Source organism: Streptomyces sp. NPDC003027 (assembly GCF_053591435.1).
This window is the reverse complement of the sequence record NZ_JBSFTU010000023.1, coordinates 54168-109912: the sequence shown is the minus strand read 5'-3', so window position 1 is coordinate 109912 and position 55745 is coordinate 54168. Positions and strand designations below refer to the sequence as shown.

Annotated in this window: 53 protein-coding genes and 1 riboswitch (2 of these 54 cut by a window edge); of the genes, 22 read left to right on the top strand and 31 right to left on the bottom strand. The window is 72.6% G+C overall.

Annotated elements, in window-relative coordinates; all coding sequences use genetic code 11:
- The 3 genes in view from ACWDX6_RS18570 to ACWDX6_RS18560 are tightly spaced (at most 54 nt apart) and all read right to left on the bottom strand, a layout consistent with a single transcriptional unit that may run on beyond the window.
- Positions 1 to 414 carry the start of a COX15/CtaA family protein gene (locus ACWDX6_RS18570; RefSeq protein WP_451485967.1) on the bottom strand. It extends 576 nt beyond the left edge of the window, so 414 of the gene's 990 nt are visible here — the first part of the coding sequence; the start codon lies at positions 412 to 414; the stop codon falls past the left edge of the window.
- Between the two features lie 54 nt (positions 415 to 468).
- Complete coding sequence (locus tag ACWDX6_RS18565) at positions 469 to 1242, bottom strand: ABC transporter permease (protein WP_451485966.1); 774 nt, start codon at positions 1240 to 1242, stop codon at positions 469 to 471.
- Entirely contained in the window at positions 1239 to 2174 is a 936-nt protein-coding gene (locus ACWDX6_RS18560) for an ABC transporter ATP-binding protein (protein WP_451485965.1), read from the bottom strand. Before ACWDX6_RS18560 ends, ACWDX6_RS18565 begins: the two co-directional genes overlap by 4 nt.
- 97 nt (positions 2175 to 2271) lie before the next feature.
- Between ACWDX6_RS18560 and ACWDX6_RS18555 the strand changes: the two genes are divergently transcribed.
- The 10 genes from ACWDX6_RS18555 (at position 2272) to ACWDX6_RS18510 (ending at position 10157) form a co-directional block, all read left to right on the top strand.
- Complete coding sequence (locus ACWDX6_RS18555) at positions 2272 to 3045, top strand: DUF72 domain-containing protein (protein WP_451485964.1); 774 nt, start codon at positions 2272 to 2274, stop codon at positions 3043 to 3045.
- Between the two features lie 103 nt (positions 3046 to 3148).
- Positions 3149 to 3889, top strand: coding sequence for a helix-turn-helix transcriptional regulator (locus ACWDX6_RS18550; RefSeq protein WP_451485963.1), 741 nt, complete (start codon positions 3149 to 3151; stop codon positions 3887 to 3889).
- Entirely contained in the window at positions 3886 to 5301 is a 1416-nt protein-coding gene (gene sufB, locus ACWDX6_RS18545) for a Fe-S cluster assembly protein SufB (protein ID WP_451485962.1), read from the top strand. Before ACWDX6_RS18550 ends, sufB begins: the two co-directional genes overlap by 4 nt.
- 87 nt (positions 5302 to 5388) lie before the next feature.
- Positions 5389 to 6570 (top strand): Fe-S cluster assembly protein SufD, encoded by a 1182-nt coding sequence (sufD, locus tag ACWDX6_RS18540; RefSeq protein ID WP_451485961.1) that lies wholly within the window; start codon positions 5389 to 5391, stop codon positions 6568 to 6570.
- A complete protein-coding gene (locus tag ACWDX6_RS18535) occupies positions 6570 to 6887 on the top strand; it encodes a bifunctional 3-phenylpropionate/cinnamic acid dioxygenase ferredoxin subunit (RefSeq protein WP_451485960.1) in 318 nt (105 codons plus the stop codon). The genes sufD and ACWDX6_RS18535 overlap by 1 nt, the downstream gene beginning before the upstream one ends.
- A 7-nt stretch (positions 6888 to 6894) precedes the next feature.
- A complete protein-coding gene (sufC, locus tag ACWDX6_RS18530) occupies positions 6895 to 7662 on the top strand; it encodes a Fe-S cluster assembly ATPase SufC (protein ID WP_451485959.1) in 768 nt (255 codons plus the stop codon).
- Positions 7659 to 8927 carry a cysteine desulfurase gene (locus ACWDX6_RS18525; RefSeq protein WP_451485958.1) on the top strand — a complete coding sequence of 423 codons (1269 nt, stop codon included), beginning with the start codon at positions 7659 to 7661 and terminating at the stop codon, positions 8925 to 8927. Before sufC ends, ACWDX6_RS18525 begins: the two co-directional genes overlap by 4 nt.
- A gap of 9 nt (positions 8928 to 8936) precedes the next feature.
- Complete coding sequence (gene sufU / locus ACWDX6_RS18520; RefSeq protein ID WP_451485957.1) at positions 8937 to 9401, top strand: Fe-S cluster assembly sulfur transfer protein SufU; 465 nt, start codon at positions 8937 to 8939, stop codon at positions 9399 to 9401.
- Positions 9398 to 9736, top strand: a complete 339-nt coding sequence (locus tag ACWDX6_RS18515; protein WP_352186260.1) for a metal-sulfur cluster assembly factor — start codon at positions 9398 to 9400, stop codon at positions 9734 to 9736. The genes sufU and ACWDX6_RS18515 overlap by 4 nt, the downstream gene beginning before the upstream one ends.
- Positions 9737 to 9791: 55 nt before the next feature.
- On the top strand, positions 9792 to 10157 hold the full coding sequence (locus ACWDX6_RS18510) for a VOC family protein (RefSeq protein WP_451485956.1): 366 nt from the start codon (positions 9792 to 9794) through the stop codon (positions 10155 to 10157).
- Here the strand turns inward: ACWDX6_RS18510 and ACWDX6_RS18505 are convergent.
- Positions 10147 to 11208, bottom strand: coding sequence for an oxidoreductase (locus ACWDX6_RS18505; protein ID WP_451485955.1), 1062 nt, complete (start codon positions 11206 to 11208; stop codon positions 10147 to 10149). The genes ACWDX6_RS18510 and ACWDX6_RS18505 overlap by 11 nt on opposite strands.
- A gap of 187 nt (positions 11209 to 11395) precedes the next feature.
- Here ACWDX6_RS18505 and dapD point away from each other — a divergent pair, with 187 nt between their 5' ends.
- Positions 11396 to 12379, top strand: coding sequence for a 2,3,4,5-tetrahydropyridine-2,6-dicarboxylate N-succinyltransferase (gene dapD / locus ACWDX6_RS18500; RefSeq protein ID WP_451485954.1), 984 nt, complete (start codon positions 11396 to 11398; stop codon positions 12377 to 12379).
- Positions 12380 to 12460: 81 nt separating this feature from the next.
- Positions 12461 to 12673 carry a hypothetical protein gene (locus tag ACWDX6_RS18495; protein WP_451485953.1) on the top strand — a complete coding sequence of 71 codons (213 nt, stop codon included), beginning with the start codon at positions 12461 to 12463 and terminating at the stop codon, positions 12671 to 12673.
- On the opposite strand, the gene dapA is transcribed toward ACWDX6_RS18495, so the two are convergent.
- The 3 genes from dapA to ACWDX6_RS18480 form a co-directional block, all read right to left on the bottom strand.
- Positions 12664 to 13551, bottom strand: a complete 888-nt coding sequence (gene dapA, locus ACWDX6_RS18490) for a 4-hydroxy-tetrahydrodipicolinate synthase (RefSeq protein ID WP_451485952.1) — start codon at positions 13549 to 13551, stop codon at positions 12664 to 12666. The two genes, ACWDX6_RS18495 and dapA, sit on opposite strands and share 10 nt — an antisense overlap.
- Positions 13552 to 13774: 223 nt before the next feature.
- A complete protein-coding gene (locus ACWDX6_RS18485) occupies positions 13775 to 14227 on the bottom strand; it encodes an N-acetyltransferase family protein (protein ID WP_451485951.1) in 453 nt (150 codons plus the stop codon).
- A gap of 106 nt (positions 14228 to 14333) precedes the next feature.
- The gene (locus ACWDX6_RS18480) at positions 14334 to 16169 is read right to left on the bottom strand and encodes an endonuclease/exonuclease/phosphatase family protein (protein ID WP_451485950.1); all 1836 of its coding nucleotides are present in this window, start codon (positions 16167 to 16169) and stop codon (positions 14334 to 14336) included.
- A gap of 214 nt (positions 16170 to 16383) precedes the next feature.
- Here ACWDX6_RS18480 and ACWDX6_RS18475 point away from each other — a divergent pair, with 214 nt between their 5' ends.
- Positions 16384 to 17892: a hypothetical protein gene (locus ACWDX6_RS18475; RefSeq protein WP_451485949.1), complete on the top strand. Its 1509-nt coding sequence runs from the start codon at positions 16384 to 16386 to the stop codon at positions 17890 to 17892.
- Positions 17893 to 18033: 141 nt separating this feature from the next.
- Here the strand turns inward: ACWDX6_RS18475 and ACWDX6_RS18470 are convergent, their stop codons facing one another.
- Positions 18034 to 18801 carry an SDR family NAD(P)-dependent oxidoreductase gene (locus tag ACWDX6_RS18470; RefSeq protein ID WP_451485948.1) on the bottom strand — a complete coding sequence of 256 codons (768 nt, stop codon included), beginning with the start codon at positions 18799 to 18801 and terminating at the stop codon, positions 18034 to 18036.
- Between the two features lie 87 nt (positions 18802 to 18888).
- Here ACWDX6_RS18470 and ACWDX6_RS18465 point away from each other — a divergent pair, with 87 nt between their 5' ends.
- Positions 18889 to 20283 carry an alkaline phosphatase PhoX gene (locus ACWDX6_RS18465; RefSeq protein ID WP_451485947.1) on the top strand — a complete coding sequence of 465 codons (1395 nt, stop codon included), beginning with the start codon at positions 18889 to 18891 and terminating at the stop codon, positions 20281 to 20283.
- A gap of 85 nt (positions 20284 to 20368) precedes the next feature.
- Here ACWDX6_RS18465 and ACWDX6_RS18460 read toward each other — a convergent pair whose 3' ends face one another.
- Together ACWDX6_RS18460 and ACWDX6_RS18455 are read right to left on the bottom strand one after the other, a co-directional pair.
- Positions 20369 to 21589, bottom strand: coding sequence for a TerD family protein (locus tag ACWDX6_RS18460; protein ID WP_451485946.1), 1221 nt, complete (start codon positions 21587 to 21589; stop codon positions 20369 to 20371).
- A 292-nt stretch (positions 21590 to 21881) separates the two neighbouring features.
- A complete protein-coding gene (locus tag ACWDX6_RS18455) occupies positions 21882 to 22691 on the bottom strand; it encodes an NAD-dependent epimerase/dehydratase family protein (RefSeq protein ID WP_451485945.1) in 810 nt (269 codons plus the stop codon).
- A gap of 193 nt (positions 22692 to 22884) precedes the next feature.
- Here ACWDX6_RS18455 and ACWDX6_RS18450 point away from each other — a divergent pair, with 193 nt between their 5' ends.
- Positions 22885 to 23814, top strand: a complete 930-nt coding sequence (locus ACWDX6_RS18450; RefSeq protein ID WP_451485944.1) for a 5-dehydro-4-deoxyglucarate dehydratase — start codon at positions 22885 to 22887, stop codon at positions 23812 to 23814.
- Positions 23811 to 24944 carry a hypothetical protein gene (locus tag ACWDX6_RS18445; RefSeq protein ID WP_451485943.1) on the top strand — a complete coding sequence of 378 codons (1134 nt, stop codon included), beginning with the start codon at positions 23811 to 23813 and terminating at the stop codon, positions 24942 to 24944. Before ACWDX6_RS18450 ends, ACWDX6_RS18445 begins: the two co-directional genes overlap by 4 nt.
- A gap of 103 nt (positions 24945 to 25047) precedes the next feature.
- Here ACWDX6_RS18445 and ACWDX6_RS18440 read toward each other — a convergent pair whose 3' ends face one another.
- The 5 genes from ACWDX6_RS18440 to ACWDX6_RS18420 all read right to left on the bottom strand — a co-directional run bounded on the left by ACWDX6_RS18440 (position 25048) and on the right by ACWDX6_RS18420 (position 30141).
- Positions 25048 to 25479: a hypothetical protein gene (locus ACWDX6_RS18440; RefSeq protein WP_451485973.1), complete on the bottom strand. Its 432-nt coding sequence runs from the start codon at positions 25477 to 25479 to the stop codon at positions 25048 to 25050.
- 208 nt (positions 25480 to 25687) lie between these two features.
- The gene (locus ACWDX6_RS18435; protein ID WP_451485942.1) at positions 25688 to 27136 is read right to left on the bottom strand and encodes a peptidoglycan D,D-transpeptidase FtsI family protein; all 1449 of its coding nucleotides are present in this window, start codon (positions 27134 to 27136) and stop codon (positions 25688 to 25690) included.
- A gap of 85 nt (positions 27137 to 27221) precedes the next feature.
- Positions 27222 to 27839, bottom strand: a complete 618-nt coding sequence (locus tag ACWDX6_RS18430; RefSeq protein ID WP_451485972.1) for a response regulator — start codon at positions 27837 to 27839, stop codon at positions 27222 to 27224.
- A gap of 29 nt (positions 27840 to 27868) precedes the next feature.
- On the bottom strand, positions 27869 to 29152 hold the full coding sequence (locus ACWDX6_RS18425; protein WP_451485941.1) for a sensor histidine kinase: 1284 nt from the start codon (positions 29150 to 29152) through the stop codon (positions 27869 to 27871).
- Positions 29149 to 30141, bottom strand: coding sequence for a hypothetical protein (locus ACWDX6_RS18420; RefSeq protein ID WP_451485940.1), 993 nt, complete (start codon positions 30139 to 30141; stop codon positions 29149 to 29151). The genes ACWDX6_RS18425 and ACWDX6_RS18420 overlap by 4 nt, the downstream gene beginning before the upstream one ends.
- A gap of 162 nt (positions 30142 to 30303) precedes the next feature.
- Here ACWDX6_RS18420 and ACWDX6_RS18415 point away from each other — a divergent pair, with 162 nt between their 5' ends.
- Positions 30304 to 30798, top strand: a complete 495-nt coding sequence (locus ACWDX6_RS18415; RefSeq protein ID WP_451485939.1) for a cupin domain-containing protein — start codon at positions 30304 to 30306, stop codon at positions 30796 to 30798.
- Between the two features lie 47 nt (positions 30799 to 30845).
- Here the strand turns inward: ACWDX6_RS18415 and ACWDX6_RS18410 are convergent, their stop codons facing one another.
- Positions 30846 to 31616, bottom strand: coding sequence for an IclR family transcriptional regulator (locus ACWDX6_RS18410; RefSeq protein ID WP_451485938.1), 771 nt, complete (start codon positions 31614 to 31616; stop codon positions 30846 to 30848).
- 117 nt (positions 31617 to 31733) lie between these two features.
- Between ACWDX6_RS18410 and ACWDX6_RS18405 the strand changes: the two genes are divergently transcribed.
- Entirely contained in the window at positions 31734 to 33230 is a 1497-nt protein-coding gene (locus tag ACWDX6_RS18405) for an aldehyde dehydrogenase (NADP(+)) (protein WP_451485937.1), read from the top strand.
- Between the two features lie 151 nt (positions 33231 to 33381).
- On the top strand, positions 33382 to 34437 hold the full coding sequence (locus ACWDX6_RS18400; protein ID WP_451485936.1) for an aminotransferase class V-fold PLP-dependent enzyme: 1056 nt from the start codon (positions 33382 to 33384) through the stop codon (positions 34435 to 34437).
- Positions 34438 to 34548: 111 nt separating this feature from the next.
- On the opposite strand, the gene thpD is transcribed toward ACWDX6_RS18400, so the two are convergent.
- The 5 genes from thpD to ACWDX6_RS18375 form a co-directional block, all read right to left on the bottom strand.
- Positions 34549 to 35436 (bottom strand): ectoine hydroxylase, encoded by an 888-nt coding sequence (gene thpD / locus ACWDX6_RS18395; protein WP_451485935.1) that lies wholly within the window; start codon positions 35434 to 35436, stop codon positions 34549 to 34551.
- A 2-nt stretch (positions 35437 to 35438) separates the two neighbouring features.
- On the bottom strand, positions 35439 to 35837 hold the full coding sequence (locus ACWDX6_RS18390; RefSeq protein WP_451485934.1) for an ectoine synthase: 399 nt from the start codon (positions 35835 to 35837) through the stop codon (positions 35439 to 35441).
- 32 nt (positions 35838 to 35869) lie between these two features.
- Positions 35870 to 37138, bottom strand: coding sequence for a diaminobutyrate--2-oxoglutarate transaminase (gene ectB / locus ACWDX6_RS18385; protein ID WP_451485933.1), 1269 nt, complete (start codon positions 37136 to 37138; stop codon positions 35870 to 35872).
- Positions 37135 to 37626 carry a diaminobutyrate acetyltransferase gene (ectA, locus tag ACWDX6_RS18380; protein ID WP_451485932.1) on the bottom strand — a complete coding sequence of 164 codons (492 nt, stop codon included), beginning with the start codon at positions 37624 to 37626 and terminating at the stop codon, positions 37135 to 37137. Before ectA ends, ectB begins: the two co-directional genes overlap by 4 nt.
- Before the next feature lie 399 nt (positions 37627 to 38025).
- Complete coding sequence (locus tag ACWDX6_RS18375; RefSeq protein ID WP_451485971.1) at positions 38026 to 39126, bottom strand: pyridoxal-phosphate-dependent aminotransferase family protein; 1101 nt, start codon at positions 39124 to 39126, stop codon at positions 38026 to 38028.
- Positions 39127 to 39323: 197 nt separating this feature from the next.
- Between ACWDX6_RS18375 and ACWDX6_RS18370 the strand changes: the two genes are divergently transcribed.
- Complete coding sequence (locus ACWDX6_RS18370) at positions 39324 to 40418, top strand: amidohydrolase family protein (protein ID WP_451485931.1); 1095 nt, start codon at positions 39324 to 39326, stop codon at positions 40416 to 40418.
- Positions 40419 to 40537: 119 nt separating this feature from the next.
- On the opposite strand, the gene ACWDX6_RS18365 is transcribed toward ACWDX6_RS18370, so the two are convergent.
- Positions 40538 to 41104, bottom strand: coding sequence for a GNAT family N-acetyltransferase (locus ACWDX6_RS18365; protein WP_451485930.1), 567 nt, complete (start codon positions 41102 to 41104; stop codon positions 40538 to 40540).
- Positions 41091 to 43418, bottom strand: coding sequence for a penicillin acylase family protein (locus ACWDX6_RS18360; protein ID WP_451485970.1), 2328 nt, complete (start codon positions 43416 to 43418; stop codon positions 41091 to 41093). Before ACWDX6_RS18360 ends, ACWDX6_RS18365 begins: the two co-directional genes overlap by 14 nt.
- 440 nt (positions 43419 to 43858) lie before the next feature.
- Between ACWDX6_RS18360 and ACWDX6_RS18355 the strand changes: the two genes are divergently transcribed.
- Entirely contained in the window at positions 43859 to 44827 is a 969-nt protein-coding gene (locus ACWDX6_RS18355; RefSeq protein ID WP_451485929.1) for an SCO1860 family LAETG-anchored protein, read from the top strand.
- 123 nt (positions 44828 to 44950) lie between these two features.
- Here ACWDX6_RS18355 and cobC read toward each other — a convergent pair whose 3' ends face one another.
- From cobC to ACWDX6_RS18315, 8 genes are all read right to left on the bottom strand, one after another.
- On the bottom strand, positions 44951 to 46555 hold the full coding sequence (cobC, locus tag ACWDX6_RS18350) for an Rv2231c family pyridoxal phosphate-dependent protein CobC (RefSeq protein WP_451485969.1): 1605 nt from the start codon (positions 46553 to 46555) through the stop codon (positions 44951 to 44953).
- An 80-nt stretch (positions 46556 to 46635) separates the two neighbouring features.
- Entirely contained in the window at positions 46636 to 48036 is a 1401-nt protein-coding gene (locus tag ACWDX6_RS18345) for a cobyrinate a,c-diamide synthase (protein ID WP_451485928.1), read from the bottom strand.
- The gene (gene cobO, locus ACWDX6_RS18340; RefSeq protein WP_451485927.1) at positions 48030 to 48638 is read right to left on the bottom strand and encodes a cob(I)yrinic acid a,c-diamide adenosyltransferase; all 609 of its coding nucleotides are present in this window, start codon (positions 48636 to 48638) and stop codon (positions 48030 to 48032) included. Before cobO ends, ACWDX6_RS18345 begins: the two co-directional genes overlap by 7 nt.
- Positions 48638 to 50674: a putative cobaltochelatase gene (locus ACWDX6_RS18335; RefSeq protein WP_451485926.1), complete on the bottom strand. Its 2037-nt coding sequence runs from the start codon at positions 50672 to 50674 to the stop codon at positions 48638 to 48640. The genes cobO and ACWDX6_RS18335 overlap by 1 nt, the downstream gene beginning before the upstream one ends.
- Positions 50675 to 50723: 49 nt before the next feature.
- Positions 50724 to 52283 (bottom strand): cobyric acid synthase, encoded by a 1560-nt coding sequence (locus ACWDX6_RS18330; RefSeq protein ID WP_451485925.1) that lies wholly within the window; start codon positions 52281 to 52283, stop codon positions 50724 to 50726.
- Positions 52280 to 53260 carry a cobalamin biosynthesis protein gene (locus ACWDX6_RS18325; RefSeq protein ID WP_451485924.1) on the bottom strand — a complete coding sequence of 327 codons (981 nt, stop codon included), beginning with the start codon at positions 53258 to 53260 and terminating at the stop codon, positions 52280 to 52282. The genes ACWDX6_RS18330 and ACWDX6_RS18325 overlap by 4 nt, the downstream gene beginning before the upstream one ends.
- 33 nt (positions 53261 to 53293) lie before the next feature.
- A riboswitch (cobalamin riboswitch) is annotated at positions 53294 to 53427 on the bottom strand.
- A gap of 121 nt (positions 53428 to 53548) precedes the next feature.
- On the bottom strand, positions 53549 to 53770 hold the full coding sequence (locus ACWDX6_RS18320; RefSeq protein WP_451485923.1) for a hypothetical protein: 222 nt from the start codon (positions 53768 to 53770) through the stop codon (positions 53549 to 53551).
- Between the two features lie 18 nt (positions 53771 to 53788).
- Positions 53789 to 55033 carry an anion permease gene (locus ACWDX6_RS18315; protein ID WP_451485922.1) on the bottom strand — a complete coding sequence of 415 codons (1245 nt, stop codon included), beginning with the start codon at positions 55031 to 55033 and terminating at the stop codon, positions 53789 to 53791.
- Positions 55034 to 55393: 360 nt separating this feature from the next.
- Here ACWDX6_RS18315 and ACWDX6_RS18310 point away from each other — a divergent pair, with 360 nt between their 5' ends.
- Positions 55394 to 55745: the 5' portion of an alpha/beta hydrolase gene (locus ACWDX6_RS18310; RefSeq protein WP_451485921.1), read on the top strand. Its footprint extends 776 nt past the window's final position; the window shows 352 of its 1128 coding nt (coding positions 1-352); it begins with the start codon at positions 55394 to 55396; the stop codon falls past the right edge of the window.

The window sequence follows — 55745 nt, the reverse complement described above, 5'->3', positions numbered from 1 at the left end:
CATCCACACGGTGATGCCGCCGAGGACCGCGTTGCACATCACGACCCAGAACTGGAGCCAGCCGAGCCGGGTCAGCCCGCGCCGCCACGGCTTGGTGGAGCGCGCCGCGATGATCGCCCAGCCGACGGCGGCCGACAGCACGTACGTCAGCATCCGGTTGCCGAACTCGATCGCGCCGTGGATGCCCTGCTCGGGCGTGGCGAAGAGGCTGTCGTCGGTGCACTTGGGCCAGGTGTCGCAGCCGAGACCGGAGCCGGTCAGCCGGACCGTGCCGCCCGTGACGATGATGACCACGCTCATCACGACGACGGAGAGCGCGGCGCGCCGGAGCGTCCGGGGGGACGGGGTCCAGCGCTGGGCGATGAAGGCGAGGGGGTTCAGCACGGCGCCTATCGTAGGCGGGGGCTTGTGCACGCGTTCACGAGGGGTGGGGTACGGGAGAGGATGTCCCGGAACGTCACCCCCCGGTCACTCCCAGCGGAAGAACTTCGCCGCCGCCCCGAGACCGAGGACCGCCCACACCGCGAGGACCGCCGCCTGGCTCCACGGCAGGGACGCGCCGCCCTGGAGGACGTCGCGCAGGCCGTCCGAGAGCGCCGAGATGGGCAGCAGCTCCAGGACGGAGCGGGCCGCGTCCGGGAACCTGTCCAGCGGCACGATCACCCCGCCGCCCACCAGGAGCAGCAGGAAGACCAGGTTGGCCGCCGCCAGCGTCGCCTCGGCCTTCAGCGTGCCCGCCATCAGCAGCCCCAGGCCCGAGAAGGCCGCGGTGCCGAGGACGAGCAGCAGCAGGACCGAGAGCGGGTCGCCCTGCGGGGACCAGCCGAGCCCCAGCGCGATCAGCGTCAGGAGCGTGATCTGGAGCACCTCGGTGACCAGCACCGACAGGGTCTTCGCCGTCATCAGCGCCCAGCGCGGCAGCGGCGACGCGGCGAGCCGCTTGAGCACCCCGTACCGGCGCTCGAAGCCGGTCGCGATGGCCTGGCCGGTGAAGGCGGTGGACATCACCGCGAGCGCGAGGACGCCCGGCGCGAGGAAGTCGACGGCCTTGTCCGCGCCGGTGTCGACGACGTCGACCGTGGAGAAGAGCACCAGCAGCACGGAGGGGATGATCACCGTGAGCAGGAGCTGCTCGCCGTTGCGCAGCAGCATCCTCGTCTCCAGGGCCGTCTGCGCCGCGATCATCCGTCCGACGGGGGCCGCTCCCGGCTTCGGCGCGTAGGTACCCGTACCGCCGCTCATCCGCGCAGCTCCTTGCCGGTCAGCTCGAGAAAGACGTCTTCGAGGGTGTGGCGTTCCACCGTGATGCCGTCCGGCATCACGCCGTGCTGGGCGCACCAGCTGGTGACGGTGGCGAGCAGCTGCGGGCCGACCTGGCCGCTGATCCGGTACGCCCCCGGGGTCAGCTCCGCCGCGGCCGTGCCGTCGGGCAGGGCCTTGAGGAGCGAGCCCAGGTCGAGGCCGGGGCGGCCGGTGAAGCGCAGGGTGTTCTCGGCGCCGCCGCGGCACAGCTCCTCGGGGCTGCCCTGGGCGGCGACCCTGCCGGCGTCGATGATGGCGACGTCGTCGGCGAGCTCCTCGGCCTCGTCCATGAAGTGGGTGGTGAGGACGACCGTGACGCCGTCGGCGCGCAGCTCCCGCACGAGGTCCCAGGTGGCGCGGCGGGCCTGCGGGTCGAGTCCGGCGGTCGGCTCGTCGAGGAAGACCAGTTCGGGGCGGCCGACGACGGCCATCGCGAGCGCCAGGCGCTGCTGCTGGCCGCCGGAGAGCCGGCGGTAGGCGGTCCGGCCGCAGGAGCCGAGACCGAGGCGCTCGATCAGGGCGTCCACGTCCAGGGGGTGTGCGTGCAGCTTCGCCATGTGGCGGAGCATCTCGTCGGCGCGGGCGCCGGAGTAGACGCCGCCGGACTGGAGCATCACGCCGATCCGGGGGCGCAGCGCGGCCGCGTCGGCGACCGGGTCGAGGCCGAGGACCCGGACGGTGCCGGCGTCGGGCCTGCGGTACCCCTCGCAGCTCTCGATCGTGGTGGTCTTCCCGGCCCCGTTGGGGCCGAGGACGGCGGTCACGGTGCCCGCCCGGACATCGAGGTCGAGGCCGTCGACGGCGGTCTTGTCTCCGTACCGCTTGACCAGGCCGCGTACCCGGACGGCGGTGTCGACGGACTCGTTTCGCATGCCGGGAAGTCTAGGTCCCCGTTCGGCGGCTCGTTCCGGGGCCCCGGACCGGCCCCCCGGGGCGGGTGAGCCGCCCGGTACGGGGAAGGCGCGGCGTATGTCCGTGTTCGTCGGCACCTCCGGGTGGCAGTACCGGGACTGGCGCGGCGTCCTCTATCCCGAGGGCCTGCCCCAGCGGCTCTGGCTGGAGGAGTACGCGCGCCGGTTCGTCGCCGTGGAGAACAACAACGCCTTCTACCGGCTGCCCGAGCGTCACACCTTCGCCGAGTGGAGGGACCGTACGCCCGACGGCTTCGTCATGGCGGTGAAGGCCAGCCGCTTCCTCACCCACGTCAAGCGGCTGAAGGACCCCGAGGAGCCCGTGGAGCGGCTGCTGGGCCGGGCCGAGGCGCTGGGGGACCGCCTCGGGCCCGTGCTGCTCCAGCTGCCGCCCACGCTGCGTGCCGACGCCGGGCTGCTGGACGCGGTGCTCGCCCGCTTCCCCCGCCGGGTGCGGGTGGCGGTGGAGCCCCGGCACGACTCGTGGTGGACCGACGAGATCGCGTCGGTCCTCGCGGACCGGGGCGCCGCCCTGTGCTGGGCGGACCGCGGCTCGAAACCGGTGACCCCGCTGTGGCGGACGGCGGACTGGGGCTATCTGCGGCTGCACGAGGGCCGGGCGAGGCCCTGGCCGGCCTACGGGCCGCGGGCGCTCGCCACCTGGGCGGACCGGCTCGCCGCGACCTGGCCCGACGGGGCGGACGTGTACGCGTTCTTCAATAACGACCCGGGGGGCGCGGCCGTCCGGAACGCGGTCTCGTTCGCCCGTGCGGTGGCCTCGGCGGGAGGGGCGGCGGTGCCTCCCGCGGGCGGTGAGAGTGGCTCGAAGTGATCGTTTCCGCAGGTCAGGTAAGCCTTACCTGAGTGACGCACGGCACCGTGCCTCGTTCCGGCGTCGCTTGTCAGTCCTCAGGGAATTACGCAACAATGGCGTTGTGAAAAACGTCGGTGAGGCTCCTGTGGAGGAACTCGCGACCGGTGAGCGGTCCACCCGCAACCGGGTCGCGCGGTCCATCCTGGATCACGGCCCGTCGACCGTCGCCGATCTCGCGCAGCGGCTCCGCCTCACCCAGGCGGCCGTACGCCGGCACCTCGACACGCTCGTCGCCGAGAACGTCGTCGAAGCCCGCGAGAAGCGGGTCTACGGCGCCCGCACCCGCGGCCGCCCCGCCAAGGTCTTCGCTCTGACCGACTGCGGCCGGGACGCCTTCGACCAGTCGTACGACACACTGGCCGTGGACGCCCTGCGCTGGATCGAGAAGTCCGCCGGCGGAGGGACGGCAGGGGAGGCGGCCGTCGCCGCCTTCGCCCGCCACCGGCTCGAAGCGCAGGCGGAGACGTACCGCGAGGCGATCGAGTCGGCCGATCCCGACCAGCGCACCGAGGCTCTCGCCAAGGCGCTCAGCGCCGACGGGTACGCTGCCACCGCGCGGAACGCGCCGGTCGGCCAGCAGCTCTGTCAGCACCACTGCCCGGTCGCCCACGTCGCCGAGCAGTACCCCCAGCTGTGCGAGGCGGAGACGGAGATCTTCTCCCGCCTCTTGGGAACGCACGTCCAGCGTCTCGCCACCATCGCGCATGGTGACGGCGTCTGCACCACGTTCATCCCGCACAGCGCCCCGCAGACCACCCCATCAGAAGCATCCGCAAGCACGGCCGGGAGGAACCCCGCATGACCACCGAGATCAGCCACCCCGAGCTCGAGGGCCTGGGTCGGTACGAGTACGGCTGGGCCGACTCGGACGCGGCCGGTGCCACCGCGAAGCGCGGTCTCTCCGAGGCCGTCGTCCGCGACATCTCCGAGAAGAAGAACGAGCCGGAGTGGATGCTGAAGCTGCGGCTGAAGGGTCTGCGCCTCTTCGACAAGAAGCCCATGCCCAGCTGGGGCTCCGACCTGTCGGGCATCGACTTCGACAACATCAAGTACTTCGTGCGCTCCACCGAGAAGCAGGCCGCTTCCTGGGAGGAACTGCCCGAGGACATCAAGAACACGTACGACAAGCTCGGCATCCCCGAGGCGGAGAAGCAGCGCCTCGTCGCCGGTGTCGCGGCCCAGTACGAGTCCGAGGTCGTCTACCACCAGATCCGTGAGGACCTGGAGGAGCAGGGCGTCATCTTCGTCGACACCGACACCGCGCTGAAGCAGCACGAGGAGCTCTTCCGCGAGTACTTCGGCACCGTCATCCCGGTCGGCGACAACAAGTTCGCCTCCCTGAACACGGCCGTGTGGTCCGGCGGCTCGTTCATCTACGTGCCGAAGGGCGTGCACGTCGAGATCCCGCTCCAGGCCTACTTCCGTATCAACACGGAGAACATGGGCCAGTTCGAGCGGACGCTGATCGTCGTCGACGAGGACGCCTACGTCCACTACGTCGAGGGCTGCACCGCCCCGATCTACTCCTCCGACTCCCTGCACTCCGCGGTCGTCGAGATCATCGTGAAGAAGGGCGGCCGCTGCCGCTACACGACGATCCAGAACTGGTCGAACAACGTCTACAACCTGGTCACCAAGCGCGCCGTGGCCTACGAGGGCGCGACCATGGAGTGGGTCGACGGCAACATCGGCTCCAAGGTGACGATGAAGTACCCGGCCGTCTACCTCATGGGCGAGCACGCCAAGGGCGAGACGCTGTCCATCGCCTTCGCGGGCGAGGGCCAGCACCAGGACGCCGGCGCCAAGATGGTCCACATGGCCCCGAACACCTCCTCCAACATCGTCTCCAAGTCGGTGGCGCGAGGCGGCGGCCGCACCTCCTACCGCGGTCTCATCGAGATCGGCGAGGGCGCCCCGGGCTCCAAGTCGAACGTCCTGTGCGACGCGCTGCTCGTCGACACGATCTCCCGCTCGGACACGTACCCGTACGTCGACGTCCGCGAGGACGACGTCTCCATGGGCCACGAGGCCACCGTCTCCAAGGTCTCCGAGGACCAGCTCTTCTACCTGATGAGCCGCGGCATGACCGAGTTCGAGGCGATGGCGATGATCGTGCGCGGCTTCGTCGAGCCCATCGCCAAGGAGCTGCCGATGGAGTACGCGCTGGAGCTCAACCGGCTGATCGAGCTGCAGATGGAAGGCGCGGTCGGCTGACGCACCGACGCCCCACCACCAGCTAGCGGCCCGCCCCCACCGGCGGGCCGAGGATCGAAAACGTAGGAAGAGAGCAAGACGACAGCCATGGCTGAGGCTCAGAACATCCCGGCGGGCTCCACCACCGCCGGCTCGATCGCGGTGGCCGCCGAGTCCACCGTCGCCACGCGCATGAGCGCGCCCCCGTCCTTCGACGTCGCGGACTTCCCCGTCCCGCACGGCCGCGAGGAGGAGTGGCGGTTCACCCCGCTGGACCGCCTGCGCGGACTGCACGACGGCACCGCCGTCGCCACCGGCGAGGGCGTCAAGGTCGAGATCGAGGCCCCCGAGGGCGTCACCGTGGAGACCGTCGGCCGGGACGACGCGCGGCTGGGCAAGGCCGGTACGCCCGTCGACCGGATCGCCGCCCAGGCGTACTCCTCCTTCGAGAAGGCCTCGGTCGTCACCGTCGCCAAGGAGACCGTCCTCACCGAGCCCATCCGGATCGCCGTGCACGGCCAGGGCGGCGTCGCCTTCGGCCACCAGGTGATCGAGCTCGGCGCGTTCGCCGAGGCCGTCGTGGTCATCGACCACACGGGCGACGCGGTGCTCGCCGCCAACGTCGACTACCTCCTCGGCGACGGCGCCAAGCTCACCGTGGTCTCCGTCCAGGACTGGGACGAGAAGGCCGTCCACGTCGCCCAGCACAACGCGCTGGTCGGCCGCGACGCCTCCTTCAAGTCCGTCGTGGTCACCTTCGGCGGCGACGTCGTCCGCATCCACCCGCGCGTCGCGTACGCGGGCACCGGCGGCGAGGCCGAGCTCTTCGGCCTGTACTTCACCGACGCCGGCCAGCACCAGGAGCACCGCCTCCTCGTCGACCACAACACCCCGCACTGCAAGTCGAACGTCGCCTACAAGGGCGCGCTGCAGGGCCAGGACGCGCACGCCGTCTGGATCGGTGACGTCCTCATCCAGGCCAAGGCCGAGGGCACCGACACCTACGAGCTCAACCGGAACCTGGTCCTCACGGACGGTGCCCGGGTCGACTCCGTGCCGAACCTGGAGATCGAGACCGGCGAGATCGCCGGCGCCGGTCACGCCTCGGCCACCGGCCGCTTCGACGACGAGCAGCTCTTCTACCTGATGGCCCGCGGCATCCCGGAGACCGAGGCCCGCCGCCTCGTCGTCCGCGGCTTCTTCGCCGAGCTGGTCCAGCAGATCGGCCTGCCGGACGTCCAGGAGCGCCTCATCGCCAAGATCGACGCCGAGCTGGAGGCCTCCGTCTGATGGCCTTCGTCCGAGTCTGCGCGCTGAGCGAGCTGGAGACCGACACCCCCAAGCGGGTCGAGGTCGACGGCACGCCGGTGTCGGTCGTGCGGACCGACGGCGAGGTGTTCGCGATCAACGACGTCTGCTCGCACGCGAACGTCTCCCTCTCGGAGGGCGAGGTCGAGGACTGCGCCATCGAGTGCTGGCTGCACGGCTCCAGCTTCGACCTCCGCACCGGCAAGCCGTCCGGCCTTCCCGCGACGCGCCCCGTCCCCGTATACCCCGTAAAGATCGAAGGGGACGATGTGCTCGTCTCCGTCACCCAGGAGTCCTGAGTCACCCATGGCAACGCTTGAAATCCACGACCTGCACGTCTCCGTCGAGGCCGAGAACGGCCCCCGGGAGATCCTCAAGGGTGTCGACCTGACCATCAAGCAGGGCGAGACCCACGCCGTCATGGGCCCCAACGGCTCCGGCAAGTCGACCCTGGCGTACTCGCTGGCCGGCCACCCGAAGTACACGGTCACCGGCGGCACCGTCACCCTCGACGGCGAGGACGTCCTGGAGATGTCGGTCGACGAGCGCGCCCGCGCCGGCCTCTTCCTGGCCATGCAGTACCCGGTCGAGGTCCCCGGTGTCTCGGTCTCCAACTTCCTGCGCACCTCCGCCACCGCCGTCCGCGGCGAGGCGCCCAAGCTGCGTACCTGGGTGAAGGAGGTCAAGGAGGCCATGGAGAAGCTCCACATGGACCCCGCCTTCGCGGAGCGCAACGTCAACGAGGGCTTCTCCGGCGGTGAGAAGAAGCGCCACGAGATCCTTCAGCTGGAGCTCCTCAAGCCGAAGATCGCGATCCTCGACGAGACCGACTCCGGCCTCGACGTCGACGCCCTGCGCGTCGTCTCCGAGGGCGTCAACCGCGTCCGCGAGACCGGCGAGGTCGGCACCCTGCTGATCACGCACTACACGCGGATCCTCCGCTACATCAAGCCGGACTTCGTGCACGTCTTCTCCGGCGGCCGCATCGTCGAGTCCGGCGGCGCCGAGCTCGCCGACAAGCTGGAGAACGAGGGCTACGAGGCCTACAGCACGAAGGGTGGCGCATCCGCGTGACATCTGCCCATCAGGGGCTCTCCGGCCTCCTCGACACCGAGGCGATCCGCAAGGACTTCCCGCTCCTGGATCGCGTGGTCCACGACGGCAAGAAGATCGTGTACCTGGACTCCGCGGCGACCTCGCAGAAGCCGCGCCAGGTGCTCGACGCGCTCAACACGTACTACGAGCGCCACAACGCCAATGTCCACCGCGGCGTCTACACGGTCGCCGAGGAGGCGACGGCGCTGTACGAAGGCGCCCGTGACAAGGTCGCCGCCTTCATCAACGCGCCGAGCCGCGACGAGGTGATCTTCACCAAGAACGCCTCCGAGTCGCTCAACCTCGTGGCCAACATGCTGGGCTGGGCCGACGAGCCCTACCGCGTGGACCACGAGACCGAGATCGCCATCACGGAGATGGAGCACCACTCCAACATCGTGCCGTGGCAGCTGCTCTCGCAGCGCACGGGCGCGAAGCTGAAGTGGTTCGGCCTCACCGACGACGGCCGTCTCGACCTCTCGAACATCGAAGAGGTCATCACCGAGAAGACCAAGATCGTCTCGTTCACCCTGGTGTCGAACCTGCTCGGTACGGTCAACCCGGTCGAGATGATCATCCGGCGCGCGCAGGAGGTCGGTGCGCTCGTCTGCATCGACGCCTCGCAGGCGGCCCCGCACATGGTGCTCGACGTGCAGGCGCTCCAGGCCGACTTCGTGGCCTTCACCGGCCACAAGATGTGTGGCCCGACCGGCATCGGCGTGCTGTGGGGACGGCACGAGCTCCTGGAGGACCTGCCGCCCTTCCTCGGCGGCGGCGAGATGATCGAGACGGTCTCGATGCACTCCTCGACGTACGCGCCGGCCCCGCACAAGTTCGAGGCGGGTACGCCCCCGATCGCCCAGGCCGTCGGCCTCGGCGCGGCCGTGGACTACCTCTCGGCGATCGGCATGGAGAACATCGCGCGCCACGAGCACGCGATCACCGAGTACGCCGTCCGCCGCCTCCAGGAGGTTCCGGACCTGCGGATCATCGGCCCGACGACGGCCGAGGACCGCGGCGCCGCGATCTCCTTCACGCTCGGCGACATCCACCCGCACGACGTGGGCCAGGTCCTCGACGAGGAGGGCATCGCGGTCCGTGTCGGACACCACTGCGCGCGGCCCGTCTGCCTGCGGTACGGAATTCCTGCGACCACGCGAGCGTCGTTCTATCTGTACTCCACCCCGGCCGAGGTCGACGCCCTGGTCGAGGGTCTGGAGCACGTACGGAACTTCTTCGGCTAGGGGATTTTCGTGAAGCTGGATTCGATGTACCAGGACGTCATCCTGGACCACTACAAGCACCCGCACGGGCGCGGTCTTCGGGACGGCGATGCCGAGGTGCACCACGTCAACCCGACGTGCGGCGACGAGATCACGCTCCGTGTGAAGTACGACGGGTCGCGGATCGCGGACGTGTCGTACGAAGGTCAGGGCTGTTCGATCAGCCAGGCCTCGGCGTCCGTGCTGAACGAGCTGCTCGTCGGCAAGGAACTGGCCGACGCGCAGAAGATCCAGGGCACCTTCCTGGAACTGATGCAGTCCAAGGGCCGGATCGAGCCGGACGACGCGATGGAGGAGATCCTGGAGGACGCGATCGCGTTCGCCGGTGTCTCCAAGTACCCCGCGCGGGTCAAGTGCGCGCTGCTCAGCTGGATGGCGTGGAAGGACGCGACCGCCCAGGCTCTGGGCGGCGACGCGGAGAGGAAGTCGGCATGACCGAGAACGCCGAGGCCACGATGAAGCCGGCCTCCGAAGAAGAGATCCGCGAGGCGCTGTACGACGTCGTCGACCCCGAGCTGGGCATCGACGTGGTCAACCTCGGCCTGATCTACGGCATCCACATCGACGACTCCAACGTCGTCACGCTGGACATGACCCTGACGTCGGCGGCGTGTCCGCTGACCGATGTGATCGAGGACCAGGCGAAGGCCGCCACCGACGGCATCGCCAGCGAGCTGAAGATCAACTGGGTCTGGATGCCGCCGTGGGGCCCGGACAAGATCACGGACGACGGTCGCGAGCAGCTGCGCGCGCTCGGCTTCAACGTCTGAGGTCCCCTGCCGCAAATCCGGTGAACGGTCGTGCCCGCCAGTCAGACTGGCGGGCATGACCGTTTCTCTGTATCAGATCGCTGTCGATGTCCACGACGCCAGGCGCCAGGCCGACTTCTGGACGCGGGTCCTCGACTGGAAGGTGCTCTACGAGGACGACGAGGAGATCGTCATCGGCGCCGGGGAGAACGCACTGCCCGGAATCGTCTTCCTGACCGTGCCGGAGTCCAAGACCGTCAAGAACCGGCTCCACCTCGACCTCACGCCCGACGACCGGGACGCGGAGGTCGAGCGGATCATCGGCCTCGGCGCGCGCCGGATCGACGTCGGGCAGGGCGAGGACGCGACCTGGGTGGTCCTCGCCGACCCCGAGGACAACGAGTTCTGCGTGCTGCGGCCGAAGAAGTCCCTCATCGACTGACCGGGGAGTCCCCGGCCGCCTGGATGAGGGCCGGGGCCAGGTTCTCCTTGCGGATGCGCTGGTCGACGTAGAGCAGGCCGGTCACCAGGGGCGGGAAGACCGAGGCGAGCATCTGGCCGAGCAGCGACAGGATCATGACGATCACCAGGACGGGCGCGAGCTCGGCCAGGATTTCGCCCGGCGTCTCGGGAGGGTTGCTCCCGCCGAAGGAGGCGGGAGTCGAGAACACCTGGGCGAACATCTGGAAGACGGAGCCCGCCGCCCCGGCGATGAAGCCGGCCGCCAGCAGGGATCCGAAGATCCGCCACCACGAGCCGCGGACCAGCTGCGACGAGCGGCGCATGGCGGCCGTCGCGCCCTGCCCCTCGAAGACCGCGGCCGCCGGGGCCAGGCTGAGCTTCACCCAGATCCAGGTCGCCAGGGGGATGGAGACCAGCGCGCCCAGCATGGCGAAGGCCGGCAGCATCCACGCGACGGGTCCCGACTCGGTCGCCGCCGCGAGGAGCGCCGCCATCAGCCCGATGAAACCGACGAGGAAGAAGCCGGTCGGCACCAGCATGACCAGCATCGTCAGGAAGACCGTGGCAAGCACCGCCGGCATCCGCGACCAGGCGCGGCGCCAGACCGCGCCGAAGGTGGTGGGCCGGCCGAGGACCGCCTCCTGGAGGACGGCGGGGCACGCCGCGTACACCACGCCGCTCGCGGCGATCATCACGATCATGGCGACGAGCCAGACGCAGCCGAACCCGATCAGCAGCGGACGGACGTCCTCCCACGCCGGCTCCCGGCCGCTCGGCGGGTCGAAGAGGAGGGGCAGATGGTCGCCGACGGCGGCGTAGGCCACCCAGACCGCCGCCGCCACCAGCAGTGTGCCCACCCCGTAGGCCGTCATCGACACCCCGAAGAGCGGCTTCCAGTAGCGGCCGAGGGTCGTGAAGGCGCCGGTCAGTATCTCGCTGAGCTTGAGCGGCACGAGGGGTATCACGCCGGGCTGCGGCGGGGGCGGTGGGGGAGCGTAGCCGTAGCCGTACGGCCCCGAGTGATGCGTCATGCGGGACACCGTAGCGTCAGGGCCGCGTACGTCCGTACGCGCGATGGCGGCCCCCGGACCTTCCCGCCGGTCGAACATCCGACCGGCGGGCGGGCCCCGTCGTCGGATCCGCCGGAACCGGCCCGCAACCCGACCGACACCTGAGACCGGTTGGCCCGGGCGGGGGCCCGACCGTTAGGTTTTCCACATGACCACTGCTCCTCGCACCACCGGCGCCGTCGCCGCCGGCCTTGCCACCCTCGCCGCTGACGGCACCGTCCTCGACACCTGGTTCCCCGCCCCCGAGCTGACCGAGGCGCCGGGACCCGCCGGAACCGAGCGGCTCACCCCCGACTCCGCGGTCGACGCCCTCGGCGAGGGCGCCGCCAAGGCGATCGGCGTGGACGCCCGCCGGGGCGTCGAGGTGGTCGCCGTCCGCACCGTCATCTCCTCGCTGGACGACAAGCCGCTCGACACCCACGACGTGTACCTGCGCCTGCACCTGCTCAGCCACCGGCTGGTCAAGCCGCACGGCCAGAGCCTCGACGGCATCTTCGGCCTCCTCGCCAACGTCGCCTGGACCTCCCTCGGCCCGGTCGCCGTCGACGACCTGGAGAAGGTGCGTCTCAACGCCCGCGCCGAGGGCCTCCACCTCCAGGTGACCTCCGTCGACAAGTTCCCGCGGATGACCGACTACGTCGCGCCCGCCGGCGTCCGCATCGCCGACGCCGACCGCGTCCGGCTCGGCGCGCACCTCGCCGCCGGGACCACCGTGATGCACGAGGGCTTCGTCAACTTCAACGCCGGCACCCTGGGCACCTCGATGGTCGAGGGCCGTATCTCCGCCGGTGTCGTCGTCGGCGACGGCTCCGACATCGGCGGTGGCGCCTCCACGATGGGCACGCTCTCCGGCGGCGGCAACGTCGTCATCTCCATCGGCGAGCGCTGCCTGATCGGCGCCGAGGCGGGGGTCGGCATCGCGCTCGGCGACGAGTGCGTCGTCGAGGCCGGCCTCTATGTGACGGCCGGTACCCGCGTCACGATGCCGGACGGCGAGATCGTCAAGGCCCGCGAGCTGTCGGGCGCCTCGAACATCCTCTTCCGCCGCAACTCGGTGACCGGTGCCGTCGAGGCCCGCCCGAACAACGCGGTCTGGGGCGGACTGAACGACGTGCTCCACAGCCACAACTGAGCGTGACCGTTCCGAGTGACTCCCGTTAGCAGGACGACGCGAGTCACAGCGTCATACGAGCGGACAAGGCGAGGAGACGACATGAGGACGAGGGCCACCGTTGTCGGACTGCTGGGAGCACTGACCGTCGCGGGGGTCCTGCTGCCCGCGTCGGCGGCCGTCGCGGACGAGACGCACACCCACTCGCACAACGGGCCGCGCGTCACCCTCATCTCCACCGGTCAGATCGACGACCCGCTGGAGGACGTCCTGGAGCACGCCGCGATCCTCGGCCGCACCTACGTCTACGACTGAACCAGCCGCTCGTACGCCGCCCGCAGCCCGTCGACCGCCTCCCGGTCGGCGGGCTGCAGCGGTTCCCGCACGTATCCGCCGCCGTCCCGGAGGCGCAGGAGCGCCTTCGCCGTCACCGTGCCGGGCAGGCCCGAGGCCATCATCAGCTCGGCGAGCGGCAGCGTGAGCGCGTTGAGCCGGGCGGCGCCCGCCGTGTCGCCCGCGTCGAAGGCGTCGAGCACGGCCCGCATCTGACGCGGTGCCACGTTGGCCACGGTGCTGACGTAGCCGGCTCCGCCGACCGCGTACAGCGGAAGGTTCAGCTCCTCGCACCCGGAGTAGTACGCGAGCGAGGTACGGGCGATCACCTTCGCGCTGCCGAGCAGGTCGTAGGCGCAGTCCTTCACCGCGACGATCCGGGGGTGCTCGGCCAGCCGGAGCATCGTCTCCGGTTCGATACGGGTGCCGGTGCGGCCGGGGATGTCGTACAGCATCACGGGCAGGGCGGTGGCCTCCGCCACCCGCAGGAAGTGCGCCTCGACGGCCGCCTGCGGCGGACGGCTGTAGTACGGCGTGACCACCAGAAGCCCGTCGGCGCCCGCCGCCTCGGCCTGCCGGGCCAGTTCGACCGTGTGGCGGGTGTCGGAGGTGCCGACGCCCGCGACGATCGAGGGGCCGGGGCCGACGGCTTCGCGGACCGCCCCGACCAGCGCGGCCTTCTCGGCGTCGGACGTCGTGGGGGACTCGCCCGTCGTGCCGTTGAGGACGAGACCCTCGCAGCCCTCGGTGACGAGACGGACGGCGTGCTCGCGGGCGCCGTCGAGATCGAGCACGCCGGAGTCGGTGAACGGGGTGATCATCGCGCACAGGGCGCGGCCGAAGGGGCGTTCTGTGTCCATCGCCGCAGTCTGTCCGTCCTCCACGGTGAAGGTCCACTTAGATCTGCTTCGGTCGAGAGGTAAGCACCGCTGAAGAGTGGCTGTCTGCGTGATCGGCCGGGCGCGACTGGACATCGCGAAGGCGGTCCACGACCTGGCCCACGCCCTCGTACATCACGGGAGAGGTGCTGCTCGTGGACGGCGGCGGGCACCTGCTCGGATGACAGGTACCGGATGACAGGCGTCAGGAGGGCAGGGTCAGCTTGAAGCCGTCATGGCTGCGCGTGAAGCCCAGGGAGGCGTAGAAGCGGTGGGCGTCCGTCCGCCGTTTGTCGCTGGTCAACTGGACGAGCGCGCAGCCGCGTTCGCGGGCCCGCCGCACGGCCCGGTGCATCAGCTCCCGACCGAGCCCGCCGCCGCGCCGGTCCGCCCTGATCCGGACGGCCTCGATCAGGGCCCGTTCGGCGCCGCCCTTGCCGAGGCCGGGGATGTAGGTGGCCTGGAGACAGCCGACGACCGTCCCGTCGTCCTCCGTGAGCACCAGGATCTCGTTGCGCGCGTCGCGCTCGATGTCCGCGAACGCCCGCTCGTACGCCTCGGTGACGGTCACCGAAGCGGGGTCGACGACCCTCTCCTCGTCGGCGAGCAGCGCGAGGACGGCGGGGAGTTCGGCGCGGGTGGCGGGACGGAGGATCACGGCCCGAGTCTGCCACGGGCCGCCCGCGGCCGGGTTCGAGCGGCCACCGCGTACGGCGGTACACGCCCGCGCTCGGCCCGAGCGCGGGCGTGCGGCACGGTGACGGCTACGGGCGGAAGCGCAGCACCTGCGGGTCGTGGTCGCTGTTCTGCTCGGCGAACTCCGCGTTGATGTGGACGCTGTCGTACTCGAAGTGGCGGATCCCCGGGCTGGTCAGGATCTGGTCGAGAACCTGGCTGTTGCCCTGGTAGACGTACGAGTAGCGCTCGCCGCGCGGCAGCGACTTCACGGCCGGGTAGAGCGCCCCGCCGTCCGTCAGCGCCTTCGTGGTCTCGGAGAACTCGAAGTCGTTGATGTCGCCGAGGACCAGCACGTCGGCCCGCTTCTCGACGGCGAGGATGTCCTTCACGAACGTGTTGACGGCCTGGGCCTGGAGGAGGCGCCTGGCCTCCGACGAGCGGACCGGCGGCTGGTGGTGCGAGGCGAGGTTCTCGTCGCCGCCCTTGGAGCCGAAGTGGTTGGCGATCACGAAGACCGTGCGGCCGCGGAAGGTGAACTCGCCCGCCAGCGGCTTGCGGCTGTTCTCCCAGGCGGTGTGGGAGGGGTCGATCCGGCCGGGCGAGAGCGTCAGTGCCGCCCCGCCCCGCTCGCCGCGGACCACACCGGTCGCGGTCGTCGCGTCGGCGGCCCCCCGGTCGGCGAAGGAGACGCGCGCCGGGTTGAAGAGGAAGGCCTGGCGGATGTTGCCGCCGGGCTCGCCGCCGTCCTTGTTGTTCACCGGGTCGACGGACCGCCACTCGTACGCCGGGCCGCCCGCGGCCGTGATCGCGTCCGTGAACTTCTTCAGCGTCTGGTCGGCCGCCACCGTGCCGTCGTTCTTGGCGCCGTTGTTGTCCTGGATCTCCTCCAGGGCGAGGATGTCGGGCGAGGCGAGGTTGTGGACCACGGCCGCGGCCAGCGCGTCGAACTTCTCCTGCGGGTCGGTCGGGTCGAGGTTCTCGACGTTGTACGTCGCCACGGCCAGCTCGTTCTTGTGCTGCTTCTGCGTGGTCTCCCGCTCCAGACCGCGGTCGAGGACGGTGCCGAGGGTGCGCGCGGTCACCTTGTAGCCGCCGAACTGGTCGAAGTCCATCGGCCCTTCGCTCGAACCGACGAGCCAGTCCCCGACGTTCGCGGTCGGGAAGGGCTGCTGCGCGAGCGGGGTCAGCGACTGGACCTTCAGGCGACCGGTGTTCTGCGCGGTGTACGAGCCGTAGACCGTGCCGCCGCGGCGGTTGGCGTTCTCCCAGGGCTTCACCGTCACCCACAGCTCGGCGTGCTCGGTGGAGGCGCCCACGACCCGCGAGGAGTCGATGCGGACGTTGGTGCCCTCCAGGGACTCGTAGTAGTCCAGGGCGTACGTCTCCGGCTTCAGCGCGAGGCCGTTGATCGAGCCGCCGGCGGCCGGGTCGCCCTCGGGGGCGTAGACGTCCGGGACGGCGGAGCCGGAGACCGCCACCGGGGCCGGGACCGGGTTGCCGGAGGAGACCACGGTGACCGTGGGCCGGGAGAGCTGGGTGAGCGACTGGTTGCCGGAGTTCAGGCCGCCGGGGACGTACTCGCCGACCGTGCCGTTCACGCTGACCGCGTCGCCGACGGCGACGGTCGGGACGGAGCTGGTGAAGACGAACAGGCCCTCGCTGGTGGCCGCGTCGTCGTCGGCCTGCGGGTCCTGGATCCAGAACCCGCGCGAGCCGTAGGTACGCACGCCGGTGACGATGCCCGTCACACCGGTGACCTGCTTGCCGACGAGGGGCGAGACGCGGGTGGTGCCCTGGATGTCGTGGATGCGGACACCCGCGGCGGTCTCCGCCGAGGCGGAGGAGCCTGCGAGGAGTCCGGCGGCGAGCGCGGCGGACACGACGGCGGCGACGGCCGCGGATCTCGGTATGGAGGAAGGCATCAAAGGGCTCCGGAGGTGCTTGGAGGATCGGTCGATGGTTCTACGCGCGTCAATCTCTTGGCAGAGCGGCCCCCTTGTCAAGGGTCGACGGGTGTACGAAGGCTGACGGACCCGTGAACCGGCGGCCCCCGGTGGAATTGCGTCTACGCTGAGGGCCGTCCCCCACCGACCCGGGCCCGTCACCCCCACGTACGTTTCGAGGAGAAGACCCTTCATGGCATCGGACCGCCCCACCCTGCCCCCCGTTCAGCTGCACTCGGACGCGGAGCTGGCGCGGGACGCCCTGGCCACCCCCCTGCTCGCCCGCGCCGTGCGGCTCGCCCGCTGGGCGGGGCCCGGGACCGGGGTCGGCGCGGGCGGTGAGCTCGTCGACGGACAACTGCCCGCGGCCGCCGAGGCGCTGGGCCTGGCGGCGGACGAGGACGGCCTGGCGTACGCGAGCGAGGCGTGGCGGATCGCGGTCGACACCGGGCTCGTGGAGGTCGAGGAGGAGGCTGCCGGGCACGGTTCCGGCGCCGCCTCGGGGGACGGCTCGGACGACGGCCCGGACGACGGCTCGGACGATGTGGTCGGGACGGTCACGGCGGGGGAGAACCTCGCGCTCCTCACCGGCGGCGGTGCGCCGCTCGACGTCCTCGGCATCTGGCTCGACGCGCTGGACGTGGTGTTCGCCGACGCCACCGCGCCCGTCCTCGACGACCTCGCGGAGCTCATCGGCGAGGGCGGCGAGATCGACTTCGAGCGGCTCGACTGGAACCCCGAGGAGGAGGCGGAGTTCCTGGAGGGCGTGCTCGGGAACCTGTATCTGCTCACGGTCGGCGAGGGCGGCGCGGGCGAGGGCCCGGTGCCCCTGCCGGCGCTCGCGGCGTCGATGATCGTGCCCGACGACATGGGGGAACCGACGGACGACGTGCTGGAGCAGGTGTCCGAGGCGATGATGCGCCTCGACGACCAGTTCCGGCTGCTCGAACCGATCGGACTCGTCGAGTACCAGCCCGTCGACGAGGCGCTGATGGCGGAGGAGGGCGAGGAGCCCGCCCCGTCGGTCGACGAAGAGGACGTCACGCGGTACGGCATGGTGCGGCTGACGCCGCTCGGCCTCTACGGCGTCCGCGCCCGGATGCTGGAAGCGGGCGTGGACGCGCCGGCCGTCGGCGACCTGGCCGGCAAGGGCGCCGACGCGCTGCTCGACGGGCTCGCCCGCTACCCGGTGACGGCGGCGCGCGCCGAGACCGTGGGCTGGCTGGCCGGCCGGGAGGCGGTGACCGCGGCGCGGGAGCTGCTCGCCGCGGCACGGGGCACGGACGCGGGGTCGCCGCTGCGGCGGCTGCACTGCCAGCAGGCGCTGTCGCTGGTCGGCGCGGAGGCGGAACCGGCGGTCCGCGAGGTCCTGGACGACGCCGAGCTGGGCGGCCTGGCGCGGGTCTGGCTCGCGGAGCGCGGGGCGGCGGACATCCCGGCGCCGCCGGAGTCGATGATCTTCTGGCTGGCGATCGACACGATCGCGGCGCAGCTGGAGTCGGACGGTGACCTGGACGAACTCCAGGATCTGGTGGAGGGCCTGACGGGCCGGCACAGCGGCTTCTTCGACGCGGCCTGGCGGGTCGAACACCCGGCGACGGCGGAGGTCCTGGAGGCGATGGGCAGCCTGCACCGCGACAAGGCCGTGGCCAAGGAGGCCCGCAAGGCGGCGTTCAAGGCACGGTCGCGCGCCAGGGGGTGAGACCTGCCGCACGGGTGCGCGCCTTCCGGTACGGGGCGGGTGCCCCCTTCCCGTACGAGCGGCCTGGTCGTCTCCCGTACGGGGCGGCTCGCGGGCGCCCGATCCCGTCCCGTACGGGAGCGCGGCGCCCCACGCCCCCCTTCAGGTGCGCAGGTGCGACGCGCCGTTGAGGTCGAGGATCGTGCCGGAGGACCATTCGGCCTCCGGGGAGGCGAGCCAGAGGACGGCCGCCGCGATCTCCTCGGCCGTGGCCACGCGGTGGAAGGGGCTCTGGGCCAGGATGGCCGGACCCTCCGGGCCCGTGAGCCGCGGAGCCACGCGTTCGGTGGCGAAGAAGCCCGGCGCCACCGACGCGACCCCGATGCCGTACGGGGCCAGCGAGACGGCCAGCGACTGGCCCAGCGCGTGGACGGCGGCCTTCGTCGCGCCGTAGGCCGGGTGGTCCGGCTCGCCCCGGAAGGCGCCGCGCGAGCCGATGTTGACGATGCGGCCGCCACCGCCCTGGTCGATCATCCGCCGCGCCGCCAGATGGCTCAGGTTCGCCGTACCCAGCAGGTTCACGGACACATGCCGCTGCCAGAGCGCCACCCACTCGTCGTACGGGGTGTCGGGCAGCGGATGGCGGATGTTCACGGCCGCGTTGTTCACCAGCACGTCGATCCCGCCCAGTGCCTCGGCCGCCGCCTCCGCGACCGCCGCTGCCCCGGCCGGATCCGCGAGGTCGCCGCCGACCAGCGCGTGGCCCGTGCCGTCGAGCGAGCCGAGGGTCTCGCGGGCCTCGTCGGCACGCGAGCCGTAGTGGACGGCGACCCGGTCGCCGTGGGACGCGAACGCCCGCGCCACGGCGCGGCCGAGGCCCCGTGACGCACCGCTGACGAGGACGCGCCGGCCGGAAGCTGGCAGGTTCATGGAAGGTGGCCTCTCCGTTCAACTGGTGTTCGTGCGTGCGCGGGACCGTGTGCCCGACATCGGGTGACCTCAGGGAGACGTATCGCCATGCCCCTCAACCGTAGAGAGTTCGCCAAGCGGTCCGCCGCCAGGGGTGCCGGTCTGGCGCTCACCGGCGCGGTCGGCGCGCTCGCCACCGCGCCCGAGGCGCTCGCCGCCGAGGAGCCGGAGACGTACGGTGCCGGCGTCCCGCTCGGCTACGGCCCCCTCGTGGACGACCCCCGGGGTGTGCTCGCCCTCCCCGCCGGCTTCTCGTACCGCGTCCTCACCCACAGCGGTGTCACCACGCTGGAGTCCGGGGAGTTCACGCCCCAGAAGCACGACGGCACGGCCACCTTCGACGGCCGCCGGGGCGTCACCCTCCTGGTCAACAACCATGAGCTCAAGGGCCCCCGGTCCCGCTGGAAGCACCCGGTCCCGCTCACCGAGGGCCTCGTCTACGACCCGGCCGCCTCCGGCGGCTGCACCGTCGTCGAGGTGCACCGCGACGGCACCGTCGCCGAGTGGGTCGGCATCGCCGGTACCTCCACCAACTGCGCGGGCGGCAGGACCCCTTGGGGCACCTGGCTCACCTGCGAGGAGAACTCCGACCGCGCCGGCGAGAACGGCATGACCGAGGACCACGGCTACGTCTTCGAGGTCGACCCGTACGACCGCCGTGCCAACCGCGACCCGAAGCCCATCAAGGCCTTCGGCCGCTACGACCACGAGGCCGTCGTCATCGACCCGAAGCGCGGCCACGCCTACCTCACCGAGGACGCCGACGAGCCCAACGGCCTGTTCTTCCGCTGGGTTCCGCCGCAGGGCTTCGAGCACGGCCGCGGCCGGCTCCGCACCCTCGCCGACGACGCCGGGCGCCTCCAGGCGCCCCGCTGCATCGACTCGGCGGGCCGGTTCGTCGACGACCTCTCCCGCGCCACCCGGATCGGCACCGTCTACGGCGTGGACTGGGTCGACGTCCCCGACCGTGACGCCCGGACCGTCGAGGTCCGTGCCCAGTTCGCGGACCACGAGGTCACCCGCGCCCGCAAGCTGGAGGGCATGTGGTGGGCCGACTCGGGCGCCTACATCGTCTCCTCGTACGCCCGTGAGGAGAGCCCCGGCGCCGCGCACGACGGTCAGGTCTGGTTCTACGACCCCAAGCGCCGCACCCTCACGCTCAAGGTGCTGCTGGGGGTGGCGTCCGGCTACGACGGCCCCGACAACATCACCGTCTCGCCCTACGGTGGTCTGGTCATCGCCGAGGACGGCGAGGGCGTCCAGCATCTCTTCGGCGCCACCGACCGCGGCCGCACCTACCCCATCGCCCGTAACGACCTGAACGGGAGCGAGTTCGCGGGCGTCGTCTTCTCGCCGGACGGCGACACCCTCTACGCCTGCATCCAGGAGCCCGGGCTCCTGCTCGCCATCACCGGACCGTGGCGCCGCCGGTCCCGCCGCTGACCTCGGTCGGCCGACCCTGGCCGGCGGCGGGTCGCGGACACCTTTCCGACCGGACCCCCACCGGCGCGCGGCCGGCCGACCGGGATCAGAGGGCCTGGGCGGCCGGCTTCACCATGCCCCGGACGGTCCGGGACTTCACGAACTCGCCCATCGCCGTCATCTCCCACTCGCCGGAGAACTGCTTGATGAGCTTGGCCATCATCACGCCGGTCTGCGGCTCGGCCGTGGTGAGGTCGAAGCGGACCAGCTCCTCGCCCGTCGCCGCGTCCATCAGCCGGCAGTACGCCTTGGCGACCTCGGTGAACTTCTGCCCCGAGAAGGAGTTGACCGTGAAGACGAGTCCGGTCGCGTCGGCGGGGAGACGGCCGAGGTCGACGACGATGACCTCGTCGTCGCCGGCGCCCTCGCCGGTCAGATTGTCCCCGGAGTGCTTGACCGAGCCGTTCAGGATGGACAGCTTGCCGAAGTAGCAGCTGTCCAGGTGGTTGCGCTGGGGGCCGTAGGCGATCACGGAGGCGTCGAGGTCGATGTCCTTGCCGCGGTAGGCCGGCTCCCAGCCGAGACCCATCTTCACCTGCGAGAGCAGCGGTCGGCCGCCCTTGACGAGGGACACCGTCTGGTTCTTCTGGAGGCTGACCCGGCCCTTGTCGAGGTTGATCTTCCCCGGGGAGGCGGCCGGGGCGGCGGGGGCCGCGGCGGGCGGCGGAGGCGTCGGGGCGGAGAGCCGCGGGTCCGCGGGGGCGGCCGCCGGGGGCGCCGCCGGGGCGGGCGGTGCGACCGGCGCGGCCTGCGCCGCCGCGGGCTCCTCGTCGACCGAGACGCCGAAGTCGGCGGCGATGCCGGCGAGCCCCTCGGCGTACCCCTGGCCGACGGCTCGCGCCTTCCACGCGCCGTTGCGCAGGTAGATCTCGACGACGACCAGCGCCGTCTCCGTGCCGAGCCGGGGCGGGGTGAAGGTGGCGAGGACGGTGCCGGCGTCGGCGTCGCGGATGGTCGCCGTGGGCTCGATGCCCTGGAAGGTCTGGCCCGCCGCGTCGGGGCTGGCGGTGACGACGATCCTCTCGATGTCGGCCGGTACCGCACCGGTGTCCACGACGATCGCGTCCGGCGCGGTGCCGCCGCCGGAGCGGTACGTCACACCGGGGCCGGCCGGCTGGTTGTAGAAGATGAAGTCGTCGTCCGAGCGCACCTTGCCCTCGGAGGTGAGCAGCAGGCCCGAGACGTCGAGCCGCACCGGGGCGGCGACGTCCACCGCCACGCGCGCGGCGGAGAGAGGGATGTTCGAGCCGGGGGTCATAGCGGTCATGCCAGGGGTAACGAGCGAGACCGCTTTGCCGTTCCCTTACCTTCGCTCGCTTCGGCCACTTCGGTTACGGGGATGGTTCCGGGCGGCGCGTGCGTTGCCGGACTTGTACGCGCCGGTCCAGCGGGCCATGACCAGCTGGGCGTCGCCCGCCCCCACCTCCGCTTCTCAGGGCGGCGGAGGCTGCCGGGCCCTCTCGGTCGAGATCGACGCGTCCGCGCCGGACGACCGCCTGGAGAGCCTGCTCGGCCGCCTGCCCCCGGGGCACCCGTACGTTCTCCGTACCGGCCGGCCGTCAGTGGGGCCAGCGCGGCGGGTCGGTGCAGAAGTGGCCGCCCAGGTTCGCGTTCGCCGGATCGTCGTCGGACGGCAGGCCCTGCTCGGCGATGATCCGCTCCGCGAACCGTTCCGAGTCGTCCCGCGGTTCGTAGCCGAGCGCCCGGGCCGTGGAGAGGTCCCACCACAGGCGGGTGTTGGCCGAGGAGCCGTACACCACGGTGTGCCCCACGTTCTCGGCGGTGAGCGCGGCGTGCAGCAGCCGGGCGCAGTCGGCCGGGCTCAGCCACACCGACAGCATCCGCACCGAGGTCGGCTCCGGGAAGCAGGAGCCGATCCGGACCGAGACGGTCTCCATCCCGTGCATGTCCCAGTAGAACTGGGCCAGATCCTCACCGAAGCACTTGGACAGGCCGTAGAAGGTGTCGGGCCGGTGCGGGGTGTCGACCGGGACCAACGGATCGCCGTCGCGCGGGCGCGGGGTGAAACCGACGGCGTGGTTGCTGGAGGCGAAGACGATCCGGCGTACCCCCTCCTCCCGTGCCGCCTCGTAGAGGTGGTGCAGGCCGGTGATGTTGGCGGCGAGGATCTTCTCGAAGGTGGACTCCAGCGAGATCCCCGCGAGATGGACGATGGCGTCGACACCCCGGACGGCCTCCCGGAGCGCCTTCCGGTCGGCGAGATCGGCGACGATCGCGTCGGGCGCGCCGTCGACGGGTGCCAGATCGAGCAGCCGGAGCTCGTATCCGTGGGCGGGCAGCAGCTCCCGCATCAGGGTGCCGACGCCGCCTGCGGCGCCGGTGAGCAGGACGGTGCGGGGTGTGGGCATGGAGCAAATCTCCGTCCATAGATCGTATTCACAACCATGGACACGCTAGGGAGCGGCTCACGAACCGTCAAGGGGCGTGCGTGGGCGCGGGTTTCTGCCTTGACCTGCGCTCCGGCGCTGCTCTAGCGTGAGTGTGTTCATGAATATGGACGGCAATCAGAATTGTGCACGACGGACTTCTCTGGGAGCGCCCGTGACCTCAGCCCCGCTCGCCGACCGGCTCGACGGCCTGCTGTTCTTCCCCGTCACCGCCTTCGGCCCGGACGGCACCGTCGACCTCGACCTCTTCCGCGCCCATGTGCGCGCCGGCGTCGAGGCGGGCGCCGGCGCCGTCTTCGCCTGCTGCGGTACCGGAGAGTTCCACGCCCTCACGCCCGAGGAGTTCCGCGCCTGCGTCGCCGCCGGCGTCGAGGAGACCGCCGGCCGGGTCCCCGTCGTCGCGGGCGCCGGGTACGGCACGGCGCTGGCCGTCCAGTACGCCAGGCTCGCCGAGGAGGCGGGCGCCGACGGGCTCCTCGCCATGCCCCCGTACCTCGTCGTCGCCGACCAGCCGGGCCTGCTGCGCCACTACACCGAACTCGCCGCCGCCACCTCCCTCGACGTCATCGTCTACCAGCGCGACAACGCCGTCCTCACGCCGGAGACCGCCGTCGCCCTCGCCCGGGCGGAGGGCGTCATCGGCCTCAAGGACGGCCTCGGCGACCTCGACCTCATGCAGCGGATCATCAGCGCCGTCCGCTCCGAGGGACTCGACCTGCTCTACTTCAACGGCCTGCCCACCGCCGAGCTCACCGGCCTGGCCTACCGGGGCATCGGCGTCGCGCTCTACTCCTCCGCCGTCTTCTGCTTCGCCCCCGACATCGCCCTCGCCTTCCACCGCGCCCTCGCGGCCGGCGACGACGCCACGGTGAACCGGCTCGTCGACGGCTTCTACCGGCCGCTCGTCGAACTCCGCGCCAAGGGACGCGGATACGCGGTCTCGCTCGTCAAGGCGGCGGTACGGATGGGAGGCCTGGACGTGGGAGAGGTACGGCCGCCGCTGAGCGAGCCCGCGCCGGAGCATCTGAAGGAACTCGCCGGGATCATCGCGCACGGGCGCGCCCTCCTCGGGGGTGACGCATGAGGGCCGGCACCTTCGTCTACCCCTGGGACGTCGTCGGCGATCCGGCGGCGGCGGACCGGCTCGCGGACCTCGGCGTCGCCCAGGTCACGCTCGCCTCCGCCTACCACTCCACGCGGGCGCTCACCCCGCGCCACCCGGCCCACCGGATCGTCACCGCCGAGCACGCCGCCGTGCTCTATCCGCCGGACCCGGCCCGCTGGTCCGGGCGCGACCTGCGACCGTACCCGGCGGGGGAGTGGGCGCCGGGCGACGCGTACGGGCACGCCGCCGAGGCGCTCGCGGGCGCGGGTCTCGAAGTGCACAGCTGGGTCGTCCTCGCGCACAACTCCCGGCTGGGCGCCGAGCACCCGCAGACCTCGGTCGTCAACGCGTACGGCGACCGCTATCCCTGGGCGCCGTGCATCGCCCGGCCCGACGTCCGCGCCTTCCTGGTCGATCTGGCGGCCGAGGCGGCGGTACGGCCCGGGGCGGTCGGCACCGAGCTGGAGTCCTGCGGCTGGTACGGCCTGGCCCACCTCCACGCCCACGACAAGACGGCGGGCGTGCCGCTCGGCGACGCGGAGCAGTACCTGATGTCGCTCTGCTTCTGCCCCTCCTGCCGCCAGGGGTACGGGGAGGAGGGCCTGGACCCGGACGAGCTGGCCACGGCCGTGCGCGGTGCCCTGGAGCCGGTCTGGGCGGGGGGCCCGGCGGGCCGGCTCCGCGCCGCCGAGGCGGACGCCGTCCTGGCCTGGCGCGTCCGGACCGCCCGGGCCCTCCAGGAGGCCGCCGTGGGCGCGGTCCGGGCCGCCGCCCCGCCCGGCTTCCGCGTCCTGCTCCACGCGGACCCGCTCCCGCACCGCTGCGGCGCGAACGTCGGCACCGACCCGGCCCACGTCCTCGGCGTCGCGGACGGCGTCGTCACCCCGGCCGCCTCCGTGGCCCCGTTCGCGCCGCACGCGGGCCCCGCCTCCGTCATCGCGGCCAACCTCCAGGTGGTCACCGGCATGGGAGGCTCCCCGCGGACCCTGGCCGACGACGCGAAACGGGCGGCCGGCGCGGGGGCGACCGAACTCCGCCTCTACCACGCGGGCCTGGCCTCCAACCCGGACCTCGCGGCGGTACGGGACGCCCTGCGGGCGCTGGGCTGAGACAAGGCCCCGAGACGTCGGGGGGCCGGCCGGTCGCCCGTCGCCGCCGTGCGGCCAACCGCGTCCGGCGGCGCCTCCCGCTGGACGGCCGTCATCGCCGCGATCAGGACCCAGGGCAGACGCCGTCGACATCCGAGACAGCGTGCCGCCGGGCACCATCCCGTCCGGACCGGTTCTCGTACCGGAGCGCCGCAGCCGTCGCCAGTGCGCCCAGGCCCTCCCAGAGGCCCACGCCGAGGAAACCGGCCGGTGCGCGGCCCGTGACGACCGCGAGGGTGAAGACCGTGCAGGTGAGCAGGCGGAAGGGGACCGTCCAACGGAAGAAGGGCTTCCAGTCGGCGAGGGAGGCGAGGACGTAGTACACGCCCATATTGAGCGCGGCTATGGAGGACGCCGTCAGGAACACGAGGGTGTGGTCTCCCTCCGCGCGGCTCGCGGCGGGTACGGGTTCGAAGCCCATGGCCGTGAGCATGATGTCCGGGGCGAGGAGCCCCACCACCCCCATGGCCGCCGCGAGCAGTCCGAAGACGGCCATGGTCCAGCCGGAGAGGGAACGGGGCAGTCGCACTGCGGTCCTCCGCGAGGTCGAATCCGTGCTCGGAACGCCCGGATCGTCAGGGACCCTGCATACCGTGCCCCGTGCCTCGCCGACCAGCCGGGGACCTTGCATACCGTGCCCCGGGCCCCGCCGACCAGCCGGCCCCACCGCCCCGTGCTCTCCGGCATGATCCGAACGAGAGGCCCTAGTCCAGGGCCGCCTTCATCATCTTCCGCGCCACCGGGGCCGCCAGCCCGTTGCCGCTGACCTCCGAGCGGGCCGCGCCCGAGTCCTCGATCATGACGGCGACCGCGACCTCCTTCCCGGTGTCCGCGTCCTTGGCGTAGGACGTGAACCAGGCGTACGGCGTCTTGCTGTTGTTCTCGCCGTGCTGCGCGGTGCCCGTCTTGCCGCCCACCTCGGCGTCGGCGAGGGCCGCGTTCGTGCCCGTGCCCTCCTCCACCACGGTCACCATGGCGCTGCGCAGCTGCTCCGCCGTCGAGGAGGAGACGACGCGCCGGGTGTCCCCGTCCTCCGAGGACTCGAGGGTGTCGCCGTCGGAGTCGACGACCTGGGAGACCATGTGCGGGGACGCCATGAGCCCGTCATTGGCGATCGCGGCGGACACCATGGCCATCTGGAGCGGAGTGGCGGTCACATCGAACTGGCCGATACCGGTCAGCGCCGTCTGCGCCTCGTCCATACCCGACGGGTACACGCTCGCGTAGGCGCGTACGGGCACGTCCAGCTCGGCGTCGTTGAAGCCGAACTCCTCCGCCATCGCCTTCACCTTGTCCTGCCCGAGGTCGACGGCCATCTTGGCGAAGACGTTGTTGCAGGAGTACCGCAGCGCCGTGCGGATGGTGGCGTTCTCGCAGGGCGCGGACGCGTTCTCGTTCCTCAGCACGGTCCGCGTGTGGGGCAGCGTGTACGGATCGGGGCTGGCGGTCGCCGTGTCCACCGAGCCGTACAGTCCGTCCTCCAGGGCCGCCGCCGCGACGACCAGCTTGAACGTCGAGCCGGGCGGGAGCGGCTGCCGCAGCGCCCGGTTGACCAGCGGCTTGTCCTCGTCGCCGGTCAGCGCCCGCCACTCGGAGCCGTCCGTGAGACCGGCGATCTTCGACGGGTCGTACGACGGGGTGGACACCAGACCCAGGATCCGTCCGGTCTTCGGGTCGAGGGCGACGGCGGCGCCCTTCTTCCCGCCGAGCGCCTCGTAGGCCGCCCGCTGGACGTCCGGGTCGATCGTGGTGAGCACGTCCCCCGGCTCCTGCTGCTTGCCGGTGAGGGCGTCCAGCGGGTTCTTCAGCCGGGTGTCGGTGCCGTCCAGGACATCGGCGTAGATGCCCTCCAGCTGGGTGGCGCCGTACGCCTGCGAGCTGTAGCCGGTGACGGCCGCGTAGAGCTCGCCGTCCGTGTAGCGGCGCTTGTACGCGAGGTCGGTCCCCTCCGTCTTCTTCGAACCGGTGACCGGCGAACCGGCCACGATGATGTCCCCGAGCGGCTGCGCGTACCGCGCCATGACCTTCCGCCGGTTGTCCTTGTCGTCCGCGAGGGCCTTGCCTTCGTACGCCTGCACCCAGGTCGCCCGGCCCAGCAGGGCCAGCACCAGGAGCAGCGCGAAGACCGAGGCGCGCCTGATCGTCTTGTTCATCCCATAGGCGGGACGAACGAAGGGGCGGCGACCGTTCCGGATGTGTCCCGTTTCTCAGGAAACGTTCATGCGCCGACAGGCCGGGTCATCGCGGGGTGATGAACCCCGATTCGTACGCCGTGATCACCGCCTGCGTGCGGTCGCGGGCGCCGGTCTTCGCCAGAACCGCCGCCACATGGGTCTTGACCGTCGCCGGGCCGACGCCCATGCGGGCGGCGATCTCGGCGTTCGTCAGGCCCGCCGCCACCAGCCGCAGCGCCTCCGCCTCGCGCTCGGTGAGCCGGGCCGCCCAGGGCGGCGCCTTCGGCGGGCGGCGGCGGGCGTGCTCGGCCGCCAGGCCGCGTACCGCCGCCGGATAGAGCAGGGAGTCGCTGCGCGCCACCAGCCGGACCGCGCCCACCAGCTCCTCCGCCGCCGCCCGCTTCAGCAGGAACCCGGCCGCTCCCGCCCGCAGCGCGTCGTACACGTACGCGTCGTTCTCGAAGGTCGTCACCACCACGATCCGCGGCGGTTCCGGCAACCCCCCGAGGATCTGCTCGGTCGCCCGGATCCCGTCGGTCTCCGGCATCCGTACGTCCATCAGCACCACGTCCGGCCGCAGCTCGCGTACCACCGACACCGCTTCGGCACCGGTGGCCGCCTCGCCGACGACCGTCAGGTCCGGCTCCGCGTCCAGGATGACCCGCAGGGCCGTGCGGACCATCCGCTCGTCGTCGGCGAGCACGATCCTGATCACCGTCCGCCTCCCAGGGGCAGACGGACCGCGAGCCGCCAGACGCCGTCCGCCGGGCCCGCCTCGGCCGTGCCGCCGAGCAGGCGGGCCCGTTCGGCGATGCCGCGCAGGCCGCGTCCCCCGTCGGGCCGGACCACCGGCGCGCGGCCGGGCAGCGGATTCTCCATCGTGATCTCCAGCTCCTCGTCGTGCAGTTTGACGCGCGCGGTCACGCGCGCGCCGCCCGCGTACCGGGCGGCGTTGGTCAGACCCTCCTGGACGATGCGGTACGCCTCCCGCGACACCGCGTCCGGTACGCGCTCCAGCTCTCCGCTCACCGTCAGCTCCGCCCGGCCCCCCACGGCCCTGAGCAGCGAGTCCAGCGCGGCCAGGTCCGGGCCCGGCAACCCACCGCCGGCCCCGTCGTCGCCCTGGCGCAACAGACCGAGGACCGCGTCCAGTTCACCGACCGTGCGCCGGGTCGTCTCCTCGATCGCGGCCAGTGCCTCCCGTACGAACTCCGGGTCCGAGTCCAGGACCCTGCGGGCGGCGCCCGCCTGGAGGGTGACGGCGCTCAGCGCGTGGCCGACGGAGTCGTGCAGTTCGCGGGCGAGCCGGTTGCGGACGGCCAGTTCGGCGGCGCGCCGTTCGGCCGCCGTCAGCCGGTCCGCCCGGCTCGGACCGAGCAGCCGCGGCGCCTGCCGGGCGAGGAACGCCCCCGCGCCCGCCGCGACGGCGGCCAGGGCGACCAGCATCAGCAGGCCCGCCGGGACGTACAGCCAGAGCGCCCATGACCGGTCGAGCCCCCAGAACGCGGCCAGTTCGGACTGGCGCAGCCCGGCCGAGAACGGCAGGACCAGCAGCGTCACCGCGAACGGCGGCAGCGCCAGGGTCGCGCCGCTGACCAGCGCGCCGATACCCAGATGGAGCGTGAACCAGCCCGCCGTCCGCGCCTTGGCGCCCCGGCCCCTGGCGGGGCCGTCCGCGAGCCCGTCCGGCGCGACGCCGCACAGCGCCCGCGCCGCCGCCACGGACATCGGCCGGGTCAGCGGGAAGAGCGAGGTGAGCGCCGCCAGCGGCAGTCCGATCGCGTACGCCCCGACGTGCGGGGTGACGCCGCCGGAGAACATCGACGTCCCGGTGAGCGGGCCCATGACCACGGTGCCGACCAGCCAGTACGGCATGAACAGCGCGCCGCCCAGGACCAGATGGACCCATCGGAGCCTGACCCGCTGCCCCGTCAGCGGCCCGAGCCGTCGCCCCACGCGCTCGCGCCCCGTCGCCAGCGTGAACGGTCGTCTCACGCGCTCGCGCTCCGGCGGCGCAGGAAGACGGCCAGACAGCCCGCCAGCAGGAATCCGCTGATCATTTCCCCAGCGTAGGCGAGCCGCATCAGCCCGGTGTGCGCCTCGACCGGATCGGTTCCCGGCAGGAGCGACACCAGGGCCATGTACGCGCCCCAGCAGCCCAGAGCGCCCGAGCCGACCCAGCCCGCCGCCAGCGCCGTACGGACCGGGAGAGAGCGCGCCCGCTGGAACACCAGCAGCAGGACGGGGACGACGGCGACGGCGGCGAAGAAGAGGCGCGTCCACTCCAGCACGTGGAAGTCGGACGTGCGCTCGGCGACGCGGGCCGCCGCGAGGCCGGTCGTCGAACCGAGGGCCCACATCACGTGCGGCACGGCCGCCACGACGGCGAGCAGGGCGGCGACCACGGCCGTGACCCGCGTCGTTGTGCCGGAGAAGCGGACGGGCAGATCACCGAGGGCGCCGCTCCAGAGATGGCCCCAGCGGTCCCGGGTGTAGAGGAAGAACAGCGTGCCGAGCGCGATTCCCTGGACGATGAAACCGCCGTAGACGACGCCGAAGACCCACTCGTCGAGGAACGGCCTGCCACCGGCGGCGTGCCTCTGCGGGCCGGTGAACAGGGAGGTGGCCCACTGCGCGGGGAAGCCGATCATGATCGGGGCGAGCAGCCCGCTCGCGGCCCACATCGGGACCGCGAGGAGCCAGGCCCGGACCCGCAGACCCCAGGGCTGGGTGAGCAGCAGGGCGAGCACCACGACCAGGGCGTCCGCCACGACGGAGACGGAGTTGGCGACGATCATCAGCGCCCGGTGGTCGAGGAGCACACTGCCGGCCGGGATACCGGTCTCGCCGCCCGCCACCCAGGCGATCTTGAGGGTGATGTAGGGCAGGCAGGCCACTGCGGCGAGGGTGCGCAGGATCCGGCGGGCGGCGCTCGGCCGGATGGCGGCGGGCGCCGGGGCAGGGAGGTGAGCGGTCTGTGTCATGGCTCCACGCTGTCCCGTGGCCCACCCCCTCCACCTCCTGCCGGGCGACGAACCGCCTCCGCCGCACGGCGGAGAAGCGCCTCCACCCACGGGAATTGACCCATGATTTCAGTTGGAGAATGCACCCTGCCTCAGGTCACCGGAGCTCATAGAGTGATCTTCATGAACACGACGCAGACCTTCGCCCCGCTCCTGACCCGTGCCGCCGACGCCGAGACCACCGCCGACCCCAGCAGCGTGATGACCCTCCTCGCCGACTCCGACACCACCGGCGGTCTGCTCACCAGCTACCGCTCGTCCTTCGCGAAGGGCGCGGTCGGCGCCCCGGCGCACTTCCACACGAAGGCGTCGGAGATGTTCTTCGTGCTCGGCGGCTCGCTCCAGGTCCTGGTCGGCGAGGAGCTGAGCGTCCTGGAGGAAGGCGACTTCCTGCTGGTGCCGCCGCACACCCCGCACGCCTTCGCGGCCGCGCCGGGGGCCGAGGCCGACGTGCTGTTCGTCTTCACGCCGGGCATGGCCCGGTTCGACTATCTGCGGCTGCTCGGCCGGGTGATGCGCGGTGAGGCGAGCTTCGAGGAGATCAAGGAGTCCTCGGAGCGCTTCGACAACCACTACGTCGACAGCCCGGTGTGGCAGGCGGCCCTGGCCGCGCGCTGACCCACGGCGACGGGCCTGTTCGGAGCCGCCGTCGCGGGCCCGCCCGTTCAGAGCCGCCGGGTCGCCAGCGTCAGCCGGTCGCGCGCGTCGAACAGCGCGTCCTTGATCATCTGCTCGTGTCCGGGGGTGAGCCGGGCCACCGGCACCGAGCAGCTGATCGCGTCCCGCGCCGGGGTCCGGTACGGGATCGCGATGCCGAAGCAGCGCAGCCCGAGGGTGTTCTCCTCGCGGTCCACCGCAAAGCCCTGCTCGCGGATCAGGTGCAGCTCCTCGATGAGCTTCTCGCGGTCGGTGAGGGTGTGCTCGGTCAGCGCCGGCAGCGTCTCCGGGAGCATCTTCCGGACCTGCTCGTCGCTGTACGTGGCGAGCAGCGCCTTGCCCAGCGAGGTCGAGTGGGCGGGCAGCCGGCGGCCGACCCGGGTGAACGGCCGCAGATAGTGCTGCGACTGGCGGGTCGCCAGATAGACCACGTTGGTGCCGTCGAGCCGCGCCAGGTGGATGGTCTCGGTGGTGTCGTCGGAGAGCCGGTCCAGGGTGGGCCGGGCGGCGGCCACCACCTCGTCGCCGTCGATGTACGAGGTGCCGACCAGCAGGGCCCGGACGCCGATGCCGTACCGCGTGCCGGTCGCGTCGGTCTCCACCCAGCCCAGCTCGACCAGGGTGCGCAGCAGCATGTAGAGACTGGACTTGGGGTAGCCGACCGCCTCCTGGACGGCGGCGAGCGAGTGCATTCCGGGCCGCCCGGCGAAGTACTCGAGCAGTTCCACCGTCCGTACAGCGGACTTGACCTGTGACCCACCCGTGTCGGCCGTCGACATCACGTCGCCCCTCTCGTCGCCGCCCCTTGTGGAGACGGCCCGCCCGTCAATAGAGTCCCATTCACCTACAGGAACCGTGTTCAGAATAGCGAACAGGTCGTGAAGAGGGGCGTGTCGGTGGCGGCTGAATCAGTGTGGAGTGTGGACCCCCGGACGGGGAAGCCGCGCGAACAGGTTGCGGTGGAAGCCACAGCGAACGAGGTCGACCAGGCCGTACGGGCCGCGTACGCCGCCCGGGACGCGCTCGCCGACCGTACGGCGCGGGCCGCCCTGCTCCGTACCGCCGCCGACCTCCTCGACGAGGCGGCCGCGCACGTGATCGAGGCGGCCGACGCCGAGACGGCCCTCGGCCCGGTCCGGCTGACCGGCGAACTCGCCCGTACCACCGCGCAGTTGCGCTCCTTCGCGGACGTCGTCGACGAAGGCTCCTTCCTCGACGTGCGCATCGACCTGCCCGACCCGACGTCGACGCCGCCCACCCCGGACCTGCGCCGCTGGAAGATCCCGCTCGGGGTCGTCGCCGTCTACGCGGCCAGCAACTTCCCGCTCGCCTTCTCCGTCCCCGGCGGCGACACGGCGAGCGCGCTGGCGGCCGGCTGCCCCGTCGTGATCAAGGCCCACCCCGATCACCCGGCCACCTCCGAGCTCTGCGCCTCCCTGCTGCGCCGGGCCGCCGCCAGGGCCGGACTTCCCGAGGACGTCGTCGTCCTCGTCCACGGCTTCGACGCGGGCGTGGAGCTCGTCCGCCACCCGCTGGTCGCGGCGGCCGGCTTCACCGGTTCGGTACGCGGCGGGCGCGCGCTCTTCGACGCGGCGGCCGCCCGGCCCGTCCCCATCCCCTTCCACGGCGAGCTCGGCTCGCTCAACCCCGTCGTGATCACCGACGCGGCGGCGCGCGAGCGGGCCGAGGAGATCGGGGCCGGACTCGCGGGCTCCATGACCCTGGGCAAGGGCCAGTTCTGCACCAAGCCGGGCTTCGTCCTCGCACCGCGAGGCGAAGCGGGCGACGGCGTCGTCGGGTCGCTGACGGCGGCCGTCAGCGAGACCGAGCCGGGCGTCATGCTCGACCACCGGATGCGCGACGCCTTCGTCACCGGTGTCCGGGAGCGGGCCGGGCTTCCCGGCGTGGTCGCGCCGGTCACCCCGGGCGCCGGCGGGGAGCACACGGTCAGCGCGGGTGTCCTGACCGTCGACGCGGAGATCCTCCTCAAGGGCGGTCACGAACTGCTCCTGGAGGAGTGCTTCGGCCCCGTCACCGTCATCGCCCGCTACGCCTCCCGGGAGGAGATCAGCGAGGTCCTCTCCCTGCTGCCCGGCAACCTCACGGCCACCCTGCAGATCGCGGCCGGCGACGACCCGGACGCCCCCGGCCTCCTCGCCGAGCTCACCCCGCTGGCCGGACGCGTCCTGGTGAACGGCTGGCCGACCGGCGTGGCGGTCGCGGCCGCCCAGCACCACGGCGGGCCGTACCCCGCCACCACCTCCACCTCCACCTCGGTCGGTGCCACCGCGATCGAGCGCTGGCTGCGCCCGGTCACGTACCAGTCGACCCCGCAGCACCTCCTCCCGCCGGAGCTGCGGGACGACAACCCGCTCGGTGTTCCGCGCCGCTGACCGCACGGCGAGCGGTGCCGCCGGGCCGGGGCGTCTCCCGGCCCGGCGAAGCCCGGCCCGCCGACGGCCTCTGTGACGTGTGAGCAGTGCGCGGCACCCCCCTTGATCACGCGTCGTTGACGTGAGGTCGAGGGGAACCCAGGCTGGGGCCATGGATTTCTTGCACCCCCTCGGCACAGCCGAGTTCGCGCCGAAGCAGACCTATCTGAACACCTCCGCCTGCGGGTTGCTGCCGCGCAGGACCATCGAGGCGATCACGCTCCTCGCCGAGGAGACCGCGGCCGGCCGCCCCGACGGCGCGGGGAGCTTCGACATCGTCGACGAGGCCCGTGCCCGCTTCGCCCGGATCGCCGGGGTCCGCCCCGACCGGGTCGCCGTCGGCAGCTCCGTCTCGGTCCATGTCGGGATGATCGCCCAGTCGATGCCGACCGGGGCCGAGATCCTCTTCCCCGAGGGGGACTTCAGCTCCGTCATCACCCCGTTCACCGTGCGCGGCGACCTCAAGACGCGTTTCGTGCCGCTGGAGCGGCTCGCCGAGTCCGTCCGGCCGGAGACCGCGCTCGTCGCCTTCTCGTGCGTGCAGTCGGCGGACGGCCGGACGGCCGATCTGGCGGCGATACGGGCGGCGGCGGCCGCGCACGGGGCCCGTACGCTGCTCGACGCCACCCAGTCGGCGGGGTGGCTGCCGCTGCGGGCGGGGGAGTGGGACTACACCGTGTCCGGCGGCTACAAGTTCCTGCTCTGCCCGCGCGGGGCGTCCTTCCTCACGGTCACGGAGGAGGCTCAGGACTCCCTGCTGCCGATCCACGCGGGCTGGGTCACGGGCGAGGAGATGTGGGCCAACAGCTACGGCCCGGTCCGCGAACTGGCCCGCTCCGCCCGGCGGTTCGACGAGCCCGCGGCCTTCCTCTCGTACCACGGCGCCGCGCGCTCGCTGGCGCTGCTCGAAGAGATCGGCATCGAGCGGATCGAGGCCCACGTCAAGGCGCTCGCGGCCCGCTTCCGGGAGGGGCTCACCACCCTGGGGCAGACGCCCGTCGCGGACGTCTCCGCGGTCGTCGCGGTCCCCGGCCTCGGCGACCGCCAGGACGCGCTCCGGGAGGCCGGCATCCTGATGTCCGCCCGCGCGGGCAACCTGCGCGCCTCCTTCCACCTGTACAACGGCACGGCGGACGTGGACCGCGCCCTGGAGGTCCTGGGCGGCTGACACCGGCCGGGGCGAGGCGCGCGGACGCCCCCGGACGCCAGGCCGAGGCCTGATGTGCGGGGGCGTGTCCGGGGCGTTCGCGGCGACGGGTGGGCCAGGGGCCCGCGCCCGTCACCGTACCGGGGTGAAGTCCCTCGCCCCGATGAACTCCGGCCGCCGCACCGGTGCGGCGAACGGCTCCACCGCCGCGTTCTCCACGCTGTTGAAGACGATGAAGACGTTGCTGCGCGGATACGGCGTGATGTTGTCGCCCGAGCCGTGCATGGCGTTGCAGTCGAACCAGGTCGCCGACCCCGCCCGGCCGGTGAAGAGCCGGATGCCGTGCGCGTCGGCGAGGCTGGTCAGCGCCTCGTCGGAGGGGGTGCCCGCGTCCTGCATCTGGAGCGAGCGCTTGTAGTTGTCCTTCGGGGTGGCGCCCGCGCAGCCGAGGAACGTCCGGTGCGACCCCGGCATGATCATCAGACCGCCGTTGGTGTCGTGGTTCTCGGTCAGCGCGATCGACACGGACACCGTCCGCATCCTCGGCAGCCCGTCCTCCGCGTGCCAGGTCTCGAAGTCCGAGTGCCAGTAGAACCCGGAGGCGCCGAAGCCCGGCTTCACGTTGATCCGCGACTGGTGGACGTACACGTCCGAGCCGAGGATCTCCCGGGCCCGGCCCACCACCCGCTCGTCGCGTACGAGCCGGGCGAAGACCTCGCTGATCCGGTGCACCTCGAAGACCGAGCGCACGGAGCCCGACTTCGGCTCGATGATGGCGCGCTCGTCGCCCCGTACGGCCGGATCGGCGATCAGCCGGTCGAGCTCCTGCTTGTAGACGGCCACTTCGGCGTCGGTGAGCAGGTCCGGCTCGGCGAGGAAGCCGTCCCGCTCGTACGACTCCAGGTGCGGGCCGGCCGGCCCCCAGACCACCGGGTCCCGGCGGGGCGTGAGCACCTCGGAGGCGCCGCGCGTCGGGTAGAGGTCGGTCAGGTCCGTGCTGTTGGTGAGTACGTCGGTCATGATCAGGCCTCCTCCGTGAGCAGGGGGTACACCCCGTTCTCGTCGTGGTCCTCCCGTCCGGTGACGGGCGGGTTGAAGACGCAGACGCACCGGAAGTCGGTCTTCGGGCGCATGGTGTGCCGCTCATGGCCGTCGAGCAGGTACATCGTGCCGGGCTCGATCCAGTGCGTCTCGCCGGTCTCGTCGTTCGTCAGCTCGGCCTCGCCCTCGACACAGAGGACGGCCTCGATGTGGTTGGCGTACCACATGGACGTCTCCGTGCCCGCGTACAGCACGGTCTCGTGGAGGGAGAAGCCGGCCTTCTCCTTGGCGAGGAGGATCCGCTTGCTCTCCCAGGTGCCGGACCTGGCCCTGACGTGGCGGTCGGTGTTCTCGATGTCCTTGAACGATCGGACGATCACGGTGGTGCAACTCCCTTGGGTGTACGGGTGGTTCAGACGGTCTCGTGGACCGCGCGGGACAGCGTGCGCAGTCCCTCGTCCAGCTCCTCGGGCGTGATGGTGAGCGACGGCAGCATCTTCACGACCTGGCTCTCGGGACCCGAGGTCTCCAGGAGGAGGCCCAGCTCGAAGGCGCGGGCGCAGACCTTCGCCGCCCGGGTCCGGTCCGCGAACTCCAGGCCCCACACCAGGCCGCGGCCCCGGAAGTGGGCGCCGTCGGCGGAGTTCTCCTCGCAGAGGGCGAGGAGCGCCTGCTCGACCTGCTCGCCGCGCGCCAGCGTCTGCTTCTCCATCTGGCCGTCGGCCCAGTAGGCGTCGAGCGCGGCGGTGGCGGTGACGAAGGCCGGGTTGTTGCCGCGGAACGTGCCGTTGTGCTCGCCGGGCTCCCACAGGTCCAGCTCCGGCCGGAACAGGCAGAGCGACATCGGCAGGCCGTACCCGCTGATCGACTTCGACAGCGTGACGATGTCGGGGGTGATGCCGGCCTCCTCGAAGGAGAAGAACGCGCCGGTGCGCCCGCAGCCCATCTGGATGTCGTCGACGATCAGCAGCATGTCCTGGCGCTTGCACAGGTCGGCGAGCGCCCGCAGCCACTGGCTCCTGGCGACGTTGATGCCGCCCTCGCCCTGGACCGTCTCCACGATCACGGCGGCGGGCTTGTTGAGCCCCGAGCCCTGGTCCTCCAGCAGCCGCTCGAACCAGAGGAAGTCGGGGACCTGCCCGTCGAGGTAGTGGTCGAACGGCATCGGGGTGCCGTGCACCAGCGGGATACCGGCGCCGGCCCGCTTGAAGGCGTTGCCGGTGACGGCGAGCGAACCGAGCGACATTCCGTGGAAGGCGTTGGTGAAGGAGACCACCGATTCACGGCCCTTCACCTTCCGGGCCAGTTTCAGCGCGGCCTCCACCGCGTTGGTGCCGGTCGGCCCCGGGAACATCACCTTGTACGGCAGCGAGCGCGGCTCCAGGACGACCTCCTGGAAGGTCTCCAGGAAGGCGCGCTTGGCGGTGGTCGCCATGTCGAGGCCGTGCGTGATGCCGTCGCGCTCCAGATAGTCGATCAGGGCGCGTTTCAGTACGGGATTGTTGTGGCCGTAGTTGAGGGAACCGGCGCCGGCGAAGAAGTCGAGGTAGTCGCGGCCGTTCTCGTCGACGAGACGGGCGCCCTGGGCGCGGTCGAAAACGGTGGGCCAGCCGCGGCAGTAGCTGCGCACCTCCGACTCCAGGGTCTCGAAGACGCTCAGGGCGGGCGGGGCGATGGTCACAGCGTTTCTCCTGTGGGCTGGAAGGGTCCGATGCGGTACAGGACTTCGGGCTGGTGGCCGGCGCCGTCGGGGAAGAGGTCCCCGTCGAAGAGGACCTCGCGCTCCAGGTGGAGCCCGTGGCGCCGGGCGTAGGAGGTGAACAGCCGGTCCGAGGCGGCGTTGTCCGGCGTGATGGTCGTCTCGACGGCGTCGGGGGTCGTCCGCACGGTCAGCGCGTCCAGGAGCACCCCGGCAAGGCCCCGTCCCTGGTGTGCGTCGTCGACGGCGATCTGCCAGACGACGAGGGTGCCGGGGCGGTCGGGCCGGAGGTATCCGGTGACGAAGGCGATCGGCTCCCCGTCGGCGTCGCGCGCGACCAGTGACGTGGCGGCGAAGTCGCGGCACCACAGCAGATAGCTGTACGAGGAGTTCAGGTCCAGTACCTCGGAATCGCGGGCGATACGCCAGATCGCGGCTCCGTCCTCCACTCGTGGGCTTTCTACGGTCATGGCTGCTTGTGCGGCGGTCATGAGGAGGGAATTTACCGAGCGAAATTCTGAATTGCATGTCCCTGAGGGGTGGGCAGCGGTGTCGGTATATGTTATTCGCGCGAGCGCGAAGAGCGGTGGATTTGCCTGTATATACCCAGGCAAAACGGACGGGATGTGGAGTCGATCACACGGTCGAGAACTCCGTGAAACGCTGGCGAAACCCTGGTGTTTGCGATCGGGGATACGGGGAAGAAGAAGCCAGGAGAAGACACGGTAATTCGCTTGGGGAATGCCTTTCGTATTTCAGTTCCGGGAAACCGGAAAAGGGAAATGCCGCGACCGGTGCTGCGGTCGCGGCATTGCGCGGACTGCCCGAAGGGCACAGGTGGTGACCCCGCCTGGCCGGGGCTGCCCGAGCTACCCCACGATCTCGGTCACCGCGCGACGCGCGCCCTCCACGTCGACGGGCCGGCCGGCCTCGGCGAGCGCCGCGCCCAGGGCCGCGAGCGAGGACCGCACCGCGTCCGGGGTCGCGTACGGCCCGTAGTGGTTGACCCGGATCATCTCCTTCGACAGCGCCCCGCCGCCCGCGATCAGTGGCAGTGACGGGTCCGCGGCCAGCGCCTTCGCCACCAGCTCGGAGGCGTCCACCCCGGCCGGGGAGCGCAGCGTCGTCGCGACCGGGGCCGCGTCCCGTGCCTCGTACACGTACGGTTCGAGCCCCCCGCCCAGGGCCACCGCGCCCGCGCGGGTCGCCGCCGCCGCCGAGGCGTGCCGGGCCATCAGCCCGTCCAGGCCCTCGGCCTCGATCCGCTCCAGGCACGCCTCCAGTGCCAGCATCTCCAGCTGCGCCGGAGCGTGCGGCAGCGCCTTGCGGCCGGCGTCGATCCACCGCTCCTTCCAGTCGAGGAGGGAGAGGTACGAGCGGCGCGGTGCCCGCGGATTCGCGGCGAACCGCTCCCAGGCACGCTCGCTGACCGAGACCGCCGAGACACCGGCCGGGCCGCCCATCGCCTTCTGCGCGCCGATGATGCACAGGTCGACGCCCCAGGCGTCGGGCAGCACCGGTTCGGCGCCGACCGACGCCACCGCGTCGAGGTAGAACAGCGCGCCGTGCGCCCGCACGATCTCACCGATCTCCGCGACCGGGTTGGTGTTGCCGGTCGCCGCCTCGGCGTGGACCAGCGACACGAAGTCGATCGCGGGGTGCTCGGCGAGCGCCCGCTCCACCTGCGCGGCCGTCACGGCCGTGTGGAAGGGGACCGCCAGGTCCACGACGGTCGCCCCGCAGTCGCGCAGCCAGTCGCCGAAGGTCTGCCCGTACGGGCCGGTGACGATGTTCAGCGCGGTCGAGCCCGGCCGCGCCCCGCTGCGGATGCAGCCCTCCAGGGGCAGCAGCGCCTCACCCTGGGTGATCACCACGTCCTGCTCGGTGGAGAGCAGCGCGGCGACCCGCCGCTCGATGGCCGCGAAGCGCGCGGCGGTCAGCGGGGCCAGGTCCAGAAGCGGGTGTGTCACGGTCACGGCGGTGCCTTCTTCGACTCGGTTCGGTGCGGGTGGAGCGGACGCGGCCCGGCGGGCGGAGCTGTCGCCGGCGCTCACGGCGAGGCCGCCGAGCGGCGTCGGATCAGGGTACCGAGGGGGGCCACGGGGCCCGTCGGTGAGTGACCGGGCGCGGCTCCCGGCGGCCCGCCCGCCCCTCGTACAGTGCAGGCATGAGCGATCACGTGGTGCTGCATGTGAAGGGGCGGGTGCTCGTCGGCCCGGAGGACGTACGGGACGAACTGTGGGCCGTCGACGGCCGGATCACCTTCGAGCGTCCGCCGGCGCGACCGGACGACGTCCTGACCGTGACCGGCTGGGCCCTGCCCGGCCTCGTCGACGCGCACTGCCACGTCGGGCTCGACCGGCACGGCCCCGTCGACGACGCCACGAGCGAGAAGCAGGCGCTGACCGACCGCGACGCGGGCACGCTCCTGATCCGGGACGCCGGTTCGCCCTCCGACACGCGCTGGATCGACGCCCGCGACGACCTCCCGAAGATCATTCGCGCGGGCCGCCACATCGCCCGCACCCGCCGCTACATCCGCAACTACGCCCATGAGATCGAGCCGTCCGACCTGGTCGCGTACGTCGGCCGGGAGGCCCGGCGCGGTGACGGCTGGGTCAAGCTCGTCGGGGACTGGATCGACCGCGACGAAGGCGACCTGACTGCTTGCTGGCCGCGCGCCGAGGTCGAGGCGGCGATCGCGGAGGCGCACCGCCTCGGCGCGCGGGTCACGGCGCACTGCTTCGCCGAGGACTCGCTGCGGGACCTGGTGGAGGCGGGCATCGACTGCATCGAGCACGCCACCGGCCTGACCGAGGAGACGATCCCGCTCTTCGCGGAGCGGGGCGTCGCGATCGTTCCGACGCTCGTCAACATCGCCACGTTCCCGCGGCTCGCGGACGGCGGCGAGGAGAAGTTCCCGCGCTGGTCGGCGCATATGCGACGGCTGTACGAGCGCCGGTACGACACCGTCCGCTCGGCGTACGACGCGGGCGTCCCCGTCTTCGTCGGCACCGACGCGGGCGGCTCCCTGGCCCACGGCCTGGTCGCCGCGGAGGTCGAGGAGCTGGTCAAGGCCGGCATCCCGCCGATCGAGGCCCTCTCGGCGACCGCCTGGGGGGCACGCTCCTGGCTGGGCCGCCCGTCACTGGACGAGGGCGCCCCGGCGGACCTCGTCGTCTACGACGACGACCCGCGCGTGGACGTCCGCGTCCTGGCGGCGCCGCGGCGGGTGATCGTCAACGGGCGGGTGATCGGCTGAGACGGGCCGCCGCCGGGCGGTCGGCGAAGGCCGGCGGGCGGGGCGGGCGGCCGAGGGCGGGGCGGGTGACCAGGGGTGGGGCCGATGCGGCCGGGTGAAGGCCACCCCGGTGGTCGGCGCTAGCGGGAGAGGAACGCCAGCCGGGCCTTCTTCTCCGGGATGAAGACCTCGGGCAGGTCCACCTCCGGCAGCACCACCTCCGGGCCGAGTTCGAACCCGGCCCGCACCAGCCGGGCGATCGCCTTCTCGTTGGCGGCGTCGGGCTCGGCGACCACCCGGGCGCGGCCGGTCAGGGCGAAGTCGATCAGGGCGGTGAGCAGGCCGCCGGAGAAGCCCGGTTCCGGGGCGGCGGTCGGCGCGACCAGCAGATGGACGCCGATGTCGCCGGGCAGCACGTCGTAGCACTCGCCGACCCGGTCGGCCTCAGGGTCGTACGTCTGGAAGAGGGCGACCGGCTCGCCGTCCCGACGGGCGAGGAACCCGTGGTGCGTGGTGAGGGAGTCCAGGTGCGCGTAGACGTCCCGCACCTGCTCGACGGTCGTCCCGCCCATGCCCCAGAACCGGGCCCGGTCCTCGTTGACCCAGCCGTGGAGGAGGGCGGCGTCGCGGTCGGGGTCGACGCGGTCGATCGTGACGGTGCCGAAGCCCTCGACGGTCTGGACGTGGACGGGCTCAGTGGTCGTCATGGGGGAGCTCCTTGGTGAGGTGGTGCCAGTCGGTGGTGACGGGGGCGAGCTCGCCCCGCAGCCACAGCGGGAGTTGGTCGCGGTGGTGGGGGTCGCCTTCGACGCCGGAGGCGCCGAACGGCACGACCCAGAGGCTGTTGTCGCGGTCGGCGAGGTCCCAGACGTAACGGGCGGCCGAGGCGCGGGCGCTGCGGTCGGTGAACCCGGGCACGCTGGACGTGGACAGCACGCAGTCGTGGTCCCCGTCGAGGCCGGGCCACCGGGCGTCGTCCGGGTCGGGCAGCGCCTGCCAGGGCGCGAGGCGGTGCGTCACGCCCCACGCCGGCGGCTCCTCCCCGGCGGCGACCTCTTCGAGCGCTTCCCGGACGATCTCCGCGATGTCCTCGGCCGGTACGGGGCCGGAGACGAGCAGCGTCTCCAGCGCGAACGCCACCCGGGGGCCGAGCGCGAGCCACGGCTGGAACAGGGCCGGGTACGGAGCCGGCTCGCGCAGGGCCCCGAAGGCGGGGTGCGCGGCGACCCGCCGCACGACGGCCCCGCGCACGGCGGCGTACAGCCCGGCGTCCCGGCTGTCGCTCCGCATCCGCCGATCCCACGCGACCAACCGGGCCCGCACGAGGGCCGCCCCGGGGGACAGCCCTGCCGGTGCCCCGCTCCTCGCACGGGTCCCGCCCGCGCCGGGCTCCGTCGCGGGCGCCGCACCCGGCTCACCGCCGGTCGCGGCGGGGGCGTCCGGCTCCGCGCCCGTGGCGCGGATCAGCGCGAGCAGGCGCGCCGCCGAGGGGTTGTCGGTGTCCGTGTGCACCGAGGCCATCGCCTCCGGGGTCCAGTCCGTGGACTGCGTGAGCAGCGCGTCGATACGGGCAGCCCGGTGCGGCGGGGCGAACTCCACGCCGAGCGGTGCCGCCAGGCCCCGGGCGTTGGCCATCACGGCGTGGCCGTCGACGTCGGCCCGCGGCATCGGGGCGGATCCGTCGCGCCACGCGTGGCCCGGTTCCCAGGCGGGCACCACCCGCAGGGAGTTGGCGCGGTCCCGGACGGGCACATGCCCCGCGACCCGGTGCAGAAGCCCACCGGCGGTGTCGGCGGCCTGAAGGACGTTGACGGGCTCGACCCATCCGTCGACGGCGCGGTCCACGTCCGCGACGGTCCGCGCGGCGAGCAGCTGCGGCAGCACGCGGAAGCCGAGCTCACCGGTCACCCGAGGCGGGTACCGCAGACTGATCGCCTCCCACGAGCGCCCGGCCCCGGAACCGGCCCCGACGCCGGGCACGCCCGGGCCCGTGCCTGCGCCGGCCTCCGCGACGAGGCCGTGCCCGCCCCCACCGGCGTCCCCGTCCTCAGCCGGGCCCGGTCCGATGCCGGGCGTCGCCGCAGCGTCCGCGTCCCCGCGCACTTCCGGCCCGGCGAACCCCCCGGTCACGTCCGTGATGATCACCGGCCCCCGGGCCGTCTCGATCACCTCGATCTCGACCGGCTCCGCGTCCGCCACCTCCACCGTCTCGGTGCGGACCGACGCCGGGTGCCAGCCGTCCGGGCCGAGGGCCTCCACGCCGCCGTCGGCGGTCCGGCGCAGACGCTCCCGGTACAGGTCCTGGTAGTCCGCCATCGCGTTGGTGATCGCCCACGCCACCCCGCCCGTGTGGCCGAAGTGGGCGAGGCCCGGTACGCCCGGGACGGCGAGGCCGACCACGTCGTACTGCGGGCAGGCGAGCCGGATCTGCTGGTAGACCCCGGGCGCCTCGATGAATCGGTGCGGGTCGCCCGCCACGATCGGGAACCCGCCGGCCGTGCGGCCCCCGGAGACCACCCAGCCGTTGGAGCCCGCCGTTCCCGGCCCGTCCGTGGCGAACAGCTCCGTCCACTCCTCACCGAGCCGCCGCGCGACCTCCTCGCGCCACAGCTTCGTCGGGAAGCCCGCGAACAGGATGTGGGTGGACAGCCAGACGGCCAGCGGCGTCCACGGCTCCCAGCGGCCCGGAACGAGCCCCGTCGCCGCGAACTCCGGCGCCCGCCGCGCCCCTTCCGGCAGACCCTCGTTGACCCCGTCCACGTACGCCCGTACCCAGCGCGCCGTCCCCTCGTCCTCGCGGTCGAGCCGGTCGAAACAGCGGCGCGCGGTGTCGGCCAGGCGTGCCTGGCGGGCGAAGGTGTCCCATCCCACCTCGGCCGCCCCGAGGAACGCCGCTGTCGTCCCCTGCGCCCGGTGCCGCTCGACCTCCAGCTGCCAGGCCCGGTCCCGCGCGGTCACACGCCCCTGTGCGCGGGCGAGTTCGCCGGGGTCGGCGGCGCGCAGATGCGGGACGCCCCACATGTCCCGGAAGACCTCGATGCTCACTCCGACCCCGATCTCATCCACTACTTCTTAAGTTAGGCTGACCTAAATTACTACAGCACCTCGGCGGCCGAGACGGCGGTAGGGCAGGAGGCGGAGCGCCCAAGGACCCTCTCCACGGGTGTGCGGCCGGTTGACAGTCCGTTACCTCACCTCGCCCCGCCTCGTTGACTCGCTCCCCCTGTGCCCGCGCGCGCCCATGAACGGCGCGACACGCGGGGCGCACAGGAACGCCTGTGCCGAAAGAATCGAACTCGCACGCGGAAACCCACCTTTCGAGTGAACTCACCTCAGGTGTCTGCCGGTTCACTCTCCGTACGTAAAGATTCCGGTGTCTCAAGTCGTCGACTCCGCACCGGCCACGTGTCCCCGTGGTGAGCGGACGGCGACGCCATGTCTCCTGTGGGGGTTCCACCACCTTGAACAGCAACACCTTCCGCATGCCCGTACGCCGTACCGCCGCCGCCGCGACCGTCGTCGCGCTGGCCGTCGGACCCGTGGTCCTCGCGGCTCCCGCGGCGCACGCCACGGGCGGCGAAGGACGCGCCACCGCCGCCGTCCTGCGGACCGGCCTCGATGTCTCCCTGCTCAACTCCGTGCACGTGCCCCTGCGGGCATCCCTCAACGACGTCCAGGCACCGGCCGACGCGGACAGGACGGCGCTCACCGTGACGCTCGACGGCGTGGAGCGGGGCAGGCCGGTCAACGTCCTGCGCGCCGATGTGGCGACCGCCCGCGCGACCGTGGACGGCAGCAGGGCCGAGGGCCGCACCCACCTCGTCAAGGCGCGGGTCCATGTCCCCGGTCTTCCGGCGCTCGCCCTGATCGAGGTGGAGAAGGTCACGTCCACGGCGGTCTGCGAGGCGGGCAAGCGGCCCGTCGCCGAGTCCAACGTGCTCGGGCATGTGAGGGTCCTCGGCAAGAGGATCACGCTCTCCTCCGCCGGGCGGACCAAGGTCGCCGTGCCCGGGGTCGGCGAGGTCACCCTGGACCTGTCGCGGACGGCCACGACCTCGCGCACCGCGGCGGCCACCGCCCTCGAACTGAAGGTCGCCGTCAACCCGCTCGACCTGAACGTCGCGAAGGTGACCGGCACGGTCACCCTCGCCGAAGCCACCTGCGAGACCCCGAAGGGCACCCGGCCCACCCAGAAGCCCACCGACAAGCCCACGGACCGCCCGACCGACCAGCCCACGAAGGAGCCCTCCAGCAGGCCCACCGACGGCGGCGGCGTCGAGACCCAGAACGGCGGCTCGAACCCGACCGACCAGAACCTCGCCGAGACCGGCGGCAGCTCGACGACCCCGTACCTCGCGGGCGGCGCCGCCCTCCTGCTCGGCGTCGGCGGCGGCGCCCTCGTGCTGGCGCGGATCCGCGCCCGCGGCTGACCGACCCGAGGGGGGCCTCAGGGGAAGAGGGAAGGGGAGGGCGGTGCCGTCGACACCGCCCTCCCGCTCCACGAGCTGCCGACCCGAAGCCCCGAGATCCCCCAGCCCCCGACCGCGGCGTGCCTAACCCTCTATCAGCAGCGCCTGGTCCAGCGCCTGCAGGAAGCGGTTCGTCGTCGTCCGGTCGCGGACCGCCAGCCGCAGCCAGTTCCGGTCCAGTCCCGGGAACGTGTCGCCGCGACGCACCGCGAACCCCAGCGCCCGCAGCCGCTCCCGCACCGCGTCCGCGCGTTCGATCCGGATCAGCACGAACGGCCCCTCCGCCGCCGACACCGCCCGGACCTCGTCGAACTCCGCCAGTCCCGCGAGCAGATGCGCCCGCTCCACGCCGATCCGGTGCGCCGCGTGCTCCGCCTCCGCCAGCGCCGGCCGCGACATGCACGCCTCCGCCGCCACCAGCGCCGGTGTCGACACCGGCCACAGCGGCTGCGCCCGTTCGAGAGCGGCGATCGTCTCCGGCTCGGCGAGCACGTAACCGATCCGCAGCCCCGCCAGCCCCCAGGTCTTCGTCAGGCTCCGCAGCACCACCAGGCCCGGCGTGTCCGTCCGCCCGGCCAGCGCCTCCCGCTCGCCCGGCACCGCGTCCAGGAACGCCTCGTCCACCACCAGCGTCCGTCCCGGCCGCGCCAGCGAGGCGATCGTCTCCGCCGGGTGGAGCACGGACGTCGGATTCGTCGGGTTCCCGATCACCACCAGGTCCGCCTCCTCCGGCACCATCGCCGGATCCAGCCGGAAGCCGTCCTTCTCGCGCAGCAGCACCCGGCCCACCTCGTGTCCGGCGTCACGCAGCGCCGCCTCCGGCTCGGTGAACTGCGGATGCACCACGACCGGCCGCCGCACCGGCAGCGCCCGCGCGAGCAGCACGAACGCCTCCGCCGCACCGGCCGTGAGCAGCACCCGCCGCGGCGACAGATCATGCCGCTCGGCGACCGCCGCCCGCGCCGCCCGCCCGTCGGGGTAGAGCGCCAGATTTGCCAACGAGGCCGCGATCCGCTCCCGCAACCACTCCGGCGGCGTGTTCGTACGGACGTTGACCGCGAGGTCGATCAATTTCTCGTCCCGTATCTCGGCGTCACCGTGATGACGCAGATCATGGGCATCGGAGTGCGTATGCGTATACATGGCCGCCGTCGGGTGATGAGTGGGGGGTGTACGGAGCTCGGGGACCGGGTCGAACGCCGCCTTCCCAGCGGTGTACCCGTGTCCCTGGGGCAACAACCGTGCGGCGGTGGACTCTTCGTTCGTCGCAAAGGGGAGAGAACGGGCGATAGCGCACGTAACGCCGCGCGATTTCCGTTTCGGTACGAGAAGTTGGGCCCCCAAGCCCGTCCCCATGCCAGTCCCCGTCCGCGTCCCCGTGCCCGTGCCGGCCAGATCCGACGCGCCCGCGAGCGCCGCCGCCTCCGCCACGGAAGCCGTCCCCGTCGCCGCCAACGGCACCGCAGACGGATGCGGCACGGACACGGAAGCCAGCACCTCGGACCCGAACGCCCGCACCGGCACCCCCCAGCGCTCCGCCGTTCCCACGATCCCCGGCTCCTCGGCCCGCGCGTCCAGCGTGGCCAGCGCCACCACGTCCGCGACCGTCAGACCGGCCTCCGCCAGGGCCCGCCCGACCAGGCCGGCCACCTCGTCCACCGACACGCCCGAACGGGCCCCCACGCCCACCACGACGGCGCCCGCACCGCTTCCCGCACGGGGGAGGGCGTGCCCCCCATCCGGCTCGTGGTGGGCGTCACCGGCTGGACTCACGCCTCGGGCCCGTTCGCGCAGTGGTCGACGAACCGCACGGCCGCCTCGGGCGCGCCGGCCCAGTGGGTGTGCACATAACTCGCGTGCACCCCCCGCTGCACGAACCCCTCCACACGCCGCTCCGGCTGCCGCAGCCCCCAGGCCGCCGCCGCGCCCGCACCGGGCTCGATCACGGTCCGGTGGAACTCGTGCCCGCGCATCCGCGTACCGGCCGCGGCCAGCGAACTGTCGCTGACGGCGACGGCGTCCCGGTACCCGAGCGTCAGGCGTGAGGACATCCGCGCGTCCGCGTCGAGCACCCCGCACATCGGCGTCCCGTCGAGCGAGCGCGCGAGGTACAGCAGCCCGGCGCACTCGGCCGCGACGGGCGCCCCCGACCGGGCCAGTTCGGCGACGGCCTTGCGCAGCGGCTCGTTGGCGGACAGCTCGGAGCCGTACATCTCGGGGAAACCGCCTCCGATGACGAGCCCGGAAGTCCCCTCGGGAAGGCTTTCGTCCCGGAGCGGATCGAAGGTGACGACCTCGGCCCCGGCGGCGGTGAGCAGCTCGGCGTGCTCGGCGTACGAGAACGTGAACGCGGCGCCTCCCGCTACCGCCACGCGACGTCGCGGGCGATCGTTCCGCAGGGCGGGACCGACCTGCACGACCGCCCCCCCGGCCCGCACGCGCACGGCGTCCACCGGGTCCCACGCCTCGGCGTGCAACGGCGGCGCCGACCGCGCGAGGGCCAGCAGCGCGTCCAGGTCGCACCCGGCACGGACCTGCTCCGCCTGCGCGGCCACCGCCTCCACCGCCGCCGCCTGCCGCTCGGCCACCGGCACAAGCCCCAGATGCCGGGACGGCGTCGCCACGGCGGGCGCCCTCCGCAGCACGCCGAGCACCGGCACGCCCGACTCCCCGAGCGCCTCCCGCAGCAGGTGCTCGTGCCGGTCGGTCGCGACCTTGTTCAGGATCACCCCGCCGATCCGCACCTCCGGGTCCCAGGACGCGAACCCGTGCACCAGTGCCGCCACCGACCGCGACTGCGACGATGCGTCCACGACGAGCACCACCGGCGCCTTCAGCAGCTTCGAGACCTGCGCGGTGGAGGCCAGTTCGCCCTGGTCCGCGGCGCCGTCGTACAGGCCCATGACGCCCTCGACGACCGCCAGGTCGCAGCCGCGCGACCCGTGCGCGAAGAGCGGCGCCACCAGACCCGTACCGCACATGTACGCGTCGAGGTTCCGGCCGGGACGGCCGGTGGCCAGCGCGTGGTAGCCGGGGTCGATGTAGTCCGGTCCCACCTTGTGCGGGGAGACCGCCAGACCACGGCCGGCGAACGCGGCCATCAGACCGGTCGCGACCGTGGTCTTGCCCGCGCCGGAGGACGGCGCGGCGATGACGAGACGTGCTACCACTCGATGCCCCGCTGGCCCTTCTGGCCGGCGTCCATCGGATGCTTCACCTTCGACATGTCGGTGACGAGATCCGCGAAGTCGACCAGCTCCTGCGGCGCGTTGCGGCCGGTGATGACGACATGCTGCTGCCCGGGGCGGTCGCGCAGCACCTCCACGACCTCCTTGACGTCGATCCAGCCCCAGTGCAGCAGGTAGGCGAACTCGTCGAGGACGTAGAACTTGTACCGCTCCTCGGCGAGGTCCCGCTTGACCTGCTCCCAGCCCTCGCGCGCCTTGTCCTCGTGCGACTGCTCGCCCTCGGCGACCTCGCGCTGGATCCAGGACCAGCCTTCGCCCATCTTGTTCCAGGTGACGGTCCCGCCCTTGCCGGTCTCCCCGAGCGCCTTGAGGGCGTTCTCCTCGCCGACCCTCCACTTGGCGGACTTGACGAACTGGAACACCCCGATCGGCCAGCCCTGGTTCCAGGCGCGCAGCGCCATGCCGAAGGCGGCGGTCGACTTCCCCTTGCCGACGCCCGTGTGCACCATCACCAGCGCGCGGTTGCGGCGCTGACGGGTGGTGAGTCCGTCGTCCGGTACGACGGTCGGCTGTCCCTGCGGCATTACGCGGCCCTCCTCGTTGTCTGTCCTGCTGCCTGTACGTCTCGGACCAGCCCGGCGATCGAGTCGGCGCGCAGCTCGTCCAAGGTCACGGCCGTGCCGCCCAGTTCACGGGCGAGGTCCCCGGCGAGCCCGAGCCGCACGGGCCCGCTCTCGCAGTCCACCACGACGGCCGCCGTGCCGTCGGCGGCGTGCAGCCGCGCGGCACGGGCGGCGAGCGCCACCGGATCGGCGCCACCGCCGGTCGCCCGGCCGTCGGTCACGACGACGAGGAGCGGGCGGCGCGAGGGATCGCGCAGCCGCTCCACGCGGAGCACGTCGTGCGCCTTGAGCAGCCCGGCCGACAGAGGCGTACGCCCGCCCGTCGGAAGCTGCTCGAGCCGGGCCGCGGCGGCGTCCACCGACGAGGTCGGCGGCAGCGCGACCTCGGCGTCGCGGCCCCGGAACGTGACCAGGCCGACCTTGTCCCGCCGCTGGTAGGCGTCGAGGAGGAGCGAGAGCACGGCTCCCTTGACGGCGCTCATCCGCTGCCGGGCCGCCATCGAACCCGACGCGTCCACGGCGAACAGCACCAGATTGCCCTCGCGGCCCTCGCGCGTGGCCTGCCGCAGGTCGTCCCGCCGCACCAGCAGGCCCGGGCCCGAACGCCCGCGCGCCCTCTGATGCGGGGCGGCGGCGTGCACGGTCGCCGCCAGGTGCAGCTTGGTCAGCGCCCCGCGCGGCCGTACGGCACCGGTCGTCCTGCCGTGCTCGGTACGGGCCCGGGAGCGGCGCCCGGCCGCCCCTTCGCCGAGACCGGGCACGCTGAGCATCTTCGTACGGAAGGGCTCGGCGGCCTTGACGGCGGCGCGCTCACCGGCGCCGGGGCCACCCTGCGAGGGCGAGGGCGAGGGTTCGGTGCCGGGGGACTCCGCCGGAGCCTCGTCCGACCCGGCCTGCTCCCCGCCGCCGTCGGGGCCGCCGCCCTGCGGAGGCACACCCCCGCCACCGCCGCCGTCACCGGGTCCGGGGTCGGGGTCCGGGTCCTCGTCCTTGAACCGCTCCAGGGTCTCGTCGAGCTTGTCCTCGTCGAGACCGGGCGCGTCGAAGGGGTTGCGGCGCCTGCGGTGGGGGAGGGCGAGCAGCGCCGCCTGCCGGACGTCCTCGGAGGTGACGTCCGTCCGGCCCGCCCACGCGGCGAGCGCGGTCGCCGTGCGGGCCATGACGATGTCGGCGCGCATGCCGTCCACCTCGAACGCGGCGCACGTCGCGGCGATCTGGAGGAGAGCCGCGTCCCCGAGCGCCACCCGCGGCAGCAGCGCCCGCGCGGCCGTGATCCGGTCCCGCAGCGCGCTCTCCTCGCCCGCCCAGCGGGCGGCGAAGGAGGCCGGGTCGTCGTCGAACGCCAGTCGGCGGCGCACGACCTCGACCCGCTGCCCGGGCTCGCGCGAGGCGGCGACCTCGACGGTCAGGCCGAAGCGGTCCAGCAACTGCGGCCGCAGCTCGCCCTCTTCGGGGTTCATCGTGCCGACGAGCAGGAACCGGGCCGCGTGCCGTACGGAGACGCCCTCGCGCTCCACGTACGAGGACCCCATGGCGGCGGCGTCGAGCAGCAGGTCGATCAGGTGGTCGTGGAGGAGGTTGACCTCGTCGACGTAGAGGATCCCGCGGTGGGCGTCCGCGAGCAGCCCGGGCTCGAACGACTTCACCCCCTCCGCGAGGGCCCGCTCGATGTCCAGCGCGCCCACGAGCCGGTCCTCGGAGGCGCCGACGGGCAGCTCCACCATCCGCGCGGGACGCGCGGCGGCCGGCGCGGCCTCGTGCGGCCCGTCCGGGCAGCCCGGGTCGGGGGAGACCGGATCACAGCTGAACCGGCAGCCCGCCACGACCGGTACCTCGGGCAGCAGGTCCGCGAGAGCGCGGACGGCCGTGCTCTTGGCGGTGCCCTTCTCGCCGCGTACGAGGACACCGCCCACCGCCGGGCTGACGGCGTTCAGCAGCAACGCCAGCCGCAGGTCGTCCATGCCGACGACGGCGGTGAACGGATACCGGGTGCTCATCGGGCAGTCACTCCTTCAAGGTCAGGTCGCTGACGGTCGGCCGGCGCGCTCACGGCGCGCCCGGCGGGATGAACGGCAGCCCGGGCAGTGGGCCGTCCTCGATCAGGCGCAGCAGCGCGTCCGTGTCCGCGTGTTCCTCGATCAGATCGCCGAGGCGGTCCAGCTGCTCCTCGCGCAGGGTGCCGAAGCTCGTGTCCGGCGCGGGCACGAAACGCCGCCCGGCCGCCGCCGCGACCTCGCGCAGGAACGCGCGGCGGAAACCGTCGCTCTCCAGCGAGCCGTGCCAGTGCGTGCCCCAGACCGCGCCGACCCGGCAGCCGTCCAGGAACGGCTCGCCGCCCAGGACCTCGGCGACGCCGTGGTGGATCTCGTACCCCTCCACCCGCTCGCCGAGGGCCTCGCCGACCGGCCGGGCCAGGGTCTTCTCGGGCGCGAACCGGACCCGTACGGGCAGCAGCCCGAGCCCGTCCACGGAGCCCGCCTTCGACTCGACCTCGTCCTCGATGTGCGCGCCGAGGGCCTGGAAGCCGCCGCAGATGCCGAGCACCGGCCGGCCCTCCGCCGCCCGCCGCGCCAGCGCGTCGGCCAGACCGCGCTCCCGCAGCCACGCCAGCGCCTTCACCGTCCCGCGCGTCCCCGGCACCACCACCAGATCCGCGTCGACGAGCTCCTCGGCGCGGTCCACGAACCGCACCACGACGCCCGGTTCGGCCGCCAGCGCGTCCACGTCCGTGAAGTTCGACATCAGCGGTACGGCACACACGGCCACCCGCAGCACGTCCGCGCCGACGGGCGGCGCCACCACCGACTCCCGGACCGCGCCCCGCAGGGACACCCGAAGGCCGTCCTCCTCGTCGATGCCCAGCCCGTGCGCGTACGGCAGGACACCGAACGTCCGGCGTCCCGTCAGGTCGTACAGCATGTCGAGGCCGGGCTCCAGCAGCGAGACGTCGCCCCGGAACTTGTTCACGAGGTAGCCCGCGATCAGCTCCTGGTCCTCGGGGGCGAGCAGCGCCGTCGTCCCGAAGAACTGGGCGAACACCCCTCCCCGGTCGATGTCGCCGACCACCAGCACGGGCAGCCGCGCGGCCCGCGCGATGCCCATGTTCACGATGTCCGTGCGCCGCAGGTTGATCTCGGCCGGACTGCCCGCCCCCTCGCAGATCACGGCGTCATAGCTGCCCCGCAGCTCCTCCAGACACGCGAGGACCGGCTCGAAGAGCTCCTTCTGCCGCCCGCCATGCAGCCTCTTCCCCGGGGACGACCCTCCCGCCCCCCCGAAGAACCCGCGGGCGCTCAGCTCACCCACCGGCTTGCCCATCAGCACCACCTGGCTGGAGCGGTCGCTGCCCGGCTTCAGCAGGACCGGGTTCATCAGCGCCGTCGGCTCCACCCGCGCGGCCTGCGCCTGCATCGCCTGCGCCCGCCCGATCTCCGCGCCCTCCCTGGTCACGAAGGAGTTCAGGGACATGTTCTGGCCCTTGAACGGCGCCACCTTCACGCCCTTGCGGACCAGCCAGCGGCAGATCCCGGCCGTGACGACGCTCTTGCCCGCGTCGGACGTGGTCCCCGCGACCAGCAGCCCGCCTCCCCTCGGTCCGCTCCTCATGCGCTCCTCCGCTTCATGGCGCCCACCACGATCCTTCCGGCCACACAGGCCGCCAGCGTCAGTCCGGTCACCCGGCGCGACAGCCGTACGGCCCGCTCGATGTCCGCCACTTCCACGTCCCGGCCCTCACCGTTGAGCACCGGCCGGTGCTCGACCCGTCCGCCGTACGAGAGCGTCCCGCCGAGCCGTACGCCGAGCGCTCCCGCGAACGCGGCCTCGACCGGGCCGGCGTTGGGGCTCGGGTGCCTGCCCGCGTCCGCCCGCCATGCCCGGACCGCCCCACGGGGGTCGCCGCCCGCGACCGTCGCGAGCGCGGCCGTCAGCCGCGCCCCCGGCCAGCCGGCCACGTCGTCGAGGCGGGCGGAGGCCCAGCCGAAGCGGCGGTACTTCGGGGACCTGTGACCGACCATCGCGTCCAGGGTGTTCACGGCGCGGAAGCCGACGAGGCCCGGGACCCCGGCGACCGCGCCCCAGACCAGGGCGCCGACGACCGCGTCGGAGGTGTTCTCGGCGACGGACTCCACGACCGCGCGGGCCATCGCCGGGCCGTCCAGGGCCTGCGGGTCGCGGCCGCACAGATGCGGCAGCCGCTCGCGGGCCACCTCCAGGTCGCCGGCGGCCAGCGCCCCGCCGATGGCCCGGGCCTCCCGGCCCAGCGTCGTACCGCCGACGACCGCCCACACGGCGGCGGCGGTCAGGGCGGCGGAGGCGACGGGCCGGCCGCGGACGGCGCGCGCGGCGAGCGCCGCGGCTCCGGCGGCGCCGCCCGCGCAGACGGCGGTGTGCAGCGCGCCCCACCCGCGGTGGTCGCGCAGCAGAAGTCGTTCGACGGCGCCGGCGGCCCGGCCGAATCCGGCGACCGGATGGCCGCGGCGCGGGTCGCCGATCAGCAGGTCCGCGAGCAGGCCGGAGGCGGCTCCGTACGCGAAGACGCCCGTGGACGCGAATACACCGGTGGCAGCTCTGCGGCCAGGCATGGCGCTATGTCCTCACTCAGGGTCCGCGCCCTGGCTCGACGTGACCGGCGGGGAGAGTTCCTGGCTCCCGGGGATCAGCTCCCCGGTCACAGTGGCGGGACCGCGCCGGATTCGCACCGGACTTCCTCTTCTGCCGCCGTAATGGCCCCGGAAGTCCACCACGCAGCGCGAACACCCGTCAACTCACCCTTGACCTGCGACGGGAGAGTGTGCGAAGCCCCACAACACGACGGCTGGGCGTGCCGCACCTTCCGGTGCGGCACGCCCAGCCGTGGGTGCGTCGATCGGTCAGACGACGATCAGATAGATGCCGAACGCGACGGCCGCCGCGCACAGCGCGAAGCAGGCGTACGCGCCGGTGCGCGCGAGGGCCGCGGAGCCTCCCTGGGTCGCGGCCTGCTCCTGCTTGGAGAGGCCGACGATCCCGAGGGTGAACAGGCCCACGAGGGCGATGGTCGCCACGAGGCTGACTCCGAAGACGGAGCCGAGAGCTGCCCAGTCGATCTTCATGCTGATGTCTCTCGTTCCTTAGACCGTCGCCGTGGCGGTCGGGGCGGCCGGGTCCGTGGGAGCCGGCGACGGGATGGTGGCCTTCAGGTCGTCGGTGAGGGTCCCGGCCGGGGGCGGGGTGACGGCCGCGATGGCGGTGGTCACGACGCCGGGGGCCTCGGTCTCGGTCTCGTTGACGTTGGTGTGGTCGACGACCTGGCGGCGGGAGATGAACCAGATCGCGGTGCAGGACGCGATCAGGAAGGCGGCGACGGCGATGACGCCCCAGTCGCCCTGCCGGGTGACGTACTCCGAGAGCGCGGCGACCAGGCCGGCGGCGGGGAGGGTCAGGCCCCAGGCGACGAACATCCGGGTGGCGGTGGACCAGCGGACCACCCCGCCCTTGCGGCCCAGACCCGCGCCCATGACGGCGCCGGAGCAGGAGTGCGTGGTCGACAGGGAGAAGCCGAGGTTGGAGGAGCTCAGGATGACGGCCGCGGCGCTGGTCTGGGCGGCGAAGCCCTGCTGCGGCTGGAGGTCCGTGAGGCCCTTGCCCATGGTCCTGATGATGCGCCAGCCGCCCAGGTAGGTGCCGAGGGCGATGGCCAGACCGGCGGAGACGATGACCCAGACCGGCGGGTTGGAGCCCGGGGCCAGGATGCCGCCGGCGACCAGGGCCAGCGTGATGATGCCCATCGTCTTCTGGGCGTCGTTGGTGCCGTGGGCGAGGGAGACGAGACCGGCGGAGGCGATCTGGCCCGCGCGGTAGCCCTTGTCGGTGGTCTTCCGGTCGGCGTTCCTGCCGAGCCGGTAGGTCAGCCGGGAGGCGAGCATCGCGGCGAGGCCGGCGACCAGAGGCGCGGCGATGGCCGGGATGAGGACCTTGGTGACGACCACGCCGCCGTTGACGCCGCTGAGACCGACCGAGGCGATCGTCGCGCCGATGAGGCCGCCCATGAGGGCGTGGGACGAGCTGGACGGCAGTCCGACCAGCCAGGTCAGAAGGTTCCAGAGGATCGCGCCGACGAGCGCGGCGAAGATGACTTCGGGCTGGATGCCCTCTTCGTTCACCAGACCGCTGGAGATCGTCTTGGCGACCTCGACGGAGAGGAACGCGCCGACCAGGTTCAGCACGGCGGACATGGCCACCGCCGTCTTGGGCTTCATCGCGCCGGTCGAGATGGTCGTCGCCATCGCGTTGGCGGTGTCGTGGAAACCGTTCGTGAAATCGAACACGAGAGCTGTCACGACCACAATCGTGAGCAGCAGCGTGATGTGTTCCATTTACCCAGGCAATCGTTTGACGTCAGTGGCTCGTCGAACGTAGTCAACCTGGGTGAACGGAAGATGAACTGGGTCCGGCGGTGTGGTGACCCGAACCGGTGCCAGGACATTCCGCTTAGCGGCTCGGGAGGGCCCGCGCGTCCACGATGTGGACCCGTGCGACCCGGGGTAAGCCATGTCCTTACGGGGCGGACCGGACATCCGTCACTCGCGCCCCTCGCGCCCCGTGTCAGCACGTGGACGCCGACGGACCGGATCAGCCGACCGGGGGACCCCCCGAAGTGATCCACGTCACCCTCACGTGGCGCCGTACGGGTCCACCGGGTGGCGGCCCGACCCCGTCCTGACCACACTGGGACGGTGCGCCCGGCTCATGCGGCGGCAGCGGCCGTCACCACTCTGATCGGTGTCGGCGCGGCCGCGGTGGCGGCCGGCCGGTACGCGGGCGACGCCGCCCTCCAGGCGGCGTCCGGACGGCCCCTGCCCGGCGACCCCCGGCTCACCGTGCACGCCACCGGCCCCGGCCGGGTCACCCTCACTCGCAGCCTCGCCTCCCTGCGCCCCGGCACGTACGGCATCGAGGGCCCCGACTTCCACGGGTTCGTCGGGCCGGTCCTCGACCGGGTCCCGCACACCGCGGACACCGTCGTGCGCCGTCTGGAGCGGGTCGAGCTCGGCACGCTCCGGCCCGGCGCCCGGGTCCGGCTCACCC

Bases quoted from the DNA above. Each gene is read 5' to 3' on its own strand.
- ACWDX6_RS18420 (WP_451485940.1), bottom strand. From the start codon at position 30,141: ATGACACAGACCGCTCACCTCCCTGCCCCGGCGCCCGCCGCCATCCGG.
- dapD (WP_451485954.1), top strand. From the start codon at position 11,396: ATGACCACTGCTCCTCGCACCACCGGCGCCGTCGCCGCCGGCCTTGCC.
- ACWDX6_RS18565 (WP_451485966.1), bottom strand. From the start codon at position 1,242: ATGAGCGGCGGTACGGGTACCTACGCGCCGAAGCCGGGAGCGGCCCCC.
- ACWDX6_RS18360 (WP_451485970.1), bottom strand. From the start codon at position 43,418: ATGTGGGGCGTCCCGCATCTGCGCGCCGCCGACCCCGGCGAACTCGCC.
- ACWDX6_RS18400 (WP_451485936.1), top strand. From the start codon at position 33,382: ATGGATTTCTTGCACCCCCTCGGCACAGCCGAGTTCGCGCCGAAGCAG.
- ectA (WP_451485932.1), bottom strand. From the start codon at position 37,626: ATGACCGTAGAAAGCCCACGAGTGGAGGACGGAGCCGCGATCTGGCGT.
- ACWDX6_RS18315 (WP_451485922.1), bottom strand. From the start codon at position 55,033: ATGGAACACATCACGCTGCTGCTCACGATTGTGGTCGTGACAGCTCTC.
- ACWDX6_RS18480 (WP_451485950.1), bottom strand. From the start codon at position 16,169: ATGCCTTCCTCCATACCGAGATCCGCGGCCGTCGCCGCCGTCGTGTCC.
- cobO (WP_451485927.1), bottom strand. From the start codon at position 48,638: ATGCCGCAGGGACAGCCGACCGTCGTACCGGACGACGGACTCACCACC.
- ACWDX6_RS18555 (WP_451485964.1), top strand. From the start codon at position 2,272: ATGTCCGTGTTCGTCGGCACCTCCGGGTGGCAGTACCGGGACTGGCGC.
- ACWDX6_RS18470 (WP_451485948.1), bottom strand. From the start codon at position 18,801: ATGAACCTGCCAGCTTCCGGCCGGCGCGTCCTCGTCAGCGGTGCGTCA.
- ACWDX6_RS18535 (WP_451485960.1), top strand. From the start codon at position 6,570: ATGGCCTTCGTCCGAGTCTGCGCGCTGAGCGAGCTGGAGACCGACACC.
- ACWDX6_RS18330 (WP_451485925.1), bottom strand. From the start codon at position 52,283: ATGAGGAGCGGACCGAGGGGAGGCGGGCTGCTGGTCGCGGGGACCACG.
- ACWDX6_RS18435 (WP_451485942.1), bottom strand. From the start codon at position 27,136: ATGAACAAGACGATCAGGCGCGCCTCGGTCTTCGCGCTGCTCCTGGTG.
- sufB (WP_451485962.1), top strand. From the start codon at position 3,886: ATGACCACCGAGATCAGCCACCCCGAGCTCGAGGGCCTGGGTCGGTAC.
- ACWDX6_RS18460 (WP_451485946.1), bottom strand. From the start codon at position 21,589: ATGACCGCTATGACCCCCGGCTCGAACATCCCTCTCTCCGCCGCGCGC.
- ACWDX6_RS18465 (WP_451485947.1), top strand. From the start codon at position 18,889: ATGCCCCTCAACCGTAGAGAGTTCGCCAAGCGGTCCGCCGCCAGGGGT.
- thpD (WP_451485935.1), bottom strand. From the start codon at position 35,436: ATGACCGACGTACTCACCAACAGCACGGACCTGACCGACCTCTACCCG.
- ACWDX6_RS18415 (WP_451485939.1), top strand. From the start codon at position 30,304: ATGAACACGACGCAGACCTTCGCCCCGCTCCTGACCCGTGCCGCCGAC.
- ACWDX6_RS18475 (WP_451485949.1), top strand. From the start codon at position 16,384: ATGGCATCGGACCGCCCCACCCTGCCCCCCGTTCAGCTGCACTCGGAC.
- ACWDX6_RS18320 (WP_451485923.1), bottom strand. From the start codon at position 53,770: ATGAAGATCGACTGGGCAGCTCTCGGCTCCGTCTTCGGAGTCAGCCTC.
- sufD (WP_451485961.1), top strand. From the start codon at position 5,389: ATGGCTGAGGCTCAGAACATCCCGGCGGGCTCCACCACCGCCGGCTCG.
- ACWDX6_RS18560 (WP_451485965.1), bottom strand. From the start codon at position 2,174: ATGCGAAACGAGTCCGTCGACACCGCCGTCCGGGTACGCGGCCTGGTC.
- ACWDX6_RS18440 (WP_451485973.1), bottom strand. From the start codon at position 25,479: ATGGCCGTCTTCGGACTGCTCGCGGCGGCCATGGGGGTGGTGGGGCTC.
- ACWDX6_RS18370 (WP_451485931.1), top strand. From the start codon at position 39,324: ATGAGCGATCACGTGGTGCTGCATGTGAAGGGGCGGGTGCTCGTCGGC.
- ACWDX6_RS18445 (WP_451485943.1), top strand. From the start codon at position 23,811: ATGAGGGCCGGCACCTTCGTCTACCCCTGGGACGTCGTCGGCGATCCG.
- ACWDX6_RS18505 (WP_451485955.1), bottom strand. From the start codon at position 11,208: ATGACGCATCACTCGGGGCCGTACGGCTACGGCTACGCTCCCCCACCG.
- dapA (WP_451485952.1), bottom strand. From the start codon at position 13,551: ATGGACACAGAACGCCCCTTCGGCCGCGCCCTGTGCGCGATGATCACC.
- ACWDX6_RS18510 (WP_451485956.1), top strand. From the start codon at position 9,792: ATGACCGTTTCTCTGTATCAGATCGCTGTCGATGTCCACGACGCCAGG.
- ACWDX6_RS18495 (WP_451485953.1), top strand. From the start codon at position 12,461: ATGAGGACGAGGGCCACCGTTGTCGGACTGCTGGGAGCACTGACCGTC.
- sufC (WP_451485959.1), top strand. From the start codon at position 6,895: ATGGCAACGCTTGAAATCCACGACCTGCACGTCTCCGTCGAGGCCGAG.
- ACWDX6_RS18430 (WP_451485972.1), bottom strand. From the start codon at position 27,839: ATGGTCCGCACGGCCCTGCGGGTCATCCTGGACGCGGAGCCGGACCTG.
- ACWDX6_RS18335 (WP_451485926.1), bottom strand. From the start codon at position 50,674: ATGAGCACCCGGTATCCGTTCACCGCCGTCGTCGGCATGGACGACCTG.
- ACWDX6_RS18515 (WP_352186260.1), top strand. From the start codon at position 9,398: ATGACCGAGAACGCCGAGGCCACGATGAAGCCGGCCTCCGAAGAAGAG.
- ACWDX6_RS18410 (WP_451485938.1), bottom strand. From the start codon at position 31,616: ATGTCGACGGCCGACACGGGTGGGTCACAGGTCAAGTCCGCTGTACGG.
- ACWDX6_RS18325 (WP_451485924.1), bottom strand. From the start codon at position 53,260: ATGCCTGGCCGCAGAGCTGCCACCGGTGTATTCGCGTCCACGGGCGTC.
- ACWDX6_RS18365 (WP_451485930.1), bottom strand. From the start codon at position 41,104: ATGACGACCACTGAGCCCGTCCACGTCCAGACCGTCGAGGGCTTCGGC.
- ACWDX6_RS18455 (WP_451485945.1), bottom strand. From the start codon at position 22,691: ATGCCCACACCCCGCACCGTCCTGCTCACCGGCGCCGCAGGCGGCGTC.